This window comes from Massilia eburnea, from assembly GCF_050709955.1.
In the GTDB taxonomy this organism is placed as follows: domain Bacteria; phylum Pseudomonadota; class Gammaproteobacteria; order Burkholderiales; family Burkholderiaceae_D; genus Rugamonas; species Rugamonas eburnea_A.
Genome location: NZ_JBNZFX010000001.1, coordinates 107,640 through 165,310 on the forward strand (window position 1 = coordinate 107,640; position 57,671 = coordinate 165,310).

At 60.1% G+C, this 57,671-nt stretch carries 48 protein-coding genes and 4 pseudogenes (1 of these 52 only partly in view); 22 read left to right on the plus strand and 30 right to left on the minus strand.

The annotated features are described in order from the left end of the window. The first annotated feature begins 50 nt into the window (after positions 1 to 50). From ACQ4MM_RS00570 to ACQ4MM_RS00590, 5 genes are all read left to right on the plus strand, one after another. A complete protein-coding gene (locus ACQ4MM_RS00570; protein ID WP_431475530.1) occupies positions 51 to 968 on the plus strand; it encodes an N-acetylglucosamine kinase in 918 nt (305 codons plus the stop codon). Between the two features lie 7 nt (positions 969 to 975). Beyond that, a complete protein-coding gene (locus tag ACQ4MM_RS00575; protein ID WP_431475531.1) occupies positions 976 to 1,767 on the plus strand; it encodes an N-acetylmuramoyl-L-alanine amidase in 792 nt (263 codons plus the stop codon). Between the two features lie 87 nt (positions 1,768 to 1,854). After that, entirely contained in the window at positions 1,855 to 2,760 is a 906-nt protein-coding gene (locus tag ACQ4MM_RS00580) for a LysR family transcriptional regulator (RefSeq protein ID WP_431475532.1), read from the plus strand. After that, entirely contained in the window at positions 2,757 to 3,368 is a 612-nt protein-coding gene (locus ACQ4MM_RS00585; protein ID WP_431475533.1) for a M15 family metallopeptidase, read from the plus strand. Before ACQ4MM_RS00580 ends, ACQ4MM_RS00585 begins: the two co-directional genes overlap by 4 nt. A 14-nt stretch (positions 3,369 to 3,382) precedes the next feature. After that, a complete protein-coding gene (locus tag ACQ4MM_RS00590) occupies positions 3,383 to 3,850 on the plus strand; it encodes a hypothetical protein (RefSeq protein WP_431475534.1) in 468 nt (155 codons plus the stop codon). Here ACQ4MM_RS00590 and ACQ4MM_RS00595 read toward each other — a convergent pair. The 3 genes from ACQ4MM_RS00595 to ACQ4MM_RS00605 are packed head-to-tail and all read right to left on the minus strand — an operon-like array spanning position 3,845 to position 7,118. Further along, complete coding sequence (locus ACQ4MM_RS00595; protein ID WP_431475535.1) at positions 3,845 to 4,354, minus strand: DUF2939 domain-containing protein; 510 nt, start codon at positions 4,352 to 4,354, stop codon at positions 3,845 to 3,847. The two genes, ACQ4MM_RS00590 and ACQ4MM_RS00595, sit on opposite strands and share 6 nt — an antisense overlap. Next, complete coding sequence (gene dacB / locus ACQ4MM_RS00600) at positions 4,355 to 5,869, minus strand: D-alanyl-D-alanine carboxypeptidase/D-alanyl-D-alanine endopeptidase (protein ID WP_431475536.1); 1,515 nt, start codon at positions 5,867 to 5,869, stop codon at positions 4,355 to 4,357. A 10-nt stretch (positions 5,870 to 5,879) separates the two neighbouring features. Then, complete coding sequence (locus ACQ4MM_RS00605) at positions 5,880 to 7,118, minus strand: nucleoside recognition domain-containing protein (RefSeq protein WP_431475537.1); 1,239 nt, start codon at positions 7,116 to 7,118, stop codon at positions 5,880 to 5,882. Between the two features lie 133 nt (positions 7,119 to 7,251). On the opposite strand from ACQ4MM_RS00605, the gene ACQ4MM_RS00610 reads away from it, so the two are divergent. From ACQ4MM_RS00610 to ACQ4MM_RS00625, 4 genes are all read left to right on the plus strand, one after another. Beyond that, positions 7,252 to 8,928 carry an ABC transporter substrate-binding protein gene (locus ACQ4MM_RS00610; protein WP_431475538.1) on the plus strand — a complete coding sequence of 559 codons (1,677 nt, stop codon included), beginning with the start codon at positions 7,252 to 7,254 and terminating at the stop codon, positions 8,926 to 8,928. Positions 8,929 to 9,013: 85 nt separating this feature from the next. Then, complete coding sequence (locus ACQ4MM_RS00615) at positions 9,014 to 11,770, plus strand: TonB-dependent receptor (RefSeq protein WP_431475539.1); 2,757 nt, start codon at positions 9,014 to 9,016, stop codon at positions 11,768 to 11,770. 112 nt (positions 11,771 to 11,882) lie between these two features. After that, complete coding sequence (locus tag ACQ4MM_RS00620; protein ID WP_431475540.1) at positions 11,883 to 12,845, plus strand: S66 peptidase family protein; 963 nt, start codon at positions 11,883 to 11,885, stop codon at positions 12,843 to 12,845. Positions 12,846 to 12,931: 86 nt separating this feature from the next. Then, the gene (locus ACQ4MM_RS00625) at positions 12,932 to 13,843 is read left to right on the plus strand and encodes a YihY/virulence factor BrkB family protein (RefSeq protein WP_431475541.1); all 912 of its coding nucleotides are present in this window, start codon (positions 12,932 to 12,934) and stop codon (positions 13,841 to 13,843) included. Here ACQ4MM_RS00625 and ACQ4MM_RS00630 read toward each other — a convergent pair. Next, positions 13,840 to 15,144, minus strand: coding sequence for an ATP-binding protein (locus ACQ4MM_RS00630; RefSeq protein WP_431475542.1), 1,305 nt, complete (start codon positions 15,142 to 15,144; stop codon positions 13,840 to 13,842). The two genes, ACQ4MM_RS00625 and ACQ4MM_RS00630, sit on opposite strands and share 4 nt — an antisense overlap. A gap of 224 nt (positions 15,145 to 15,368) precedes the next feature. Here ACQ4MM_RS00630 and ACQ4MM_RS00635 point away from each other — a divergent pair, with 224 nt between their 5' ends. Both ACQ4MM_RS00635 and ACQ4MM_RS00640 read left to right on the plus strand, forming a co-directional pair. After that, on the plus strand, positions 15,369 to 16,244 hold the full coding sequence (locus tag ACQ4MM_RS00635) for a MipA/OmpV family protein (RefSeq protein ID WP_431475543.1): 876 nt from the start codon (positions 15,369 to 15,371) through the stop codon (positions 16,242 to 16,244). After that, positions 16,244 to 16,939 (plus strand): hypothetical protein, encoded by a 696-nt coding sequence (locus ACQ4MM_RS00640; protein WP_431475544.1) that lies wholly within the window; start codon positions 16,244 to 16,246, stop codon positions 16,937 to 16,939. Before ACQ4MM_RS00635 ends, ACQ4MM_RS00640 begins: the two co-directional genes overlap by 1 nt. 6 nt (positions 16,940 to 16,945) lie before the next feature. Here ACQ4MM_RS00640 and ACQ4MM_RS00645 read toward each other — a convergent pair whose 3' ends face one another. Beyond that, positions 16,946 to 17,626, minus strand: coding sequence for a response regulator transcription factor (locus ACQ4MM_RS00645; protein ID WP_090435802.1), 681 nt, complete (start codon positions 17,624 to 17,626; stop codon positions 16,946 to 16,948). Positions 17,627 to 17,794: 168 nt separating this feature from the next. On the opposite strand from ACQ4MM_RS00645, the gene ACQ4MM_RS00650 reads away from it, so the two are divergent. Next, positions 17,795 to 18,247 (plus strand): tetratricopeptide repeat protein, encoded by a 453-nt coding sequence (locus ACQ4MM_RS00650; RefSeq protein ID WP_431475545.1) that lies wholly within the window; start codon positions 17,795 to 17,797, stop codon positions 18,245 to 18,247. A gap of 12 nt (positions 18,248 to 18,259) precedes the next feature. On the opposite strand, the gene ACQ4MM_RS00655 is transcribed toward ACQ4MM_RS00650, so the two are convergent. The 6 genes and pseudogenes from ACQ4MM_RS00655 to ACQ4MM_RS00680 all read right to left on the minus strand — a co-directional run bounded on the left by ACQ4MM_RS00655 (position 18,260) and on the right by ACQ4MM_RS00680 (position 24,783). Continuing rightward, complete coding sequence (locus ACQ4MM_RS00655; RefSeq protein ID WP_431475546.1) at positions 18,260 to 19,387, minus strand: acyl-CoA dehydrogenase family protein; 1,128 nt, start codon at positions 19,385 to 19,387, stop codon at positions 18,260 to 18,262. A 9-nt stretch (positions 19,388 to 19,396) separates the two neighbouring features. Further along, the gene (locus ACQ4MM_RS00660) at positions 19,397 to 20,065 is read right to left on the minus strand and encodes an SDR family oxidoreductase (RefSeq protein WP_431475547.1); all 669 of its coding nucleotides are present in this window, start codon (positions 20,063 to 20,065) and stop codon (positions 19,397 to 19,399) included. 5 nt (positions 20,066 to 20,070) lie between these two features. Then, complete coding sequence (locus ACQ4MM_RS00665; RefSeq protein ID WP_431475548.1) at positions 20,071 to 21,270, minus strand: acetyl-CoA C-acyltransferase; 1,200 nt, start codon at positions 21,268 to 21,270, stop codon at positions 20,071 to 20,073. Beyond that, positions 21,263 to 23,088 (minus strand): annotated as a pseudogene (gene aceK / locus ACQ4MM_RS00670) (bifunctional isocitrate dehydrogenase kinase/phosphatase). Before aceK ends, ACQ4MM_RS00665 begins: the two are co-directional and overlap by 8 nt. A gap of 23 nt (positions 23,089 to 23,111) precedes the next feature. Continuing rightward, a pseudogene (locus ACQ4MM_RS00675) lies at positions 23,112 to 24,297 on the minus strand (isovaleryl-CoA dehydrogenase). 81 nt (positions 24,298 to 24,378) lie between these two features. Then, entirely contained in the window at positions 24,379 to 24,783 is a 405-nt protein-coding gene (locus ACQ4MM_RS00680) for a MerR family transcriptional regulator (protein WP_431475549.1), read from the minus strand. 48 nt (positions 24,784 to 24,831) lie between these two features. Here ACQ4MM_RS00680 and ACQ4MM_RS00685 point away from each other — a divergent pair, with 48 nt between their 5' ends. Both ACQ4MM_RS00685 and ACQ4MM_RS00690 read left to right on the plus strand, forming a co-directional pair. Further along, positions 24,832 to 25,896 (plus strand): MBL fold metallo-hydrolase, encoded by a 1,065-nt coding sequence (locus tag ACQ4MM_RS00685; RefSeq protein ID WP_431475550.1) that lies wholly within the window; start codon positions 24,832 to 24,834, stop codon positions 25,894 to 25,896. A 270-nt stretch (positions 25,897 to 26,166) separates the two neighbouring features. Then, complete coding sequence (locus ACQ4MM_RS00690) at positions 26,167 to 26,577, plus strand: hypothetical protein (RefSeq protein ID WP_431475551.1); 411 nt, start codon at positions 26,167 to 26,169, stop codon at positions 26,575 to 26,577. A 209-nt stretch (positions 26,578 to 26,786) separates the two neighbouring features. Here the strand turns inward: ACQ4MM_RS00690 and ACQ4MM_RS00695 are convergent. From ACQ4MM_RS00695 to ACQ4MM_RS00705, 3 genes and pseudogenes are all read right to left on the minus strand, one after another. After that, positions 26,787 to 27,382: pseudogene (locus tag ACQ4MM_RS00695) on the minus strand (UbiX family flavin prenyltransferase). Then, on the minus strand, positions 27,375 to 27,692 hold the full coding sequence (gene grxD / locus ACQ4MM_RS00700; protein WP_431475552.1) for a Grx4 family monothiol glutaredoxin: 318 nt from the start codon (positions 27,690 to 27,692) through the stop codon (positions 27,375 to 27,377). Before grxD ends, ACQ4MM_RS00695 begins: the two are co-directional and overlap by 8 nt. Positions 27,693 to 27,904: 212 nt before the next feature. Then, positions 27,905 to 30,253, minus strand: coding sequence for a Tex family protein (locus tag ACQ4MM_RS00705; RefSeq protein ID WP_431475553.1), 2,349 nt, complete (start codon positions 30,251 to 30,253; stop codon positions 27,905 to 27,907). 206 nt (positions 30,254 to 30,459) lie between these two features. Here ACQ4MM_RS00705 and ACQ4MM_RS00710 point away from each other — a divergent pair. The 8 genes and pseudogenes from ACQ4MM_RS00710 (at position 30,460) to ACQ4MM_RS00745 (ending at position 44,209) form a co-directional block, all read left to right on the plus strand. Continuing rightward, a pseudogene (locus ACQ4MM_RS00710) lies at positions 30,460 to 33,583 on the plus strand (DEAD/DEAH box helicase). Between the two features lie 11 nt (positions 33,584 to 33,594). Continuing rightward, complete coding sequence (locus ACQ4MM_RS00715; protein WP_431475554.1) at positions 33,595 to 34,182, plus strand: PAS domain S-box protein; 588 nt, start codon at positions 33,595 to 33,597, stop codon at positions 34,180 to 34,182. Continuing rightward, positions 34,109 to 34,621: a sensor histidine kinase gene (locus ACQ4MM_RS00720; protein ID WP_431475555.1), complete on the plus strand. Its 513-nt coding sequence runs from the start codon at positions 34,109 to 34,111 to the stop codon at positions 34,619 to 34,621. Before ACQ4MM_RS00715 ends, ACQ4MM_RS00720 begins: the two co-directional genes overlap by 74 nt. 87 nt (positions 34,622 to 34,708) lie before the next feature. Next, positions 34,709 to 35,389 carry a response regulator transcription factor gene (locus ACQ4MM_RS00725; protein ID WP_055939590.1) on the plus strand — a complete coding sequence of 227 codons (681 nt, stop codon included), beginning with the start codon at positions 34,709 to 34,711 and terminating at the stop codon, positions 35,387 to 35,389. 63 nt (positions 35,390 to 35,452) lie between these two features. Then, the gene (locus tag ACQ4MM_RS00730; protein ID WP_431475556.1) at positions 35,453 to 36,151 is read left to right on the plus strand and encodes a transposase; all 699 of its coding nucleotides are present in this window, start codon (positions 35,453 to 35,455) and stop codon (positions 36,149 to 36,151) included. A gap of 195 nt (positions 36,152 to 36,346) precedes the next feature. After that, on the plus strand, positions 36,347 to 41,068 hold the full coding sequence (locus ACQ4MM_RS00735; protein WP_431475557.1) for a glutamate synthase-related protein: 4,722 nt from the start codon (positions 36,347 to 36,349) through the stop codon (positions 41,066 to 41,068). A gap of 15 nt (positions 41,069 to 41,083) precedes the next feature. Beyond that, a complete protein-coding gene (locus ACQ4MM_RS00740) occupies positions 41,084 to 42,547 on the plus strand; it encodes a glutamate synthase subunit beta (RefSeq protein ID WP_431475558.1) in 1,464 nt (487 codons plus the stop codon). Between the two features lie 240 nt (positions 42,548 to 42,787). Continuing rightward, positions 42,788 to 44,209 (plus strand): pectate lyase family protein, encoded by a 1,422-nt coding sequence (locus tag ACQ4MM_RS00745; RefSeq protein WP_431475559.1) that lies wholly within the window; start codon positions 42,788 to 42,790, stop codon positions 44,207 to 44,209. 1,631 nt (positions 44,210 to 45,840) lie between these two features. Here the strand turns inward: ACQ4MM_RS00745 and ACQ4MM_RS00750 are convergent. From ACQ4MM_RS00750 to ACQ4MM_RS00825, 16 genes are all read right to left on the minus strand, one after another. After that, positions 45,841 to 46,134: a hypothetical protein gene (locus tag ACQ4MM_RS00750; protein ID WP_431475560.1), complete on the minus strand. Its 294-nt coding sequence runs from the start codon at positions 46,132 to 46,134 to the stop codon at positions 45,841 to 45,843. Between the two features lie 460 nt (positions 46,135 to 46,594). Further along, positions 46,595 to 46,996 carry a DUF6896 domain-containing protein gene (locus ACQ4MM_RS00755; RefSeq protein WP_431475561.1) on the minus strand — a complete coding sequence of 134 codons (402 nt, stop codon included), beginning with the start codon at positions 46,994 to 46,996 and terminating at the stop codon, positions 46,595 to 46,597. 100 nt (positions 46,997 to 47,096) lie between these two features. Then, positions 47,097 to 47,399: a hypothetical protein gene (locus tag ACQ4MM_RS00760; protein ID WP_431475562.1), complete on the minus strand. Its 303-nt coding sequence runs from the start codon at positions 47,397 to 47,399 to the stop codon at positions 47,097 to 47,099. Between the two features lie 1,148 nt (positions 47,400 to 48,547). Then, positions 48,548 to 49,797, minus strand: a protein-coding gene (locus tag ACQ4MM_RS00765; protein ID WP_431475563.1) for an IS3 family transposase whose coding sequence is annotated in 2 segments (ribosomal slippage) — positions 48,548 to 49,512 and positions 49,512 to 49,797 — 1,251 coding nt in all. Because the reading frame shifts where the segments join, the coding sequence is not laid out codon by codon here. 443 nt (positions 49,798 to 50,240) lie between these two features. Continuing rightward, a complete protein-coding gene (locus ACQ4MM_RS00770; RefSeq protein WP_431475564.1) occupies positions 50,241 to 50,624 on the minus strand; it encodes a hypothetical protein in 384 nt (127 codons plus the stop codon). Between the two features lie 88 nt (positions 50,625 to 50,712). Next, positions 50,713 to 51,132 carry a hypothetical protein gene (locus ACQ4MM_RS00775; protein ID WP_431475565.1) on the minus strand — a complete coding sequence of 140 codons (420 nt, stop codon included), beginning with the start codon at positions 51,130 to 51,132 and terminating at the stop codon, positions 50,713 to 50,715. A 38-nt stretch (positions 51,133 to 51,170) separates the two neighbouring features. Then, a complete protein-coding gene (locus ACQ4MM_RS00780; protein ID WP_431475566.1) occupies positions 51,171 to 51,740 on the minus strand; it encodes a DUF6891 domain-containing protein in 570 nt (189 codons plus the stop codon). Positions 51,741 to 51,855: 115 nt separating this feature from the next. Beyond that, a complete protein-coding gene (locus ACQ4MM_RS00785; RefSeq protein ID WP_431475567.1) occupies positions 51,856 to 52,095 on the minus strand; it encodes a hypothetical protein in 240 nt (79 codons plus the stop codon). A gap of 78 nt (positions 52,096 to 52,173) precedes the next feature. After that, positions 52,174 to 52,548: a hypothetical protein gene (locus ACQ4MM_RS00790; protein WP_431475568.1), complete on the minus strand. Its 375-nt coding sequence runs from the start codon at positions 52,546 to 52,548 to the stop codon at positions 52,174 to 52,176. A gap of 59 nt (positions 52,549 to 52,607) precedes the next feature. After that, on the minus strand, positions 52,608 to 53,252 hold the full coding sequence (locus ACQ4MM_RS00795; RefSeq protein ID WP_431475569.1) for a hypothetical protein: 645 nt from the start codon (positions 53,250 to 53,252) through the stop codon (positions 52,608 to 52,610). A 190-nt stretch (positions 53,253 to 53,442) separates the two neighbouring features. Beyond that, positions 53,443 to 53,886 carry a hypothetical protein gene (locus tag ACQ4MM_RS00800; protein ID WP_431475570.1) on the minus strand — a complete coding sequence of 148 codons (444 nt, stop codon included), beginning with the start codon at positions 53,884 to 53,886 and terminating at the stop codon, positions 53,443 to 53,445. A gap of 277 nt (positions 53,887 to 54,163) precedes the next feature. Continuing rightward, complete coding sequence (gene secB, locus ACQ4MM_RS00805; protein ID WP_431475571.1) at positions 54,164 to 54,676, minus strand: protein-export chaperone SecB; 513 nt, start codon at positions 54,674 to 54,676, stop codon at positions 54,164 to 54,166. Between the two features lie 273 nt (positions 54,677 to 54,949). Beyond that, positions 54,950 to 55,378 carry an Imm50 family immunity protein gene (locus tag ACQ4MM_RS00810; protein ID WP_431475572.1) on the minus strand — a complete coding sequence of 143 codons (429 nt, stop codon included), beginning with the start codon at positions 55,376 to 55,378 and terminating at the stop codon, positions 54,950 to 54,952. Positions 55,379 to 55,916: 538 nt separating this feature from the next. Continuing rightward, positions 55,917 to 56,420 carry a hypothetical protein gene (locus ACQ4MM_RS00815; RefSeq protein WP_431475573.1) on the minus strand — a complete coding sequence of 168 codons (504 nt, stop codon included), beginning with the start codon at positions 56,418 to 56,420 and terminating at the stop codon, positions 55,917 to 55,919. Between the two features lie 6 nt (positions 56,421 to 56,426). Beyond that, positions 56,427 to 56,945, minus strand: coding sequence for a DUF3592 domain-containing protein (locus ACQ4MM_RS00820; protein ID WP_431475574.1), 519 nt, complete (start codon positions 56,943 to 56,945; stop codon positions 56,427 to 56,429). A gap of 3 nt (positions 56,946 to 56,948) precedes the next feature. Further along, positions 56,949 to 57,671 carry the end of a TonB-dependent receptor gene (locus ACQ4MM_RS00825; RefSeq protein ID WP_431475575.1) on the minus strand. The gene runs 1,593 nt beyond the window's last position, so the window shows 723 of its 2,316 coding nt (coding positions 1,594-2,316); its start codon lies beyond the right edge, outside the window; its stop codon occupies positions 56,949 to 56,951.

Consider the following 57,671-nt stretch of genomic DNA (forward strand, 5'->3'; position numbering starts at 1 on the left):
ACACGCTTTCATGTCAATATGACAGCGTTTCAACGTACACTCGACAGATCATGGGTAAACCTGACACCGATCGTACCTTAGGGCTGGGAATCGATGCTGGCGGCACGGAAACACGCTGGGCGCTGTCCGACCCGGCGGGTGAAATCGTGGCCGAAGGCACAGTTGGCGGCTTGTCCGCCCTGATGATGGCCAGGCCGGCCGGCCGTGAGCAAGTCCACGCCACCTTCAGGCAATTGGCGCAGGATGTGCTGGAAGCCGGCCAGCCCTTGCGCATCTGTGCCGGGCTGACCGGCTTCGGCGGCGAAGGCAACGTCCTGATGGACTGGCTCTCGACCCTGCTCGGCGTGCGCCCCGACGCCATCACCCTCTGCAACGATATCGAAGTCGCTTACCTTGATGCCTTCGAGCCCGGCCAGGGTTACCTGGTCTACGCCGGCACCGGCTCGATCGCCGCTTTCATCGACGAGCACGGCGAATTCCACCGCGCCGGCGGCCGTGGCGTCATGCTGGACGACGGCGGCGGCGGTTTCTGGATTGCGCGCGAAGCGATGCGCCGCATCTGGCGTGGCGAGGACGAGCAGCCCGGCTCCTGGGAAGAGTCGCCGATGGCCCATGCCGTATTCGACCATGTCGGTGGCAGCGACTGGTCCTTCTCGCGCAACTTCATGTACGCCCAGGACCGCGGCGCCATCGGCAAGCTGGCGCTGGCGGTGGCCATGAGCGCGGGCGCCGACCCGGCCGCCCGCCACATCCTGCTGCAGGCTGGCCGCGAACTGGCCCGCCTGGCACTGGCGCTGGTGACGCGCTACGGCGATCGGCCGATTGTCTTGTCCGGCCGCGCTGCCGAACTGCATCCCCTGATTTTCGAAGCCATGCGCGCCGACTTGCCGCCTGGATTCCATTTGCAAAAACGCAGCGCCAGGCCGCATCATGCAGCTGCCCGAATGGCCGCCCGGCCCCGCAACTAAGGAAATTATGAAAAAACTGCTGCTCGCTTCCCTGATCGCCCTGCTGACCGGTTGTGCCACCCAATTGCCGAACATCGACCATTCGCTGACGTCCAAGGGGCAGAGCAGCCGCGTACGCTTCGTCGTGATCCACTACACCGTGTCGGACCTGCCGCTGTCGATCAAGCTGCTGACCGAGAAGGAAGTGAGCGCGCACTACCTGGTAACCGACGAGAATGAGCCGCGCGTCTATGCCCTGGTCGATGAAAACCGCGCGGCATGGCACGCCGGCCTGAGCAGCTGGAAAAACTATACGGCGCTGAACCACAGCTCGATCGGCATCGAAATCGTCAACCCCGGCTTCAAGGACATGCCCGATGGCCGCCACTGGTACGGCTTCGGCGAGCGCCAGATGGACCAGCTGGTTGCCCTGCTCAAGCAGATCAAGGAACGCCACCAGATCGCGCCGGAAAACTTCCTCGGCCACGCCGACGTGGCGCCGCAGCGCAAGCAGGACCCCGGTCCGATGTTCCCGTGGAAGCGCCTGGCCGACGAAGGCCTGATTGCCTGGCCGGATGCCAATGCCGTCGCTGCCGCGCGCCCGCAATATGAAACCCAGTTGCCCGACATCGCCTGGTTCCAGCAAAAGCTGGCCCAGCACGGCTATGCCACGCCGCAGACCGGCATGCTGGACCCGGAAACCCACAATGTGCTGGTGACCTTCCAGGCCAAGTACCGCAACAGTAAATGGGACGGCGTGCCTGACGCCGAATCCGCCGCCATCCTCGACGTGCTGACCGCGCCCAAGCCAAAACCGTAAGGCAGTTTGCACGGCGGCCCGCTTTCCCCTATCCTGCCCACATGCTGCGGGGAGGACCGGCGGCGCCGAGGAAGAGGAACCAGGACAATGCGGCTGCGCCACATCGAAGTTTTCCACGCCATCATGCAGGTCGGCACCATCAGTGGCGCCGCCCAGGTGCTGCATATTTCGCAGCCCGCAGTGACCAAGGTGCTGCAGCACGCCGAACTGCAACTGGGCATGCCTTTGTTCGAGCGCGTGCGCGGCAAGCTGTACCCGAAGCCGGAAGCGCACCGCCTGTTTGCCGAAACTGAAAAGCTGCACCGCGACCTGCAAGGCATCCGCCGCCTGGCGGCCAGCCTGAAAGGGCGCGCCGTCGAAACCGTAAGGCTGGTATCGACGCCGACCATCGCCATCAGCGTGCTGCCGCAAGCCATGAGCGAATGGCGCAAGGAATTCCCCGACACCCGCTGCGAACTGGCCACCCACCACACCTCCGAGATCGTCAACACCCTGCGCCTGGGCGAAGCCGATATGGCGCTGTCGCTGCAGGACCCGCGCCACCCCGGCATCATCGCCGAACCGATTGCGCAAGGCGTGATGACGGTGATCGCACCGGCCGGCACCTGGCGCGGCGACGAAGCCGGCTTGCCGTTGACGGCGCCAGGCTTGACCGGTGAATTGATCGGCCATGCCGACAACGACCCGCTGGGCGAGATGATCGTCGCTTCCTGCGAAGCGCAAGGCATCCAGCCCAACTTCCGCACCACGGTGCAGACCTACCAGATAGCCCGTTCGCTGGTGGAGGCCGGCGCCGGCGTGGCCGTGGTCGATCCGTTCACGGCGGCATCGGCCGACCCGGCCAAAGTACAGAAGCGGCAGTGGGCTCCGGCCATCCCGATCCAGCTGTTCCTGCTGACGAACAGCCATGCTCCCCTGTCGCATGGCGCCCGCCAACTGGCCGCTTCCATCGCCAGCATTGCCCGTGCCTGCCTCACGCAAGGACAGCAATGAGCAACACCATCCGCAGCGAAGACGTGCCGAGCAGCCCGGATTTTCGCCACCTGCGCACCATCGCCGGTATCGCGATGGACCTGCGCTACGCCGGGCCGGACAACTTCGTCGGACGGGATCTGTATTCGCCGCTCGATTGCGCCTGGCTGCACCGCGATGCGGCAGCTGCCGTCGAACAGGTGGTGAGCTACCTGGCGCAGCGCGCCCCCGGTTACAAAGTGCTGCTGCTCGACGCCCTGCGCCCGCACCGTGTGCAGGAACAGCTGTGGGATGCGCTGGCCGGCACCAGCCTGCAGATGTACCTGGCGCCGCCGGAACGCGGTTCGATCCATTCCTTCGGCATGGCGGTCGACATCACGATCCTCGGCCCATCCGGCCAGGAGCTCGATATGGGGACTGGGTTCGACGATATGACAGAATTGTCCCACCCGGCCCTCGAGGCGCGGCACCTCGCCAGCGGCGAGCTGACTGCCGCGCAAATCGCCAACCGCCAAATGCTGCGCGATGCCATGTTCCAGGCAGGCTTTGCCGGCATCAACAGCGAGTGGTGGCATTTCGACTGCGGCGACCGCGTGCTGGTGCGCCGCGATTACACCAAAGTCCTATAAAGGAGACACCCGCCATGCAGCAGCCCTGGTCCACCACACGAGCAATCCTGACCGGCGGCGCGCTGGGCGGCTTGCTGGACATCCTGTTCGCGATCGGCTTCGCCGGTTATAACGGCCTGCCGCCGGAGCGGCTGCTGCAAGTGGTAGCCAGCGGCGCGCTTGGCAAAGCGGCTTTCACCGGCGGCGCTCCTGCCGCGGCCTTCGGCCTGGCCTGCCACTTTGCCCTGAGTTTTGTGTGGATGGGGATTTTCTTCTTCGCCGCGCGCCGCATCCCGGCGCTGGCGCGCAAGCCGCTGCTGGCTGCGGTTGGCTACGGCTTGCTGGTGTTCTTCACCATGCGGCTGGTGGTGCTGCCGCTGTCGGCGTTTCCGCGCCCGGTGATCTTCAATGCCTTCTCATGGGGCATGGACATCCTGTCGCACATCTTCCTGTTCAGCCTTCCGATCGTATGGGCGACGCGCAAGGTGCTGCGCGCGTCATAAACGGAATTCGGACAGCTTCCAGTCTGCGAACCCGCTGCGGACGAAGACCAGCGCGATCTTGTCGTTGCGGACGATGTAGCGATTGACGCCTTCGCGCTCGGTGAGCCACTTCGGCTTGTCTTCGCCGGAAGAAGGCTCCTCATCACGTTGGGGCTCGCGTGCGTCACGGTCCTCGTGACGACTGTTGCGCTTCCTGGCAAAGTCGCCGTGCTCCAGCACGAACATCACCGCCTCCGGGCGCACCAGCGCATCCACTACCACGCCACCAAGCAGCCGCCCAAATCCGCTGAGCGCATCGTCGCCTGGCTTGCCGCCGATGTCGTCCTTCATGTTTTCGCGCAGCGCCGGAAAATCAACGTGGCTGTTGAAAGCTTCCACGTCATGCACCCGCACCGCCTCTTTCATCTGGTGCACAACCAGCAGCGGCGACCAATACCAATACGCCGCCACCGCGACAACGACCGCCAGCAGCGCGGTTGGGATGCCTTTACTTTGCTTTGCCATTTATTGCTGCCCCCCACTGCGCGCGACCCAATCGATCACGCTGTCCGCCAGCGCGCGGCCATTGCCGTTGCCGGCGCGATCGTGGTTGACCATGACCACCACCACGCATTGCTGGCCGTTGGCATCCGGGACGTAGCCTGCGATGGCGACCACATTCTTCAGGGAGCCGGTCTTGATGCGAGCGTGCATGGCGGCAGGGCTTTCCTTCAGGCGCCGCCTCATGGTGCCATCAATGGCGGCAATCGGCAGGCTGGTGAGGAATTCCGGTGCCCATAATGACTTCTGCGCGGCTTGCAGCAGGCCTGCCATCTGCTCGGGGCTGAAGCGTTCGATGCGCGACAGGCCGGAGCCGTTTTCGAACACCATGCCCGCGTCGTCGATGCCGTGGGCGCGCAGCCAGTTGCGGATCACCATTTCCGCGCGGGCGTTGGTGGTCATCGGTGCTGGCGCTGCTTCGGCGCCGCCGGGAACTTCCATCGGCGCCGCGTCAGGCAGGGGGCGGCTGCCCTGCACCGGATCGGCTTGCAGGCTGCCCAGGCTCAGGAAAATGGTGCGGGCCAGGCCGTTGTCGGACAGCTTGTTGGTATCGCGCACCATTTCGGGCAGCGAACGGCTCACATGCTCGGCCAGCAGCGTGGATGCGCCGCTATTGAAGGCGTGCGACTGTTCGGCTGACGCTTCGAAGGCCTGGCCGCTGAACTGGCCGCCAAGGCGCTCCCAAGTCGCGCGGAACAAGCGCTCGGCATAATCCGTGCGGTCCAACACGTTGATCACATTGGTCTTGCTGCAGTTGCGCGGGAAAGTCCCTTTCAGCACCACGGTCAGCTGCGAACCATCGCGCACATACTCGGGAATTTTCCAGCCGTCCTCCCACTTGGCGCAGTCGCGGTCGACCAGCGTCAGCTCCGAACGCACGCGCACTTTGTCCAGCTCAGGCAGCACGCTGGCCTTGACCGACTTCGCATCGGAGGTGATGTCGAGCGTCTGCAGGTTCATGTTCAGCAGCAGCGCATCGGGAATCAGGTTGTAGTAAGCCTCGGGCGACTCGTCGAACGGCGGTGCGCCGGCATCGGCACGCGCCGGCTGCCAAAGCTGGCGGTCCAGCACCAGGTTGCCGTCGATCTGGCGGATGCCCTTGGTGCGCAGCTTTTCCAGCATGTGGGTGAAGGCGTCGGCAGTGAAGTCGCCATCGGCGCCGCCGCGCAGCACCAGGTCGCCGCGCAGCACGCCGTCCACCACCTCGCCCGTGGTCCGCAACTCGGTGCGGCCACGGAATTGCGGGCCAAGCACCTCCAGGCCCACCAGGGTGGTGAACAGCTTCATGGTCGAAGCAGCGGTGAAGGTGCGCGCGGCTTCGTGCGATACCAGCACCTGGTCGCCGCGCAGTACCACGGCCCCGATGGCGTTCTGCGGGATGCCTTTTTCAGCGGCCAGCCTGGCGATCGGCTCCGGCAGTGCCGCGCAGGCGGAGGCGCCGATAGCGGCAAACAAGGTGGCGAAAAGCACGCGGCGCATCGATGATTCCTTAACCGAAAAACACGTAGGCTACAGCAATCGCGGTCAACACCCCCGCGAGATCGGCAATCAGGCCGGCGGAAATCGCATAGCGCGTCTTGCGGATGCCGACCGAGCCGAAATACAGCGCCACGATGTAGAAGGTGGTATCCGCCGAACCCTGGAAGATGCAAGCCAGGCGGCCGACGAAGGAATCCGGGCCGTATGTCTTCATCGCATCGATCATCATGGCGCGCGAGCCGGAGCCGCTGAAAGGCTTCATCAATGCGGTCGGCAGCGAAGGCACGAAGTCCGTGCGCAGGCCCAGTGCACTGAACACCCAGTTGAAGCCATCCATCACCAGCCCGAATACGCCCGCATTACGCAGCACGCTGATCGCCACCAGCATGCCAACCAGGTAAGGAATCACCGTCAGCGAAGTCTGGATGCCGCCCTTGGCGCCTTCGATAAAGGCCTCGTACACGTTTACCTTCTTGAGCAAGGCGCCGATGATGAAGGCGGCGATGATCGAAATCAGGATCAGGTTGGACGCCACTTTCGACACCACTTCGATCTGCTCGCGCGTCAGGAAGGCGGTGAAATACCAGATCAGCCCCGCAATAGCCGCTGTCATGCCGCCGATCCAGGCCAGCAGCACCGGATCGAACAGGTTCAGGCGCTGGCGGATGCCGACCGCGATGATGCCCGTGATGGTCGCGGCGTAGGTCGCAATCATGCAGGGAATGAAGATATCGGACGGATCGGCCGCGCCGAGGATGGCGCGCTGCGCCATGATCGCCAGCGGGATCAGCGTCAGGCCAGAGGTGTGCAGCACCAGGAACATGATCTGGGCGTTGCTGGCGGTGTCCTTGTTCGGATTCAGTGTCTGCAGGCTTTCCATCGCCTTCAGGCCGAACGGAGTGGCGGCGTTGTCGAGGCCCAGCAGGTTGGCGGAGAAGTTCATCACCATGTGGCCGGTGGCCGGATGGTCTTTCGGCACTTCCGGGAAGATGCGCGAGAAGAACGGCGAGATGATCTTCGCCAGCCAGCCGATGGCGCCGGCCTTCTCCCCCACGTTCATGATCCCCAGCCACAGCGTCATCACGCCGGCCAGCGGCAGGGCGATGTCCATCACACCCAGTTTGGCGGATTCGAACGTGCCGTCGATGATCTTCTTGAAGATCTCGGTATCGCCCATGAACAGCCATTGGATGATGGCGGCGGCGAAGCCTACGAGGAAAAAACCGGACCAGATGTAATTGAGGGACATGGATGTACTTCTTGTAGTGGAATGACCGATTTTGCAGCGAAAGTATAGGGCCAGCAGATGAAAGTATGCGCTGCGCTCATGTAAAAAAGTTATAAGCTGGCGTATCGCCAAGCACTGGCTTATGCTCCGCTGCATGAAAAAACTTCGCGCTCTCGCCGCCGCCCTTGCCCTGGCCGCCGCCGCTCCGGCAGCGCTGGCCGCCGACAAAGTGCTGCACGCCTTCCTTTCCACTGGCGAAACCGGCCTCGATCCGGCGGTCGCCTCCGACCTGGCCAGCCTGAGCCTACTGGAAAACCTGTTCGAGCCGATGCTGCGCTACGACTACGAGGCACGCCCGGTCAAACTGGCCGCCAGCAGCCTGCGCCAAATGCCGACCAGCGACGCCAGCGGCAAGGTGTGGACCTTCCACCTGAAACCTGGCATGTTTTTCAGCGACGATCCGGCATTTAACGGCAAGAAGCGCGAAGTTGTGGCGGCGGATTATAAGTTCGCCATTGAGCGCCTGCTCGATCCAGCGCTCAAATCACCCTGGTCCTTCATGTTCGAGGGGAAGCTGGCCGAGCTGCGCGCGCTCGATAAATACACCCTGCGCCTGACGCTGAAGGAGCCCGACCCTAGCCTGCTGTTCTATCTCGCCCTGCCGGCCACCGGCGCGGTGGCGAAAGAGGTGACCGATGCCTACGGCAGCCAGGTCGGCAACCACCCGGTGGGCAGCGGCCCCTTCGTCATCGAGGAATGGAAGCGCAGCGACAAGATCACGCTGGCCGCCAACCGGGGCTACCACCAGGTCTGGCAAGGCAAGCACCTGCCGATCGTCGACAAGGTCGAAGTCAAGATCATGGAGGAATACCAGTCGCGCGTGCTGGGCTTCCTGAATGGCGAATTCGATTACATCGAGCAGGTGCCCGAATCGATGCGCGACATGGTGCTCGAGCCGTCGTCTGCCAAGCCGGTGCTGAAATCGGACCTCGCCAAACGCGGCATGGTGCTATCCCCCTTCCCCGTGCTCCAGACCTATTACATGTGGATGAATATGGAAGATCCGGTCATCGGCGGCTACAGCAAGGAGAAGGTCGCACTGCGCCGGGCCATAGCACTGGGTTATAACGGCCCGGAGGACATTGCCCTGTTGAAGAAGGGCCTTGCCATTCCCGCCCAAAGCCCGTTGCCGCCGAACGTGCTGGGCTACGACCCGGCCTACCGCAGCCCGGTCGGCTACAACCCCAAGCTGGCCAAGGCGCTGCTGGACCGTTTCGGCTACAAGCGTGGCAAGGACGGCTTCCGCACCCTGCCCAATGGCCAGCCACTGGCGCTGCTGATGCACAGCGAGCCGACCATGGTGGGCCGGCTGCGCGACGAGCTTTGGCGCAAGAACCTGAATGCGCTCGGCATCCGCGTCAGCTTCAAGACCGACAAGAAGACCGAGATCATCAAAGCCAGCCGCCTTGGCAAAGTACAGATGTTCGAAACCAACTGGATTGCCGATTTTCCGGACGGCGACAACTTCTTCCAGCTGCTGTACGGTCCCAACAGCGGCCGCGCCAACTATGCCCGTTTCAACCTGCCCGACTACAACAGCCGCTATGAACATGCCCGCCAGCTCAGCGATGGGCCGGAGCGCAACGCCCTGTACCGCGAGCTGAACCAGCTGATCCACGCGTATAACCCCTGGGTATTGCTGATCCATCCGATTTCGGCCGATATCCAGCAACCGTGGCTTAAAAACTACAACCGACACCCGGTCGAACTGACCAATTGGCGCTATCTGGACCTTGAACCAAAAAGCACTATGACGCCCGCATTACATTAAGTTATGGATGCAGTAGTAATTTTCATTGGATGACAAGATTTCCATAGCGCTAATCTGAAACACACACTTGTACCAGGAGAGGCTAGTGAAGATTAAGAAGCTGGCGCAACTCATTGCGCTGATCGGGGCAGTCAGTCCAGCAATGGCACAGGAAGCCGCGCCGCCCATGCAGCGCGTGGAAATCACAGGTTCCAGCATCAAGCGCGTGGCGGCGGAAGGCGCCCTGCCAGTCCAGGTCATCACCTTCGACGCCATCCAGAAAGCCGGCATCACCAACACCCAGGACCTGCTGCGCAGCATTGCCTCGAACGGCACCGGCGCCGACAATATGACCTCCGGGAATAACGTGTTCGGCGCCGATGCCGACCGGGTTTCCGGCGGCGCCTCCTTCGCTTCCCTGCGCGGCCTGGGCCCGAACGCCACCCTGGTGCTGCTGAACGGCCGTCGCGTCGGCAATCACGGCGCCTCCGGCAAGGCGGTCGACCTGAACTCGATCCCGCTGGGCGCGATCCAGCGCGTGGAAATCCTGAAGGACGGCGCTTCCGCAATCTATGGTACCGATGCAATTGGCGGCGTGGTCAATTTCATCCTGAGGACGGATTACACCGGCATTGAAGCCAGCGTGAGCTACAACGCCACCGAAGCCGGCGGCGGCATGCAGCGCCGCTACTCCTTGCTGGGCGGTGTCGGCAATCTCGCCGAACAAGGCTGGAACGTGATGGCCAGCGTGACGCACGACGTGGACGACAAGCTGTCTTCCAGGCAGCGCGATTTCGTCAACGGCTACCAGCCGCAACGCGGCCTGTCGCCGGACACCACCGGCACGCCGTATGCTAACGTCCTGAGTGGGGCCGGCACGGCCCTGGGTAGTGGCTTCAAGGTCCCGGGCGACAACACCACCTACCTGCAAGCCAGCCCGCTGAGCTTCCAGGGCAAGTGCGACAGCATTGCCGGCATGTCGCAGTACCAGACCGACCTGTGGCGAGACGTGACCGCCCCGGCCAACACCCGCTACTCCTGCACCTACGACTACGGCGCGGATTACGTCATCAGCTTCCCGGTCGAACGCACCAATGCCGTATCGCGCGCGACTTTCCAGCTGAGCCCTGAGCACAAGCTGTTCGCCGAGCTGTTGGGCTCGCGCACCAAGGCGACTGCCGAACTGACCCCGGTGCAGATCTCGGCCAGCCTGGCTAACGGTGGCGCCTACCCGGCCAATGGCCCGTATTACCTCGACCTGACGCAGTTCATCCCGGCATACGACAAGACCAAGCCGATCGCGTATAAATGGCGCTCGACGCCATGGGGCAACCGCACCCAGGACAACGTGACCGAGAACCTGCGCGGCCTGATCGGGCTGGAAGGCATGCTGGCCGGGAAATACGACTACAAAATCGGCCTGTCGCGCGCCCAGAGCACCACCAAGACCGACCTGATCGACGGTTACGGCTGGACCAGCCAGATTTACTCCGCCCTTGGCAGCGGCAAGATCAACCCATGGCTGTTGCCGGGCCAAAGCCAGACCGACGAGGCCATGAGCCTGGTCGAATCGACCAAATTCCGTGGCCGCCTGCAGCACGGCAAGACCACCATGACCCAGCTCGACGGCTCGATCTCGGGCGAAGTCTTCCAGCTTCCCGCAGGGGCGGTATTGATGGCGGCCGGCCTCGACTTGCGCAAGGAAAGCTATGAGTTTGCCCAGGATGTGGATGCGGGCAAGCTGCTGCTGGCGCCGGGCAATGCCAACCAGGACCGGGTCAGCCGCAACGTGAAGGCCGTGTACGCCGAGATGATTATCCCGGTCATCAAGGACCTGGAAGTGCAACTGGCGGTGCGCCGCGACCATTATTCGGTGTTCGGCTCGACCACCAACCCGAAAGTATCGTTCCGCTGGCAGCCGTCGCCGAGCCTGATGTTCCGCGGCTCGGCCTCGGAAGGCTTCCTGGCCCCCAGCTTCACCCAGCTTTACTCGGGCCGCCTGCTGGGCGAACTGCCAAACGGCGCTATCGACCAGGAAGGCTGTGCCAAGCATCCAGGCGACCCGGCCTTTTGCGCGATTCCGCGCCTGAACTACTTCTCCGGCGGCAATCCGAGCCTGAAACCTGAAACCTCGAAGCAAGGCACGCTTGGCATGGTGGTGGCACCGTTCACCGGCTTTACCGCCTCGCTGGACTACTGGGCCATCAATGTCACGGACCGCATCCTGAACCGCACGCCGCTGGTGGTGCTGAGGAACTGGCAATACCTGAACGACTACATCATCCGCAATCCGCAGACCGGCGTGATCGACCACGTGGAAGCGGGCTGGATCAACGCCGCCGGCCTGAAAACCCGCGGCCTCGACATCGGCCTGCGTTACGACGCCAAGTTCGGCGGCTACAAGACCAGCGCCACCCTGGATGGCACCTGGATGCAGTCCTTCAAGTTCGCCGAGTTCGAAGGCCAGCCGTTCGTCGAGCAAGTGGGGCAGTTCGCCACCCGCGACGTTTACCTGCGCTGGAAGCACAATGCCGGCCTGACGGTGTCGCGCGGCGACTGGAGTGTACTGTTCAACAACAGATTCGCTTCGCATTACGCCGACCAGGTGCCGAACCGCGGCAAGGGCACGCCGCCGGCCGGCTTCGACCCGACGATCAAGCACTACAGCATCTTCGGCATCTCGGGCACCTACACGGGCTTCAAGAACACGACGATCACGGCCGGCATCCAGAACCTGTTCGATACCGATCCACCGTTCACCGCCCACAATGTGGACGAAGTGGTGGGCGCTGGCTGGGACCCGCGCGTGGCCGACGGCCGCGGACGCTCCTTCGCACTGAACTTGAAATACAAGTTCTACTGATGTGATTACCCGGCGCAGTTTTGGCCGAATCGTGGCGGCCGCCCTGGCCGCTGCCGCGCTCCCTCGGGTGTCGGCAGCGGCCGGCGGCCGTCCTGTTTCCGGAAAGCCAACCATGAAGAAAACCGCCCTGGTCAAGCCACCACGCCTGAAAGCGGGCGATACCGTGGGACTGATCGCCCCTGGCGGCCATACCGATGCCCCGGCGATTGCCAAGGCCATCAAGAACATCGAATCGCTGGGTTTGCACGTCAAGCTGGGCCGCAACCTGGAAGCGGTGTACGGCAACTACGGAGGATTGCCCCAGCAGCGGCTGGAAGACCTGCACGCCATGTTTGCCGATCCCGACGTCGCGGCGATCTGGGCGATTCGCGGCGGCTCCGGCTGCATCCAGCTGTTGGCGCAGCTCGACTACGAGCTGATCCGCCGCAATCCCAAGATCCTGATCGGCTACTCCGACATTACCGCGCTGCACCTGGCGATCCAGAACAAGGTGGGACTGGTGACGTTCCACGGCCCGGTAGCGTCCTCCACCTTCTCCGACTATACGGTGACCCAGCTGTCGAACGTGCTGATGCACCCGCAAGAGCAATACACGATCCCGATGGCGCTGGAAAACAGCCGCAAGGCAGAAGAAGAGCCGCACTACGCGCTGCGCACGGTGGTGCCGGGCGTGTGCGAAGGACCGCTGACTGGCGGCAACCTGTGCCTGGTCAGCGCCCTGGCCGGCACCGAGTACGCCAGCAATTACAAGGGCGGCATCCTGTTCCTGGAAGAGGTGAATGAAGCGCCGTATCGGATCGACCGCATGCTGATGCAGCTCCACCTCAACCAGAAATTCGACCGGGCCGCCGGCGTCATGCTCGGCATCTGCGAAAACTGCGGCCCGCAGGACAGCGACATTTCCCTGACGCTGGACGAAACTACCGACCAGCACCTCAAGCCCTTAAAAGTACCTGCCGTCACCGGTTACAGCTTCGGCCACATCCGCCATCAGTTCACGCTCCCGATGGGCATCCGCGCCCGCCTCGACACCGAACGCCAGACCCTCACCCTGCTCGAACCCGCAGTCTCCTAGTGCAGCGACAAATGTCCACTTTGGGGCGGTACGGCGACCCGGCAGGAACGAAAGTGGACATTTCGACTTCGGCGTAGAATGGGGCGATGCGAATACTCAAGCACAGGGCGGTGGCTTTTGTGCTGGCGCATCCCCTGGACTTCGCCCTCCAGTGCCTGAAGGGTTTTAGGGCCAACCAGGGGCTGCTGCTGGCCGGCGCCGTGGCCTATTACTCGCTGCTGTCCATCGTCCCCCTGCTGATGCTGGTGGTGGTGGCGCTTTCCCACATCATTCCGCAGCAGGAACTGCTGCAGATTATCGGCCGCTACCTCGAATGGCTGATTCCCGGCCAGGCGCAGGCGGTGGTGGCCGAGGTCGGCCATTTCCTCGACCACCGCGAACTGGTGGGCTGGGCGCTGGTGCTGGCGATGCTGTTCTTCAGCTCCCTGGCCTTCTCGGTGCTGGAAAACGCCATGTGCTTCATCTTCCTGCATCGCGCCAAGGTGCGCCGCCGCCATTACCTGGTCTCGGCCGTCCTGCCTTATTGCTATATCCTGTTCCTGGGCATCGGCGCCCTGGTGATGACCCTCGTCGCCGGCAGCCTGCAAGTGATCGGCGAGGAAAGCGTGCACCTGTTCGGCTATGAATGGTCGCTGCATGGCTTGTCCGGCGTGCTGCTGTATATGCTGGGCCTGTCCGGCGAAGTGCTCATGCTGAGCTCCATCTACCTGGTGATGCCGGTTGGCCGCCTGTCCCTTTCGCATGCCCTGGTCGGCGGCGCCACCGCCACCGCGCTGTGGGAAATCGCGCGCCATGTGCTGGTCTGGTACTTCACCACCCTGTCGCAGGTGAACCTGGTGTACGGCTCGATGACCACCGCCATCGTCGTCATGTTCAGCCTGGAGATCGGCGCCACCCTGCTGCTGTTCGGCGCACAGGTCATTTCGGAGTTCGAACGGGTCGGCCGCGGAGAGCAGAACAAGGCGCCGCACCGCCTGCAGACCAAGACTGCCTGTTAGGCGGGCAGGGTAATCGTGAAGCGCGCCCCGCCCAGCGCGGAGCTGCCAGCCACCAGGGTGCCGCCGTGCAGTTGTACCGCTTTGCGCGCGATTGATAGCCCTAAACCAAAGCCGCCGGTATTGCGGTCGCGGCTGCGGTCCAGCCGGTAGAAGGGTTCGAAGATGCGTTCGCGCTCGGCGTGCGGGATGCCGGGACCATCATCCTCGACCACCACCTGCACCACGCTGCCGGTGCGCGCCGCGCCCAGGCGTACCGAACGTGCGCCGTATTTGAGCGCATTGCGCAGCAGGTTGCCGACGGCCCGTTCCAGCAAGCGCTGGTCGCCGCTGAACTGGCCGAGGGTGGTGCCCAGCTCCATTTCCAGCAGCATGCCTTCGGACGGCGGCAGGGTCTCGCGGCAATGGGCCAGGGCCGAGCCCAGATCGAACGAACGCCGCTCGAGGTGCGGATCGGCATCCAGGCGGGTCATGCCAAGCAGCTCGTTGACCAGTTCTTTCAGCTCACGCAGGTCGCCTTCCATGGCGTTGATGCGTTTGTCCAGCGCCGGGTTTTCCGCCGCATCGCGCAGCAGCTCCAGCGCAAATTCCAGCCGTGCGATCGGGGTGCGGATTTCGTGCCCCACCGAGTGCAGCAGGTTGCGCTGCGAATCGAGCAGGCGTTCGATGCGGTCGGCCATGTGGTTGATGCGCTCCGCCAGCGGGTAAATGCTGTCCTTGGGCTCCATATGCGCCCGCGCTCCCAGTTCGCCGCCGCCGAAGCGGTCCGCCACGTCGGACAGCTGCTGCAGCCCCTGCCAGTGGGCCCGTGACCATGCCGCAATCGGAATCAGCAGCACCAGGGCCACGATCAGGTAGCGCACCGCCTCCATCGACAGCGCAAAACCGATATCGATCGGCAGGTCCTGCGCCACCAGCGCCTCCTCGTTGCTGCCGATATAGCGCTCGCCCACCAGGTCTACGCGCCGGTAGAACGCCTTGCGCCTGATATCCAGCACCACGTCGCCGCGCTCGAAGCCTGCCGCGTCGATGCCGGACAGCTGGCGTCGCATGTCGCCCAGCGGCACCAGTTCGAAGCGCACGCCGGAAACCTCGCGCACCTTGTTCAGGCGGTCCAGCCACTGGTCGGCCGGCGCCTGGTCGATGTACTGCTCGAGGAGGAAGATCTGGGCCGCGGCCTGGCGCCGCGCAATCGAGTCGAGGGGGTCGCCAAACAGGCGGTTGATCGTGAAATAGACGATGAATGCCGCCGCACTGATGGACAGCATCACCAGTATGAAAAAACGGAAGAACAGGCGATTCATCAAGGCGCATTGTATAAGAAACAAGGGCCGGCGGCGAACCGGACGTACAAATTTCCGACAAAAAGCGTACAGCTCAGGGCGGTTTTCGGCGGCCTCTTTTTATATGATTACGCTACCGCTTGGGTGAATTCGCAACGAATTTGAGATAGGGAGCTGAGCGTTTTCGCGGCCTGGGAGGGTATTGCAATTACAATGTCCGCCATTCCCAACCGTACACCTTTGATATGCGACAGTATCTGTTCCTCGCCATTGCCGGCATCTGCAGCAGCGTCGCTGCGCAGACGCCGGCCACCAACCCGATGCCCGACGGCAGCCGGGATATGTATATTGGTATTGGCGCCCAGTCCGTTCCCCGTTACGACGGTTCGCGCGATCAGCGCACCCTGGCCATGCCGGTACTGCAGGTCCAGTGGAGCAACGGCGTTTTTGTATCCGGCACCGCCCTCGGTTGGCACCTGTCGCAGTCGCCATCGATGGAATTCGGCCCGATGCTGGCGCTGTCGCCGCGCCGCGACCAGGATGGCGTCTCCTTCAGCTTCAGCGGCGTGTCCGAGGGTTCCGGCGCACGCATGGCCCACACCAGCTTTCGCCCTGGCGAGTTCAATGAAAGCGAGGAAATCGACGCCAACCGGCTGCGCAATATGGATACGGTCAAGCGCCGCGTCCTGGCGGGCGGCTTCTTCAACTATTACCTGTCGCCCAAGCTGCGCCTGACCAATACCCTGACGTATGGCAGCGGCAGGGACCGCAATGGCGCGCGCCTGCATACCGCCTTGCAGTACATGATGGAAGACGTGGTTCCGCACCATACCTTCGTGCTGTCGGCCGGGGTATCCGTGGTCAACCGCGCCTACAACGAGACCTGGTTCGGCGTGACCGAGGAAGAAGCCGAGCGCTCCGGCGCGAAGGGCTCCTACCGTCCCGGCGCCGGCGTTCAGGACGTGCGTGCCGGCGTGCGCTGGAACTGGGCGTTGAGCCCAAGCTGGATGCTGACATCCGGCGCCACCGTCAACCGCCTGGTCGGCGACGCAAAGGACAGTCCGCTGGTCGAGCGGGCTACCAACTATTCCGTTTCAACTGCCCTGGCTTACCGATTCTGATGAAGACCCTGACCCTGCTCCGCACCACGCTGCCGGCTATATGCCTGGCGGTGGTGAGCTGTGCCGCCCAGGCGCAGGAGGAGTGGGTCAGCTATCGCGACGCCTACAAGCAGATGGTGGTGTTTGCCAAATACGGCAAACCGAAGAATTTCCTGCAGATCCATTATGAAGTCCGGCCGCGCGATCCGTCGGCCACGCTGGAAGGGCTGTACTTGACCTTGACCGGCAAGAATACCCAGCTTAACCTGCCGCTGGATGCGACCGGCCGCGCCGTGTTCCCGCTGCTGAAGGCGGCCTATGACGATAACGCCGTGCTGGCGCTGAACCGCCGCATGGCCGGCTACCGCTTTGCCCCGCGCGTGTCGATCATTGCGCGCAACGACGGCATCTACGAATCGGCCGACCTGCAGGCAGCATGCGAACAGGCGCTGGCCTACCAGCGCTACATCGATTCTTCCTACGGTTCCAGGAAGTGCGCCGGTGTGCGCTTTGTGTTCGGGAATCGCGCCGATGCGCTGGTGCAGGCGAAATATGGGCTGCGCGAAGCGCCACTGCCGGTGGTGGATGGACCCGCCTTCGACGGCGAAACGCTTGGCACGTACCGCACCGCCACGTACCGCTTCGCCGACTGGTCTGCGCAGGGCCAGGTCGTCAGCCAGAATACGCCGCTGGCGATCGCCCCGCTGTTTGAATAGACGGTCTTAATTCCAGGCCGAAGGCGAGAACAAATAGCCCTCGCCCCAGACGGTCTTGATCTTCTCGCCATCGGTATCGTCGAACTTGCGGCGCAGCTTCGAAATCGAATTATCGATCGAGCGGTCCAGCCCATCGAACTCGATGCCGCGCATGGTTTTCAGCAGCGCATCGCGCGACAGCACAGTGCCGGCCGATTCCGCCAATACCAGCAGCAGCTTGTACTCGGTATTCGACAGGGGGCAAGGCTGGCCACGCCAGGTGACTGAACGGTCGCTGGTGGCAATGCTCAACTGGCCGAAGCTCAGATGGTCCACCTCCGGCTTGCCCTGGCGGCGGCGCAGCAGCGCGCGCAGGCGTGCCAGCAGCACGCGCGGCTGGACCGGCTTGTTGATGAAATCATCGGCGCCCTGTTCCAGCAGCGACACCTCGTCGTAGGAGTCCTCGCGGGCGGTCATGATCAGGATCGGCACGTCGCTGACTTCGCGGATCTGCTGGCTGACCTTCATGCCATCCATGCCGGGCAACATCAGGTCCAGCACCACGACGTCGGGGCTGGACGCCTTGAAGCGCGACAGCGCCTCATCGCCGCGTGGCACCACGTCGACCTTGAACTCGTAGCCCGCCAGGTACTCCGTGACCAGTTCGGCCAGGCGCTCATCGTCTTCCACCAACATCACTTGAACCATGTCTTTCTCCTTGTGGCGGACATTTTATAAGAGCTACAAGCACATGGCATATATGCACTTGAAATCCGACAAACTGTTACAAACAGACGAAATTGCCGGACAAGCGCCTGTGCGCCCGCTGGATCTCCGATAATAGCTGCATTTTTATTATCGTTGAGGTCCTGCCTGGTGAAACTGACGCCAATGATCGCAGTGCTGTCCGCAGTGAGCTTGTTTGCTCCGGACGTAGCCGCCAAGGAGAGCCGGCACAAACAAGGGGAACCGATTTCTGCCAATTCCACCTTCGAACTGACTGAGTCGCAACGGGATGAACTAATCAGAAAAGCCAATACCGGTGACAATGAGGCAGCGGCCAGGCTGGGATTTTTTTATGATTTCACAACCAGGGATCGTGATGCCGCCTATTATTGGTTCAGGAAGGCGGCGTTAAATGGTCATGTACAGACCCAATATAACCTGGGTGTTCGCACGCTAGGCACGTCGAGGCCGGGCAAGTGCACCGAAGCGAAATATTGGTTCGCGATGGCAATCCAGAATGGCATGGCGAAGGCGCAAGAGAGCCTGGATCGTCTCGGCGATTGTTCAGCGCAGCCGCAACAATCGCCAAAACGGGAGCCGTAGCTCCCGCCGCCATCACAGTGCGCGGGCGATCAGCAGCTTCTGGATGTCGCTGGTGCCTTCGTAGATCTGGCACACGCGCACGTCGCGGTAGATGCGTTCCACCGGGAAGTCCGCGGTGTAGCCGTAGCCGCCGTGGATCTGGATTGCGTCGGAGCAGACGCGTTCCGCCATTTCGGAGGCGAACAGCTTGGCCATCGCTGCCTCTTTCAGGCATGGCTGGCCGGCGTCCTTCAGCGCGGCGGCGTGCCAGATCAGCTGGCGTGCGGCTTCCAGTTGCATCGCCATTTCCGACAGCTTGAACTGTACCGACTGGTGCTCGAAAATCGGCTTGCCGAACGATTCGCGTTCACGCGCGTATTTCAGCGCCGCTTCAAACGCGGAGCGCGCCATGCCAACCGATTGCGAGGCGATGCCGATACGGCCGCCTTCCAGGCCGGACAGGGCGATCTTGTAGCCCTGGCCCGCTTCGCCGATCATGTTGGCGGCCGGCACGCGGCAATTCTCGAACAGGATCTGTGCGGTGTCCGACGAGTGCTGGCCCATCTTGTGCTCGATGCCGGCCACGATGTAGCCCTGCGTATTGGTCGGCACCCAGAACGCGCTGATGCCCTTCTTGCCGGCGGCCTTGTCGGTCACCGCAAACACGATTGCCACGTCGGCATGTTTGCCGGAGGTGATGAACTGCTTGGTGCCGTTGATGATGAAGTCATCGCCGTCGCGGACGGCGCTGGTGCGCAGGGCGGCGGCATCGCTGCCGGTGTGCGGTTCGGTCAGGGCGAAGGCGCCCAGCATCTCGCCTTGCGCCAGGGGGCGCAGCCACTGCTGCTTTTGCTGTTCGTTGGCGTACATCATGCCGATGCTGCACACCGGGCAGTTGTTCACGGAGATCACGGTGGAGGTGCCGCCATCGCCGGCCGCGATTTCTTCCAGCACCAACGCCAGCGACACGTAATCGAGGCCTGCGCCGCCCAGTTCTTCCGGCACGGCGACGCCGAAGGCGCCCAGTGCCGCCAGCTCTTTCAGCTCTTCTTTCGGGAAGTGCTGCTCCTTGTCCCAGCGCGCTGCGTTGGGCGCCAGGCGCTCCTGCGAAAACGCGCGCAGCGCGTCGCGGATCATTTCGTGTTGTTCGTTGAGGATCATGTTCTAGTTTTACCAGCCAATGGTTGAACCGTCGTAGTCTCGGTAGACGGCTTGTTCGGACGCTGGCAGTTCGGCCAGCACCTTGCGCAGTCCGCGCACGCTTTCTTCCACCGACAGCGCGGCGCCGGCGCCGCCCATCTCGGTGCGCACCCAGCCCGGGTGCAGGGCCACGCAGGTGGCGCCTTGCGGGCCGAACTGGTGGGCGGTGTCGACCAGCACGGAGTTCAATGCCGCCTTGCTGGCGCGGTACAGCGAGCCGGAGGAACCCTGGCGTTCGCTGAGGGAACCCATGCGCGACGACATCACAGCCAGCTTGCCGCGCGCGGCGCATACCAGCGGCGCGATGATCGGCAGCAGCCGCATCGCGCCCAGCACGTTGATGTGCATGACGGCGTCAAAATCCGTCTGCATCGGGAAGCCGTCGGTGCGCGGGCCATACACGCCGGCATTCAGGATGGCGACATCCAGCTCTTCGCCATCGAGTTTCCAGCCCATGCCGGCCACGGCTTCCACGTTCGTTACATCCAGCTTATGGGCTTCGGCACCCATTTCGGCCAGCATGGCGACATCTTCCTTACTGCGCGCCGTGGCGATCACGCGCCAGCCATCGGCCAGGTACTGGCGAACCAGTTCCAGGCCGATGCCGCGCGAGGCGCCGATAACCAGTGCCAGCGCCATCCTGCTTATACCAGCTCGATGCCCATGGCGGTGGCTTCGCCGCCGCCGATGCACAGTGCCGCCACGCCCTTCTTGCCGCCCTTGGCTTTCAATGCGCCGATCAGGGTGGTGATAATGCGCGCGCCGGTGGCGCCGATCGGGTGGCCCAGGGCGCATGCGCCGCCGTGCACGTTCACCTTGCTGTGCGGAATGTCCAGGTCGTGCATCGCTGCCATCGGTACGGCGGCGAAGGCTTCGTTGATCTCGAACAGGTCAACGTCGCTGACTTTCCAGCCGGTCTTGGCCAGCAGCTTCTGGATCGCGCCTACCGGAGCGGTGGTGAACTGTTCCGGCACCAGGGAGTTGGTCGCGTGGCCGGTGATCTTGGCGATCACGTTGGCGCCCAGCTTCCTGGCGGTGGATTCGCGCATCATGACCAGGGCGGCGGCGCCGTCGTTGATCGAGGAGGACGATGCGGCGGTGATGGTGCCGTCTTTGGCGAAGGCTGGCTTCAGCGCCGGGATCTTGTCGATCTTGGCCTTCAGCGGGCCTTCATCCTTGTCGATCACCACGTCGCCGGCGCGGCCGGACACGGTCACTGGCGTGATTTCCCAGTTGAAGGCGCCGGAAGCCTGGGCCGCCTGTGCGCGCTTGACGGATTCGATGGCGAAATTGTCCTGCGCTTCGCGGGTGAACTTGTAGGCGGCCGAGCACTGTTCGGCGAAGGTGCCCATGGAGCGGCCCTGGCCGGTCTTGGCGTCGCGCGTGTAAGCGTCTTCCAGGCCGTCGTACATCATGTGGTCGAACATCATGCCGTGGCCGATGCGGTAGCCGCCGCGTGCCTTGGGAATCAGGTAAGGCGCGTTGGTCATGGATTCCATGCCGCCGGCCACGATCACTTCAGCCGAACCGGCGGCGATGGCGTCGTAGGCGAAGATCGCTGCCTGCATGGCGGAGCCGCACATCTTGGACAGGGTCACGGCGCCGGCGGAAACCGGCAGGCCGGCCTTGATGGAAGCCTGGCGTGCAGGAGCCTGGCCCTGGCCTGCCATCAGGCAGTTGCCGAAGTAGACGTGTTCGACGGCTTCCGGCTTGATGCCTGCGCGTTCGACGGCGGCCTTGATGGCCACGGCGCCCAGGTCATTGGCGCTGAGGCTGGCGAAGTCGCTCTGGAAGGCACCCATTGGGGTACGGGCTGCGCCGACGATTACGATAGGGTCATTCATTTTCAAAGGTCTCCAAAAGGGAAGGTGCTGCATGCTTCGCTGCCTCTGGCAGCGAATCGCGGTTGCGGAAACGGACGTGCTGGGGATACGGGAACACGTCCTCAATGACGCCACTGGCGATCAGCTCTTTTTTCTTTGCCCACCAGTGAGGCGAGAGCAGGTCGGCGTGGTGCTTCATAAAGTATTTTCGGATTTTCGCGTTCCCGAGCAGGAACTTGTCGAACTGCTCGGGAAACACGTCGTGCTTTCCGATCGGGTACCACGGCTCGGCGGACATTTCGTCCTCCTCGTTGCGCGGTGCCGGAATCACACGGAAGTTGCAGTCCGTGAGATATTCAATTTCATCGTAGTCGTAGAAAACGACACGCTTGTGACGGGTGACGCCGAAGTTCTTGTACAGCATGTCGCCCGGGAAGATATTGGCGGCCACCAGGTCCTTGATGGCGTTGCCGTATTCGATGATGCCGTGTTCCATCGCCGCATCATCGCCCACTTCATCGGCGTGCGACAGGAACATATTCAGCGGCACCATGCGGCGTTCGATGTACAGGTGCTTGATCACCAGCTGGTCGCCTTCTTCTTCGATCAGCGATGGCGCGAAGTGTTTCAGCTCCATCACCAGCTCTTCGCTGAAGCGGTTGCGCGGGAAGGCGACGTTGGAGTATTCCAGCGTGTCGGCCATGCGGCCGACACGGTCGTGGTGCTTCACCAGCAGGTACTTGCCCTTGATCTGCTCGCGCGTGGTTTCCTTCGGCGCCGGATAAAAATCCTTGATCACCTTGAACACATACGGGAAGGACGGCAGCGCGAACACCAGCATCACCAGGCCGCGGATGCCGGGCGCAATTTCGAACAGGTCGGACGAATGCTTCAGGTGTTGCAGGTAGTCGCGGTAGAAGGCATTCTTGCCCTGCTTCTGCAGGCCGAGGATGGTGTAGATCTCGCTGCGCGGCTTGAGCGGCAGCAGGTTGCGCAGGAACTGCACATAGGCCGACGGCACTTCCATGTCGACCAGGAAGTAGGCGCGCGTGAACGAGAACAGCAGCACGATATCCTGCTGCTCCGTCAGCACCGCGTCCAGCACCAGTTGCCTGTTCTTATTGTGAAGAATGGGCACCACGAAAGGCAACTCGCGGCTGCCGTTGATGGCGCGGCCCACGATGTAGGCGCCCTTGTTGCGGAAGAACAGGCTGGACAGGATCTGGATCTGCGCATGTCGGTTCCAGCTCGCCGAACAGGTCGGACAGCCGCTCTTCCACCAGCGCCACGTCGCGCGACAGGTTGGCGAACGGGGTGTTGAGCTGGAAGTTGGTGACGATGCGCTTGAGCGTGAAGGTCAGGCCATCCTGGCCCGGATAGTACACGCGGTAGGTCGGTGCAACTTCTTCCGTGTCGATGTACTCGGTCGACACCACCCGGGCGCACGAAAATGAACTCGTTGTGGAAGTAGGAGCGGTGCAGGATATTGCAGCACACCGAGTTGAAGAAGGTCTCCGCCAGCTCCGGCTGCTTGTGGCCGGACAGCATGCCGATGTAGTGCAGCTTGAGTTCGCGCCACACTTCATCGGTCAGCTCGGACGGATCGTACTCGTCCTCCAGCATCTGCACGCATTCCAGCACGCGCTTGTCGTAAAAGTCGATCCGTTCGCGCGCCGCGAGCTGGGCCACCGCCCAGTCGCCTAGCTCGAAATGCCGCTTGGCCGCCTGCGCCGCCTGCCGGAACAGGCGGTAGTGCTTGTCGAACCCCTCGCGGATGGTGCGCGCGATGTCGAACGCGATTTGCGACGACAGCAGCTTGGGGAAGGCGGCGTGGATCATGGCGGCCTTGCGGCGATGTCCGCTTACTTGGTTTCAGCGAACAGTTCGCGGCCAATCAGCATGCGGCGGATTTCGCTGGTGCCGGCGCCGATTTCATACAGCTTGGCGTCGCGCCACAGGCGGCCGACCGAATACTCGTTGATGTAGCCATTGCCGCCCAGGGCCTGGATCGCTTCGCCAGCCATCCAGGTGGCCTTCTCGGCCGAGTACAGGATGGCGCCGGCCGCGTCCTTGCGCAGTGCGCGCACTTGCTCGGGCGAGGTGGCGCGGTCGCAAGCCTGGCCCACGGCGTAGACGTAGGCGCGGCAAGCCATCATGGTGGAGTACATATCCGCCAGCTTGCCCTGCATCAGCTGGAATTCGCCGATCGGCTGGCCGAACTGCTTGCGGTCGTGGACGTAAGGGACCACGGCATCCATGCAGGCCGACATGATGCCCAGCGGTCCGCCGGACAGCACGGTACGTTCGAAGTCCAGGCCGGACATCAGCACGTTGACGCCCTTGCCCAGGCCGCCCAGCACGTTCTCGGCCGGCACTTCGCAGTCTTCGAATACCAGCTCGCCGGTATGGGAGCCGCGCATGCCCAGCTTGTCCAGCTTCTGCGCGACGGAGAAGCCCTTGAAGCCCTTCTCGATCAGGAAGGCGGTCATGCCCGCGCGGGCCGGCTTCGATGTCGTTCTTGGCGTACACCACCAGGGTGTCGGCGTCCGGGCCGTTGGTGATCCACATCTTGGTGCCGTTCAGCACCCAGCGGTCGCCCTTGAAGTCGGCGCGCAGCTTCATCGACACCACGTCGGAACCGGCGTTCGGCTCGGACATGGCCAGCGCACCGACGTGCTCGCCGGAGATCAGCTTCGGCAGGTATTTTTTCTTCTGTTCTTCGGTGCCGTTGCGCTTGATCTGGTTGACGCACAGGTTGGAGTGCGCGCCGTAGGACAGGCCGACCGAGGCGGAAGCGCGGGAAATTTCCTCCATCGCGACGATGTGGGCCAGGTAGCCCATATTGGCGCCGCCGTATTCTTCGGAGACAGTGATGCCCAGCAAGCCCAGTTCACCCATCTTGCGCCACAGGTCCATCGGGAACTGGTCGCTGCGGTCGATTTCGGCGGCGCGCGGGGCGATTTCGGCGGCGGCGAACTGCTGTACCGCTTCACGCAGGGCGGCGATGTCTTCGCCGTGATCAAAGGTCAGGCCTGGGAGATGGAGCATGTCTTCCTCTATTGGTGTTGGGTATTCAAACGCAAATGATACGCCTGAGTTACGTTAACGTAAACGTCAACCAAATGTGCGTCAACCAGCCGTGGCTTGCTTCTCGGCAAGTGCAGCCAGCAGGCGCCGGCACTCTTCCTCGTGGGTGGCGATCTCTTGCAGCGACATTTCAATGTCTTCGCGTTGTTGTTCCAGCGTCTCGCGGTGCTGCGACAGCACGCCCAGGAAGCGGTTCATCTGGGCTTCGGTGTCTTTTGGCGACTCGTACATGTCGACCAGGCTCTTGATCTCGCTCAGCGACAATCCGATGCGCTTACCGCGCAGGGTCAGCTTCAGGCGGGTGCGGTCGCGCGGCGTGTACACGCGGTTGCGTCCGCCGGCGCCTTCGCGCGACGGCGCCAGGAGGCCCTGGTCCTCATAGAAACGGATGGCGCGCGGGGTGATGTCGAACTCGCGCGCCAGTTCGGTAATGGTGTATGTCGGCATGGCTTACAATGGATCTTCCGTTTACGTAACGTCAATCTATTGTACGCCATGAATCCGCTTGAATCCCAGCTTGACTACCCATTTGGCGACAGCGTGCCGGCCAGCGGCGCGGTGCTCGAGGTCGCGCCCGGGGTGGCGTGGATGCGCTTGCCGTTGCCGTTCGCGCTTGACCACATCAACCTGTGGCTGCTGCGCGAAGCGGACGGCTGGAGCGCGGTCGATTGCGGCGTGGCGCTGGAGGCCAGCAAGCAGGCCTGGAACGACGTGCTCGCCGGACCGCTTGCCGGCCGGCCGTTGACGCGAGTAGTGGCCACTCACTGTCATCCGGATCACGTCGGGCTGGCCGATTGGCTGTGCCAGCGCTTCGGCATCGCGCTCTGGATGACGACCGGCGAGTACGCGTTCGCGCGCATGATGTCGGCCGGCCTGCCCGGCGTCGATGGCCCGTCGGCCGTGCCCCATTTCGAGCGGCATGGCCTGGCCGATCCCGGGATGCTGGAAAAGATGCGTTCGCGTAAGAGCTACTACCCTTCGCTGGTGCCCTCGGTGCCGGCGTCCTATGTCCGCCTGCAGGACGGCCAGGCAGTCCCGGCCGGCGACTGCAGCTGGCGCGTGATCACCGGGTTTGGCCACTCGCCCGAACATGCCGCGCTGTACTGCGCACAGCTCAATGTGCTGATCGCCGGCGACATGGTGTTGCCGCGCATCTCCACCAATATCTCGGTGTTTGCTGTCGAGCCGGAAGCCAATCCGCTGCAGCAATACCTGGATTCCCTGCAGCGTTTCGCCAGCCTGCCGGATGACGTGCTGGTGCTGCCTTCGCACGGCCGGCCATTCCGCGGCCTGCACACCCGGCTCAAGCAGCTGCGCGAGCACCACGAGGCGCGCCTGGCCGAAGTGCTGGACGCATGCACCGGCCAGCCACGTTCGGCGGCCGAGATAGTACCAATCATGTTCCGTCGTCCGCTGGACGCCCACCAGCTCAGCTTTGCGCTGGGTGAGGCGCTGGCCCACCTTCACAAGTTGTGGCGGGATGGTATCGTGCGCCGGGATACCGGGAATGACGGCATCATAAAATTCATCAAGGCGCAAAAAGTTACCGGCGGTCTTTAATACCAGCCGACCGGTCGACACCGAAGAGCGCCCCTAGGTTTGTGGTCGCAAATCAACTTTATTGACTAAAGTTGTAACCGATTGCTTGTCGTCCTGACAAGTAGATTCTGCTGATTTTTCCCGTTTCCGCCAAAAGAAATTCGGGCCAGCAGAGCAGGAAATCGGACAGTCTGTAGCGCTAATTGTTAATTGTTGTTATCTACAATTGTCACAATTGGTCTGATGGTTCTAGAGACTGACATTCATGTTGTGACATGAAATAGTGCAACTATGAATTCTTCAAATGAACGTGAAAGCTTTAGCCAGCGTCTCCAGCAGGCTTTGAAAAATGCCCACTATTCTCCGGACAGCCCAACCCGGCTGGCGAGGGAGTTCAACATCCGGTTTGAGGGCAGGCCGATTACGGTCCACGCAGCCCGAAAATGGCTGGTTGGAGAGGCAATTCCGACCCAGGAAAAGCTGCGCATGATTGCGCAGTGGCTTGGCGTTCCTGCTGAATGGCTGCGCTTTGGCGGTGCCGAAATCGAGCACCATAATGGCGACACCAACGGAAGCCACCTGGCCCGCTTCGAGTCGGCGGACGTCAAATTGATCGCCGATTTGCAACGGCTGGACGACCACCACAAGCAAATTGCGCGCGAATTTATTCGCATGCTGGTGCGGGTCAACTACCAAAAGTAACAGAACGACACTATTTGCCCTGCTCAAAACTGGGCAAATAGCTTTCAAAGTGAGCTCCGAGTTTCACTTAGCGCGCCGGCTCCCGGCGCGTCTCCCCGCAGTGTCAGAATGATGTTTTTGGCACTGGCGACATGGTGTCCTTCCATGTCACAAACGACCATACCACCTTGTAACAAGCTTGATACATTGGCCCGCAAAGGCGCATATTTTCAGGGATTCATGCCATTCCAGCGAGGGGCCAGATTGTGACATATGCCGAATAAGTCGATCACGCGGGCGACGGTGTGGTCCACCATTTCGTCGATGGATTGCGGCTGGTGATAAAAGCTTGGCAAAGGCGGAAGATGATGCCGCCCATCTCGGTTACGGCAGTCATATTGCGCAGGTGCGCCAGGTTGAAAGGCGTCTCGCGCACCATCAGTATCAGGCGGCGGCGCTCCTTCAGCATCACGTCGGCGGCGCGGGCGATCAGGTTGTCTGACAGGCCATGCGCGACGGAGGCCAGGGTTTTCATCGAACAGGGAGCGATTACCATGCCGTCGGCCTGGAACGAGCCGCTGGCGATGGAGGCGCCGATATTGTTCTGTTTGTGGACGACATGGGCCAGCGCTTCGACTTCCTTGCGCTGCAGGCCAGTTTCCTGATGAAGAGTGAGGACTGCGGCGTCGGAAATAACCAGATGCGTCTCGACGGGGCGGCCATCCGACCGGCCCAGTTGATTCAAATGCTGCAGCAGCCGCACCCCATACACGGCGCCGGTGGCGCCGGTGATGGCAATGACCAGCCGCTGCGGGCGATCAGCCATTGTTGTCGAGCAGGGTCTTCAGTTCGCCGGATTCATACATCTCGGACATGATGTCGGAGCCGCCGATAAATTCACCGCGCACATACAGTTGCGGGATGGTTGGCCAGTTCGAGTATTCCTTGATGCCTTGACGCACTTCCGGATCGTCCAATACGTTGACGGTGGCGATGTTTTCAACGCCGCAAGCTTTCAGGATCTGGATGGCACGGCCGGAGAAGCCGCACTGCGGGAACTGGGCGGTGCCCTTCATGAACAGCACGACAGGGGTGTTGCTCACGGTTTCTTTGATCCAGGTTTGTACGTCGCTCATTGCACTCTCACTGCTAGGGATTGGAATCCTGCCATTTTACCGCGAAACGGCGCATGACCCAATTCGGTGCCAGGTCTGTCATTCGGACAGTTAGCGCCATCATTTGATATGCCTCAATACGCAATTGAGCCGTCTTTCGCGTATTGAGCTAGATCAAAGGGTAGCGCTGTCTGTCCGAATGACAGACCTGGCACCGACTTTGGCACCGTCTTTTAGCCGCGCAGCTTGGCGAAGGCGGCGGCCATCGAGCTTGGCTGGGCTGCTTCACGCGATTGTTGCTTTTGCTGTTGGCCCATGGCGCGGCGGTCGTTGCGGTCGCCGCGCTGCTCAGGGCGGGCTCCGGCGGCTGGTGCGCTGTCGCTCAGGCGCATGGTCAATGCGATGCGCTTGCGCTTGACGTCCACTTCCAGCACTTTGACTTTCACTACCTGGCCGGCTTTCACCACCGTGTGCGGATCTTTGACGAAGGTGTTCGACAGCGCGGAAATGTGAACCAGGCCGTCCTGGTGCACGCCGATGTCGACGAAGGCGCCGAAGGCGGCCACGTTGGTCACCACGCCTTCCAGGATCATGTCCACGCGCAGGTCGCTGATTTCTTCCACGCCGTCCTTGAAGGTGGCGGTGGTGAACTCGGGACGCGGGTCGCGGCCCGGCTTTTCCAGTTCCTTGATGATGTCGGTGACGGTCGGCACGCCGAACTTGTCGTCGGCGTACTTGGCTGGGGACAGGCCCTTCAGCAGCTTGCTTTCGCCGATCACGCCGCGCACGTCTTTCTGGATGTCGGCCAGGATCTTCTCGACCAGCGGGTAGGACTCAGGGTGCACTGCCGACGCGTCGAGCGGGTTTTCGCCGCCCATCACGCGCAGGAAGCCGGCCGCCTGCTCGAAGGTCTTGTCGCCCAGGCGCGGCACGTTCTTCAGCGCGGCACGGGAGGCGAAAGCGCCCTTCATGTCGCGGTAAGTCACGATGCTCTGCGCTACACTGGTGCTCAGGCCGGATACGCGCGCCAGCAGCGGCGCCGAGGCGGTATTCACGTCGACCCCGACCGCATTCACGCAATCCTCAACCACCGCGTCCAGCGAACGCGCCAGCTGGGTTTGCGATACGTCGTGCTGGTACTGGCCGACGCCGATCGACTTCGGATCGATCTTTACCAGTTCCGCCAGCGGGTCTTGCAGGCGGCGTGCAATCGAGACCGCGCCGCGCAGCGACACGTCCAGCTCCGGCAATTCGCGCGATGCGTATTCGGAGGCCGAGTACACCGAGGCGCCGGCTTCCGACACCACGATCTTGGTCAGCTTCAGCTCAGGGCATTGCTTGATCAGGTCCTGCGCCAGCTTGTCGGTTTCGCGCGAAGCGGTGCCGTTGCCGATCGAAACCAGTTGCACGCCATGCTTGGCGGCCAGCTGCGACAGGGTGTGCAGCGCTCCGTGCCAGTCGTTGCGCGGCTGGTGGGGATAAATGGTGGCGGTCTCCACCACCTTGCCGGTGGCGTCGACCACGGCAACTTTCACGCCGGTGCGCAGGCCTGGGTCCAGGCCCATGGTGGCGCGTGGGCCGGCCGGGGCCGCCAGCAGCAAGGCTTTCAAATTGGTAGCGAACACGTTGATGGCGTCCAGCTCGGCTTTTTCGCGCAGCGCGCCCATCAGTTCGGTTTCCAGATGCATGAACGACTTCACGCGCCAGGTCCAGCGCACGGTGTCGGCCAGCCATTTGTCGGCCGGGCGGCCGGCTTGCTTGATGCCGAAGCGGGCCGAAATACGGCTTTCGCATGGGTTATGCGGGGCATCCCACTTCGGTTTTTCTTCTTCCGAATCGAGGCGCAGGGTGACGTCGAGCATGCCTTCCCGGCGTCCGCGCAGCAATGCCAGGGCTCGGTGCGACGGCACGGCAGCCAGCGGCTCGGAATAATCGAAGTAATCGGCGAACTTTTCGCCTTCTTCTTGCTTTCCATCAACAACTTTGGATTCAACTACGCCATGATCTTGCACATATTCGCGCAGCGCTTGCAGCAGGGTGGCGTCTTCCGCGAAGCGTTCCATCAGGATCTGGCGGGCGCCGTCCAGGGCGGCTTTGGCGTCGGCCACGCCCGGGTTCTTGCCGTCGGCGGTTTCGAAGGCTTCGCGCAGATAGCCGGCGGCCTGCTCGTCGGGGTTCAGGGTCGGGTCGGCCAGCAGGGCGTCTGCCAGCGGGGCCAGGCCGGCTTCGATGGCGATCTGGGCCTTGGTGCGGCGTTTTTGCTTGTAAGGCAGGTAAAGGTCTTCGAGGCGGGTCTTGTCCTCTGCGTGCATGACCGCATCTAGCAGCTCCGGCGTCATCTTGCCTTGCTCGGTAATCGAATTGACGATCGCTTCGCGGCGCTCTTCCAGCTCACGCAGGTAGCGCAGGCGTTCTTCCAGCAAACGCAGCTGGATGTCGTCCAGGCCGCCGGTCGCTTCCTTGCGGTAGCGGGCGATAAACGGGACGGTGGCGCCTTCGTCCAGCAGGGCGATGGCGGCGGCCACCTGGACCGGCTTGGCGGCCAGTTCGAGGGCGAGGCGTTGTTCGATAGAAGGCAGCATGACGGTGTTTCCAAACGGTGAAGGCCGAAATCATACAACGCCCGCATGGCCAACGGGCGCCGGAATAGATTATTATTAATTAGTTAATGTTGTCCGTCTAACTTGTAGTTGCACTAAGTTAGGATTTTCACAAACACGAAAACGTGGAAGGCGGATAATATTGCATGTTGCTGTTTTTGAACCGCTGATTTAAAAGAATGCGCCCAATGGATATTACCCGCGACGAAGCCCGCGAAACTCCAGTCGCACCGGCCCCCTCATCTGCTCCTGTACCTGCCGCTCCGCCTAACCAGCTGCCCTATGCTGTGGCGACGTGGTTGCAGCGGGTGGATGCAGCCGCGCATCCGAAGCCAAAACTGGCCCCGGTCGACATCGACCCGAAACAGACCAACTACAAACTGATTTACGTGCTGGCGCCGACCAGCGGCGGGCGCCATGTGGCGCTCTGCCTGTACAAGGCGCGCCTGAAGCCGAACGGCGACGTGGCCGCGGCCACGCCGGTCAGCGAAGTGTTCTCCCTGCTGTCCGCCCCACCGGCATTCCTGGCGCCGGGCGATGAAGACCTGGTGCGCTTCTTCGTGGCAATGCGCAGCGGCCCCAATTCGCAGACCGGCAGTGCAACCGAGCCGCGCGGCAAGATCGGCGCGGCCCTGTTGCAAATGCTGTCCGAGCACGACAAGCTGCTGTGGGCGAATTCCTGGTCCGACGTCGGCAATGGCCTGGTCTACCCGATGAAGGCGGGCCAGATGCGCGATGCCAGCCTGGCCTGGCGCGAAGAGGGCAAGGGCTTGCGCCTCGGCTGGCAAGTCGATGTGCAGGAAGGCGTCAAGCACCACGGCGCGGACCAGATCGACTATATGTTGCCGACCGAACCGCCGTGGTACATCGACAACCTGTCGACCGGGGGTATTGCAACTGAACCAGGGCGGCACCACCATCCCGCTGGCTGAGCTGCAAGCCCTGGTGGCGCAGGCGCCGCTGCTGATGCCCAACGATAAGATGCGCGTGTCCCAGCTCTTGCTGGCGCATGGCCTGCAGCAGTTGATGCCGCTGCCGCAGCCGCTGCCGCAGCGCGTGCGCACCGACGTCAAGCCGCTGCCGATCCTGGTGCTCGATTCGGCCCAGCTGGCCGACGGTACTCTGCAGCGCTGGAACGACTATGCCGTGCTGTCGTATGACTACGATGGCGAGCGCGTTTCCTTCGACCCGACGCAGCGCGTGGTGCGCCAGCGTGGCGAAGTGACTGAAATCATCCAGCGCGACGAAGCGGCCGAGGCGGCTGCGCTGGAAACCCTGTCCCAGCTTGGGTTCCGCAAGCCGACTGCGCTGCCGCTGTCGAGCGTGCGCGGCGGCCTGCTGCTGGCCAATCAGGCGGACTGGATCCGCTTCGCCGAATCCGGCATCGGTGAATTGATGGCTGCCGGCTGGCGCGTCGAGAAGTCGCCGAAGTACCGCTACGATATGGCGGCGGTCGACGATTGGTATGCCGAAGTCGATGAAGAAACCACCGACAACGGCAACGCCTGGTTCGACCTGGAATTGGGCATCACCGTCAATGGCGAGCGCGTGCCGTTGCTGCCGGTGCTGGTGCAGATGATCCGCAATTTCCCGAACGACTTCGGTCCGAAAGCGCTGGCGATCCACGGCGAGTCGGACCAGATGCTGGCGGCCCTGCCGGACGGCAGCCGCGTGGCCTTGCCATGGAACCGCCTGCGTCCTATCCTGGCCACCATCGGCGAGCTGTATTTCAGCGAGAAGATCCGCCACTCGGTGCGCATGTCTTCGCTGGACGCGGCGCGCCTGGATGAGCTGGCGCGCAATGTCGACTTCCAGTGGACCGGCGGCGAAGCGCTGCGCGAAATGGGCCGCAAGCTGAACCAGTTCTCCTCGGTGCAGCGGGTGCCGACCCCGGCTGGCCTGCGCGCCACCCTGCGCGATTACCAGACGGACGGCCTGAGCTGGATGCAATTCCTGCGCGAGTACAACTTCGGCGGCATCCTGGCTGACGACATGGGCCTCGGCAAGACCGTGCAAACCATCGCCCACATCCTGGTGGAGAAGGAAGCTGGACGCCTCGATCATCCGGCCCTGGTAATCGCGCCTACCAGCCTGATGAACAACTGGCAGGATGAAACGGCCCGCTTCGCGCCAGGCCTGAAAGTGTTGCTGCTGCAGGGCAAGGATCGCGCCGAACTGTTCGACGAGATCCCGCAGGTCGACCTGGTGCTTACCACTTACGCCCTGCTGCCGCGCGACGAAGAAAAGCTGCGCGAGCATGATTTCCACCTGGTGATCCTGGACGAGTCGCACTACATCAAGAACACCCGCTCCAAAGCGGCCCAGAGCGCCAGCCTGCTGCGCGCACGCCACCGGCTGTGCCTGTCGGGCACGCCGCTGGAAAACCACCTTGGCGAGCTGTGGTCGCAATTCCACTTCCTGCTGCCGGGCCTGCTGGGTGACGAGAAGACTTTCAACAGCAACTTCCGCCATCCGATCGAGCGCCAGGACGATCCGCAGCGCCGCCATTTGCTGAATCGGCGCATCAAGCCGTTCCTGGTGCGCCGGACCAAGGACGGCGTGGCGAAAGAACTGCCGCCGAAGACCGAGATGGTGCGCAAGGTCGAACTCTCCGGGGCGCAGCGCGACCTGTACGAAACCGTGCGCTTGGCGATGGATCAGAAAGTGCGCGACGAGATCGATCGCAAGGGCGTAGCGCGCTCGCAGATCGTGATCCTGGAGGCGCTGCTCAAGCTGCGCCAGGTTTGCTGCGATCCGCGCCTGGTGAAGTCCACCAAGAAAGCTGCTACTGCCGGTTCAGCCAAACTGGTCGACCTGATGCAGATGGTGGAAGACCTGCTGGAAGAAAAGCGCAAGATCCTGGTGTTCTCGCAATTCACCTCGATGCTCGAACTGATCGAGGAAGAACTGGAAGCGCGCGATATTCCGTATGCCATCCTGACCGGCGAAACCCGCGACCGCGGCGCTCAGGTAGCGGCGTTCCAGCAAGGTGCGGTGCCGATCTTCCTGATCTCGCTGAAGGCCGGCGGGGTGGGCCTGAACCTGACTGCCGCCGACACCGTGATCCACTACGATCCATGGTGGAATCCGGCCGCCGAAAACCAGGCGACCGACCGCGCCTGGCGGATCGGCCAGGACAAGCCGGTGTTCGTCTACAAGCTGATCGCGAAAGGCACGCTGGAAGAGAAGATCCAGCTGCTGCAGCAAAAGAAATCGGACCTGGCGCAATCGGTGTTGGCCGAAGGCGAATCGCAAAAGATGGCATTGACCCAGGAAGACCTGCAACAGATCTTCGCACCGTTACAGGATTGATCCCATGCTGAGTGCTGAACAACTATCGCCAGATCCTCGACCACAGCAGCGACGTACACTGGATGCTGGACTGCGATAGTGGCCAGCTGCTGTACGTCAGCCCTTGCGCGGAAAAGCTGTTCGGCTACATGCCGGAGCGCGCGCAGCAGGTGGCGGCAAGCCTGATGGGCGAGTTGCCGGAACGGCTGGAAGCCTACACCTCCGGCGACACCACCCGCCGCCACACGGTGCGCGATGCCGAAATGGCGGGCCGCGATGGAGTGATGATCCCGGTGGAAATCGAATCGACCCTGGTGCCCGACGTCGACAGCGGCGTGCTGCGCCTGGTCGGCACGGTGCGCGATATCCGTGAGCGTGTCGAACGCGAGAAGCAGCAAAAGAAATTCGCGTCGATGGTATCGCATGAATTCCGCACGCCGCTCTCGACCATCGATGGCGCTATCCAGCGCCTGGAAATGACGTCGGCAAAACGCCGACGAAAACACCAAGAAGCGCTACCGCAAGATCCAGACTGCAGTCGACCGCTTGCTCGAGCTGATCAACGAATACTTGAGTCCCGAGCGCCTGGCCAGCATTGGCCGCAAGCGCCAGGCCGATGAAGTTTCGCCAGAAGCCTTGCTGGAAACCGCGGCCGAGCAGGCACGCCAGCGTCGCGCCGGCATCACGGTGCGCGCGGAAGGTTTGCCGCAGTGGATGCGTTGCGATCCGCAAGGCATGCGTTTGTGTCTCGACATACTTTTAGACAACGCTCTCAAGTACACGAATGACAACGTTGCGATAGAATTACAGGGAAGGAAAGCCAGCGAAGGCGGGGTTGAACTCCTCGTCATCGACCGCGGCACTCCCGTTCCGGATGATGAGCTAGGCAAACTCTTCGACAAGGGTTACCGAGGCAAGGCTGCCGCAGGGCATGCTGGTTCCGGCCTCGGCCTGTATATGGCCAGGAATGTTGTAGAGGTCCACGGCGGCACACTGTCTGTGGAAAATTTGCCTGAAAGCGGCAAGAAATTTCGGATTTGGCTCCCTATCGCTGCTTAAGCCTTGCGCAGCCCGTGACCAACCGTGATAATTCTTCGACGCAAGCCCTAAACCCCGGCTCGCGACTGAATGGAAAATGGCGCATCAATGACGCAAATACTGATCGTGGAAGACAACCTGGAATACGCCGAAGAGATGGCGGATTTCCTGGCTGAGCTTGGCCATGTAGTTCATACCACCAATAATGCCCAGGAAATGTGGTCCGCCCTCAGCCAGGGCACCGTGGGCGTTGTCGTGCTCGACCTGGGCCTGCCGGACGAGGATGGCTTCAATGTCATCCCGCGCATGCGCCAGCTCTACCCGCAGATCGGCCTGCTGGTGCTGACTGGCCGCGTGGCTTTCGATTCGCGCATCATGGGCCTACGCCTGGGCGCCGACCACTATCTGACCAAGCCGATCAAGTTCCCGGAACTGGCGGCCCACATCGAAGCGCTGGACCGTCGCGTCGGTCCGCAGGAAGCCATCCCGGTGCCAAGCAAGTGGACCCTGAAAGTGTCGGCCCGCCAGCTGGAACTGCAGGGCCAGGCCATCACCCTGACTGAGAAAGAGTGCAATTTCCTGCACTTGCTGACTATTAACACCCGTCCTGTGCCGCGCCAGGTGATCGTGGCCGGTATCGGCGGCGATGATCCGGATGCCGGGCGCCGCGTCGACATGCTGGTGTATCGTTTACGCAAAAAGGCGCGTAGCGGCCTGGGCCAGGATTTGCCCCTGCGTTCGGCCTACGGCGAGGGTTATAGCCTGTCCGCCAGCTTCAATTTGTCTTAATAGGGACAGAGTCAAGCGAACTGGGTAGAATCGGGGTTTCCCGATCCTACCCTTTTTGTTTTTATGGCCCGTCTGCCTCGCCTCGTCGTTCCCAACCTGCCCCATTACATCATCCAGCGTGGCCTGAATGGCCAGGAAGTGTTCCTAGATGCTGAAGACTTCAGCAGTTTTATCGCCTGGATGCGCGCCGCCACCCGCCAATACAAGGTGGCGGTGCACGCCTACACCCTCTTGCCGGGCGAATTACACCTGTTAGCCTCGCCCAGCGATGAAGAGGGCCTGGGCGGCATGATGCAGTGGATTGGGCGCCACTATGTCCCTTATTTCAATCAAAAGTACTCCCGCGCTGGCACGTTATGGCAGGGCCGCTATAAAACCTCGGTGGTCGAAGCCGAGCGCTACTTCATTTCTTGCTCGAAATACATTGAATTCGCCGCGGTGCGGGCGCGGCTGGCGGAGGGGCCGGAACATTACCAGTGGTCGAGCTATCCGCATCATGCCGGCATCCGCCAGGATGGCGCGGTCAACGACCATCCGATCTACTGGGCGCTGGGCAATACGCCATTCCAGCGCGAGGCGGCCTATATAGAACTGGCGGCGCAGGGGCTGGCGGGAACGGAAACGCGGGCTATCGAGAGCACAGCGCTGAAAGGCTGGCCATTGGGCAGCGATAAATGGAAGGCAGAGCTGGAGCGGCGCATGAAACGGCAGGTATTGCCGGCAAAGCGGGGGCGGCCGGCCAAAACTGGTAAACCCGGGTAAGACCCAAGGGGCTGACCCGTCCTGCGGCAGGTGCCTGGCGGGTTTGCCGGGTTTTGGTGTCACTCTGTCCCCAATTAAAATTTCCAGCGACCGCCGCTGAATTAATTCGACTCCGACCCTAATTGTTTTTGTTGCGCGATTTTGTGCATTGCACTACTCTGGATTTTCGTGAGTAAAAATTCAGCGGAGAAATGCATGCAAGCGCAAGGTTTGTACAACCCAGCCAACGAACATGACGCCTGTGGCGTCGGTTTCGTCGCCCACATCAAAGGCAACAAGAGCCACTCGATCGTCGAACAGGGTCTGCTGATCCTGAAGAACCTGGACCACAGGGGCGCAGTCGGTGCGGACAAACTGATGGGCGACGGCGCCGGCATCCTGATCCAGATTCCGGACCAGTTCTACCGCGACGAAATGGCCAAGCAGGGCGTCGAACTGCCGCCGCCAGGCGAATACGGCGTCGGCATGGTGTTCCTGCCGAAGGAAAACGCTTCGCGCATCGCTTGCGAACAGGAAATTGAGCGCGCGGTGCGCATCGAAGGCCAGGTCGTGCTCGGCTGGCGCAACGTGCCGATCGACTCGGAAATGCCGATGTCGCCGCGGGTGCGCGAAAAAGAGCCGGTGATCCGCCAGATCTTCATCGGCCGCGGCCAGGACGTGATGGTGACCGACGCGCTGGAACGCAAGCTGTACGTGATCCGCAAATCGTCCGGCCACGCGATCCAGGCACTGAAACTCATCCACGGCAAGGAATTCTTCGTGCCGTCCATGTCGGCCCGTACCGTGGTGTACAAAGGCCTGCTGCTGGCTGACCAGGTGGGCGTGTATTACAAAGACCTGCAGGACCCGCGCTGCATCTCCGCGCTGGCACTGGTGCACCAGCGCTTCTCGACCAATACCTTCCCTGAGTGGCCGCTGGCCCACCCTTACCGGCTGATCGCGCACAACGGCGAGATCAACACCGTGAAGGGCAACTTCAACTGGATGCGCGCCCGTGAAGGCGTGATGAAATCGGCGGTGCTGGGTGAAGACCTGCAGAAGCTGTTCCCGCTGATTTACGAAGGCCAGTCCGACACCGCCTGCTTCGACAACGCGCTGGAACTGCTGCTGATGGCGGGCTACCCGCTGGCACAGGCGATGATGATGATGATTCCGGAAGCGTGGGAAAACCACACGCTGATGGACGACAACCGCAAGGCCTTCTACGAATACTATGCGTCGATGATGGAACCATGGGACGGCCCTGCCGCCATGGCCTTCACCGATGGCCGCTATATCGGCGGCACCCTGGACCGCAATGGCCTGCGCCCTGCCCGCTACATCGTGACCGACGATGACCTGGTGGTGATGGCGTCCGAATCGGGCGTGCTGCCGATTCCCGAATCGAAGATCATCCAGAAATGGCGCCTGCAGCCGGGCAAGATGTTCCTGATCGACCTGGAAGCCGGTCGCATCATCGACGACAAGGAACTGAAAGACACCTACGCCAACGCCAAGCCATACAAGGCATGGATCAACGCGGTGCGCATCAAGCTGGGCGAGCTCAAGATGAGCGAAAGCCAGACCGCGGCCAACGTGGCCAAATACGGCCCGGCCGCTGGCGAAAAGCAATCCGCATCGCTGCTGGACCGCCAGCAGGTGTTCGGCTATACCCAGGAAGACATGCGCTTCATCCTGGCGCCGATGGCGATCAACGGCGAAGAAGCCGTCGGCTCGATGGGCAATGACTCGCCGCTGGCCGTCACTTCCAACAAACTGAAGCCGCTGTATAACTACTTCAAGCAACTGTTCGCGCAGGTGACCAACCCGCCGATCGACCCGATCCGCGAAGCGATGGTGATGTCGCTGGTGTCCTTCATCGGCCCGAAACCGAACCTGCTGGATACCAACAACGTCAATCCGCCGATGCGCCTGGAAGTGGCGCAGCCGGTGCTGGGCTTCGACGACATCGCGCGCCTGCGCACCATCAGCCAGCACACCGGCGGCAAATTCAAGTCCTATGAGCTGAGCATCTGCTACCCGCTGGCCTGGGGCAAGGAAGGCGTGGAAGCGTCGCTGGCATCGCTGTGCGCGGAAGCCGTTGACGCGGTGAAGTCCGGCCACAACATCCTGATCATCTCCGACCGCACTGTTGGCCCGGACCGCGTCGCGATCCCGGCCCTGCTGGCGACGTCGACCATCCACCTGCACCTGGTGAGCAAGGGCCTGCGCGCATCCACCGGCCTGGTGGTGGAAACCGGCTCCGCCCGCGAAACCCACCACTTCGCCCTGCTGGCCGGCTACGGCGCGGAAGCAGTCCACCCATACCTGGCGATGGAATCGCTGGCCGAACTGGCGCATTCGCTGCCGGGCGACCTGACGCCGGAAAGCGCGATCTACAATTACACCAAGGCCGTCGGCAAAGGCCTGATGAAGGTGATGTCGAAGATGGGCATTTCGACCTACATGTCCTACTGCGGCGCACAGATCTTCGAAGCCGTTGGCCTGAACCGCCAATTGGTCGACAAGTATTTCCGCGGCACCCAGTCGAACGTGGAAGGCATCGGCCTGTTCGAGGTGGCCGAGGAAGGCCTGCGCCTGCACAAACTGGCCTTCGGCAATGACCCGGTGCTGGCCGACGCGCTGGACGCGGGCGGCGAATATGCCTACCGCGTGCGCGGCGAAGACCACCTGTGGACGCCGGATGCCATCGCCAAGCTGCAGCATTCGACCCGTTCCAACAACTACTCGACCTATAAAGAGTACGCACAACTGATCAACGACCAGACCAAGCGCCACCTGACCCTGCGCGGCCTGTTCGAATTCAAGATCGACCCGGCCAAGGCGATCCCGCTGGATGAAGTGGAGCCGGCCAAGGACATCGTCAAGCGCTTCGCTACCGGCGCCATGTCGCTGGGTTCGATTTCGACTGAAGCACACGCCACCCTGGCCATCGCGATGAACCGCATCGGCGGCAAGTCCAACACCGGTGAAGGCGGCGAAGACCCGCGCCGTTACAGCAACGAGCTGAAAGGCATCCCGATCAAGGTCGGCGCGACCCTGGCTTCCGAGCTGGGCAAGGAGCAGGTTGAAGCGGATATCCCGCTGCAGGAAGGCGACTCGCTGCGTTCGCGCATCAAGCAGGTGGCATCCGGCCGCTTCGGCGTGACCGCGGAGTACCTGAATTCCGCCGACCAGATCCAGATCAAGATGGCGCAGGGCGCCAAGCCGGGCGAAGGCGGCCAGCTGCCGGGCCACAAGGTGTCCGAATACATCGCGCAGCTGCGCTTCTCGGTACCGGGTGTGGGCCTCATCTCGCCGCCGCCGCACCACGACATCTATTCGATTGAAGACCTGGCCCAGCTGATCCACGATCTGAAGAACGCCAACCCGCGCGCTTCGATTTCGGTCAAGCTGGTGTCGGAAGTCGGTATCGGTACCGTCGCTGCCGGTGTGTCGAAAGCCAAGGCTGACCACATCGTGGTGGCCGGCCATGACGGCGGCACCGGCGCCTCGCCGCTGTCCTCCGTCAAGCATGCCGGTACCCCATGGGAGCTGGGCCTGTCCGAAACCCAGCAAACCCTGGTGCTGAACGGCTTGCGTAGCCGCGTGCGGGTGCAGGCTGATGGCCAGATGCGTACCGGGCGCGACGTCGTGATCGCCGCCCTGCTGGGCGCCGATGAAGTGGGCTTTGCTACCGCACCGCTGGTGGTGGAAGGCTGCATCATGATGCGCAAGTGCCACCTGAACACCTGCCCGGTCGGCGTTGCAACGCAAGATCCGGAACTGCGCAAGAAGTTCCAGGGCAAGCCGGAGCACGTGGTCAACTACTTCTTCTTCGTAGCAGAAGAAGCTCGCCAGCTGATGGCGCAACTGGGTATCCGCACCTTCCAGGAACTGATCGGCCGCGCCGACCTGCTGGACAAGTCGAAAGCCATCACCCACTGGAAAGCACAGGGCCTGGACTTCAGCAATGTGTTCTTCCAGCCGAAAGTGGACGACGGCATGACCATCTTCCACAGCGAACAGCAGGATCATGGCCTGGACAAGGCACTCGACCTGAAGCTGATCGCGCAAGCCCGGCCAGCCCTGGAAAAAGGCGAGCGCGTGTCCTTCATTTCGCCGGTTAAGAACGTCAACCGGACCGTCGGCACCATGCTTTCCGGCGAAGTGGCCCTCAAATACGGCCATGCCGGCCTGCCGGACGACACCATCCACATCCAGCTGCAGGGCACCGCTGGCCAGTCGGCTGCAGCCTTCCTGGCAGCCGGCATCACCATCGACCTGGTGGGCGAAGGCAATGACTACGTCGGCAAAGGCCTGTCGGGCGGCCGCATCATCGTGCGCCCGAACACCGAGTTCCGCGGCTGGGCTGTGAATAACATCATTGTTGGTAACACCGTCATGTACGGCGCGGTTGCCGGCGAAGCCTTCTTCAATGGCGTGGCCGGCGAACGCTTCGCCGTGCGTAACTCCGGCGCCACCGCGATTGTGGAAGGCCTGGGCGACCACGGTTGCGAGTACATGACCGGCGGTACCGTGGTGGTGCTGGGCGCCACCGGCCGTAACTTCGCGGCGGGCATGTCGGGCGGTATCGCCTATGTGTACGACCCGGACGGCGAATTCCACAGCAAGTGCAATATGTCCATGGTGAGCCTGGAAGAAGTGAAGGCGGCCGGCGACCAGCAGGTCGACAAGGCCACCTGGCACAGCCAGCATCGCAATGGCGAACCGGAGGCCGATGAAACCATCCTCAAACGCTTGATTGAGCGCCACTTCAAACACACCGGCAGCACGCGCGCGCGCCTGTTGCTCGACAACTGGAACGAGAGCCGTGCCAAGTTCGTCAAAGTGTTCCCGAGCGAGTACAAACGCGCCCTGGTGGAAATGGCAGACAACGCCGCGATCGAAGCGGAAACTCAAGCAATCGCAGCGTAAGAGAGGACAGTAATCATGGGTAAGATCACCGGTTTCATGGAATTCCAGCGCCAGGAAGAAAGCTACCTGGCACCTGAGGCTCGCCTCAAGAACTACAAGGAGTTCGTACTCCACCTGAACCACGAGCAGGCCAAGGTGCAGGGCGCGCGCTGCATGGACTGCGGCATCCCGTTCTGTAACTCGGGTTGCCCGGTCAACAACATCATCCCGGACTGGAATGACCTGGTTTATCGCGGCCACTACCGCGAAGCGCTGAACACGCTGCACTCGACCAATAACTTCCCCGAGTTCACCGGCCGCATTTGCCCGGCGCCTTGCGAGAGCGCCTGTACCCTGGGCATCCACGAGCTGCCGGTCGGCATCAAGTCGATCGAACACAAGATCATCGACGAAGGCTGGGAACACGGCTGGGTCGTGCCGCAGCCGGCCGAAGTCAAGACCGGCAAGAAGGTTGCGGTGGTTGGCTCCGGTCCTGCAGGCCTGGCCGCTGCGCAACAGCTGGCGCGCGCCGGCCACGACGTGACCGTGTTCGAAAAAGCCGACCGCATCGGCGGCCTGCTGCGCTACGGCATCCCTGACTTCAAGATGGAGAAGTACCACATCGACCGCCGCGTTGAACAAATGGAAGCGGAAGGCGTGAAATTCCGTACTTCGGTCCTGATCGGCAAGGACTTCCCGGCGACTGTTGCCAACGGCTCCAAGGAAACCATCTTCCCGGAAGACCTGGAGAAAGATTTTGATGCAGTGGTGATGGCCGGCGGCGCCGAAGCGCCGCGCGACCTGCCGGTGCCGGGCCGTGAACTGAAAGGCGTCCACTTCGCGATGGACTTCCTGCCGCAGCAAAACAAGGTCAATGCCGGCGACAAGGTCAAGGACCAGATCAAGGCCACCGGCAAGCACGTGGTCGTGATCGGCGGCGGCGATACCGGTTCCGACTGCGTCGGCACCTCGAACCGCCACGGCGCTGCCAGCGTCACCCAGTTCGAACTGATGCCGATGCCGCCGGAGCAGGAAAACAAGCCGATGGTATGGCCATACTGGCCGACCAAGCTGCGCACTTCTTCTTCGCACGAAGAAGGCTGCGAGCGTGACTGGGCGGTCGCCACCAAGCGCCTGGAAGGCAAGAACGGCAAGGTTGAAAAGCTGGTCGCCTGCCGCGTCGAATGGAAAGACGGCAAGATGACCGAAGTGCCAAACTCGGAATTCGAAATGAAGGCCGACCTGGTGCTGCTGGCCATGGGCTTCGTCTCGCCAGTGGCGCAAGTGCTGGATGCCTTCGGTGTCGACAGGGATGCTCGCGGCAATGCCCGCGCCCAGACCGAAGGCGACAACAGCTACAAGACCAGTAAGCCAGGCGTGTTCGCAGCCGGCGACATGCGCCGCGGCCAGTCGCTGGTCGTATGGGCGATCCGAGAAGGCCGCCAGTGCGCCCGCGCTGTCGACGAATACCTGATGGGCAGCTCCGTCCTCCCGCGTTAATTCCCTCCCTAAAAGTCAAGCGTGCCAGCCCGCACGCTTGACCTTTTTCAAGCGGTTGTCATACAACCACACCCCGCCCAACCCACCATTCTGAGCGCACTTCCCCGCCAACGTTCCCTTTGGGAAATGTTTTTGCGTAAATCTTGGTATTGTTATAGGATGTCTGACGACATGGATTATTCGAACAACGTTGTTCTACATGTCACTTCCCCCTTAACAATTTCTGGAGATATCTAGGCTATGAAGAAGAGCTTCATTTGCGGCGCCCTGATGTTGATTTATTCCGCCAGCTCATTTGCGGCCGATTGGCCCAGTGGCTATTCCAAGTGCGCAGACCAGGGTGGCACCTGCAAAGTTGGCAGTAGCAGCCGCTCGGTTTCTTACGGCATCAAAGACAAGTGGGTCATCAAGACCCTCTCTGGCGACATCAAGTGCGAGACCGGCACCTTTGGCAGTGACCCCTATCCTGGTGTGACCAAGAAGTGTGCCGTGGGCGCGCTGACCGGCACCGATCCGACACCAACTCCAACGCCGACACCGACACCTACGCCGGCGCCATCCGCCAACGCCACCAAGGAAGCCGCGCCATCCACCGGTTGGGCAGGACAAGGCGGCGGCACCACCGGCGGCGCCGCAGCGCCTTCCTCGGCCATCTACCTGGTCAACACCGGTTCGCAACTCGTTGCAGCGCTCAAGGCGCAAGGCGACAATCCAAAGATCATCAAGCTGCAGGGCACCATCAATATGGCCGCAGCCGACAACGGCGGCCCATTCAAGAGCGCTACCGACGAAGGCTTGCGCCTGCAAATCAAACCGGGCAGCAACACTACCCTGATCGGCGTAGGCAGCGATGCTCGTCTGGTCAATGGCAATATCGTGCTGAACGGCGTGCAGAACGTCATCGTGCGCAACCTCACGATCCAGAACCCCTGCTCGCTCTACCCTGTGTGGGATCCGGAAGATGGCAGCAGCGGCAACTGGAATTCGGAATATGACGGCATCACGATCGCGAATTCGCGCAACGTCTGGGTCGACCACAACGTCTTCACCGATGGTTCGGTAACGGACGACAAGCTGCCTGTCGAAAACGGCAAGGTCAAGCAATGCCATGACGGTGCGCTCGATGTAAAGAACGGCTCCGACTACGTGACTGTGTCGAACAACCGCTTCGAGCTGCACCAGAAGAACAACCTGATTGGTTCTTCCGACAGCCGCACCACAGACGATGGCCACCTGACCGTCACTTTCCACAACAACCACTTCCTGAACGTGGCGGAACGTGGCCCTCGCGTACGGTTCGGCAAGGTGCATCTGTACAACAACTACTTCGAAGGCTCACGTTCGCATGCTGTCTACCCGCACCACTACAGCATCGGCGTCGCCTACAAAGCCAAGGTCATCTCGCAGAACAATGCTTTTGATATCGCTGGAGCATCGAGCTGCACGAACATCGTGACCAACCCTGGCTCCTCCAGCAAGACTGGAGCGATCACCGACGTTGGCTCGCTGCTGAACGGCGCAGCGCTCAACTTGTCGACCAAGTGCAGCTTCAGCAGCCAGGTCGGCTGGAGCGTGCCGTACTCGGTCACGCCGCTGAACGCATCGGCGGTGAAGGCATCGGTACTGAGTAACGCAGGCACCGGCAAGATCACGGTGAACTGATCGTCGTCTCCGTCAAGCGCGCAGCCCCGTGCGCTTGACGATCTTCCTCATGAGCGTAAACTGGTTGCATCCGGCAGGCCTTGGCCGTATCGCGGTATGGAGGTGTTCAGTGAACGGCGATCCGACCCGCAAGCCAAATGGTGACTTTGAAAAACGAGTAGTTCGGCTAGAGGTCATTACTGAGCATCAATCAGAAGTCCTTAACCAATTTCGGGAGGATACTCGCGAGAACTTTCGTGAATTCCGGGAAGAAGCCAGAGGGAACTGCCGAGATGTCCGTGCGGAGATTCGCGGGGTTCGCATGGAAATTCGCGTCCTCACCGGCATTGCTATTTACGGTCGTCCTTGGGGGGGTAGCGATCCTGGCCAAAGTCTACGGCGTATGACGCGATAGCGCGCATCATTTCTCGAACGCTAGCCAGGTCCAGGTAACGCCAGCTTGGCGGTTGAGCCGGCTGGATCGAGGCAGATTTCGCTTTCTCAATCAATTGGAGGCCGAAAGTCAGCGCCAGGTTTATTGTTTGGTCGGCAGAGACTTCAAACACGCGTCGATTCTCAGGGGCTGCACCGTGCCGGATCGACACCACAAGTGTCGCGCCAGGTTTTCAGCAATGGGGCTATGCGGGGACATTGCGCTTATCTGTTCTACTGGCGCAAGGTGATGCCAGACAGCGCTTACGAGCACCAGGTCGAAGGGACTCTTTGCGTGATGCCATCTTGAACAATTTCCGGAAGGCTGTCGTCAATCCACTCGATCTGAAGCGGGGAGTGCAGCCTGAGTCCCGCGTCAAGAAAATGCGGCGACGGGTTTCAATGGCCGTCACGTTGTGCCCCTGCCTTGTGAGCCAAGCCGAATCAACGCCTGTACCGGCCCCTATATCAAGAACCGAACCCGGTGCCGTTGGCAAGCAGAAGATGGACAGCTTGGTATTTATCCTCAAAACGAGACTCCGTCGTAGCGAGGAATAAGCCATTCCGCGTCGTCAAGGTAACCTTCGGTTCCCCGGAACAGTTGCATCCGGCTTCATTCTGCACCCAGTCGCTGTTTTGCGCTGGACCAGTGCCACCAGTTAATTTCGTTCAGTTCCGCGTCTGTGGTTTGCCAACACCAGGCCGGGCATTGAGGATAAGAACCCATCAGGGCATTGCACCTTCCAGAAGTTGCGACAAACATGCAGTGAGGCGATGCTGAATTTCGTTCACCCTGCGAAGCTGGCGCGGGTGAGTCAGCTCTTCGGTGCCGGCCTCATAGCTATTTCGTCCGGCAACAGTGAGCTCAAAGCTTAGCCTTGCGAGGAAACGAAGTTGAGAATCAAAAGGAAGCTGAGTGAAACCAAGCGGCCTCAAGGGGAATGTCTGGCATTAGTAATAAAGTCCCCAAAAGAGCACTGATTTGTTCGGTGCTGCACCCCGAGCGCGAGCAACAACGTTCGCACTTCAGGATAGCAAAGCTACCAGCGCGGTTGAATGGAAGTGCCAGCCGAACAATCCGGCCAAGCCATGAAATCACCGCAGCTTGTGGGCAGCATTCAACGCGAAGAACAAGCCAACGTTGCTTGGTCAGCGCCGTAATGTGTACTGGCTCAGACGTAACCTGCCTGGTTGCGACTGATGGCCGACAGCTTCCGCCCCTAAGCCGACCTTCCATGCATGGCCTCGAATTCGCGAACATAGTGCTCGGTAGGAAGAGCAGTTCCTGCTTCCTTGATCTCCCCAGTCAACTTGCTCACCATGATTGGTGCATTGCCTCCTAACGCGTAGATGTAGTTACCAGTAGCGAGGAATTCTGGCGTGTTATAGGTATAAGCGAAAGTGGCTGATGTCTCAAATGGAGAAGGCAGCAGCACTAACTCTTCTCCCCATTGTTGTGCCAACCGAAGCAGATACTCCTCGGCAAGCGCACGGCACTCTACATCGCTAAGCACTTTGGGCTCCTTGGGATGACTGCCTGTGGCCGGTCCCTGCCGATTGTACTCGACGGCATGGCGGGGCCAGCCGGCTCGGCAGCTACAGCCCGAGCAGTCATTCCGCACTTTGCATCGAAAGCTCAAGAGCACTTCCCGCCTCACCGGGACGCCAGCCCTGCTGAAGCGCAAGTCGAATGGCGCGCTCTACGATGGAGGGAGTGATAACGCTGGCTTCGGCCATCATCCAATTGTCCGGCCGGGCGGCGCCCATGGTGACAAGGAGCGTCGTCCGACCACCTTCTTCCAACTCAACGGCAAAGCGAAGATTTCCCTGAGCCAGTCCTTGGCAATAAGTTGGACGCGGCCGAATAGCCCACCGATATCCTGTGGACTCTACAAGGATCCTGCGACTGCCTTTCCGGGCGATTGACATAGATTAGTTGTCTCTGAATGGCCGGTTTTGGCCGGATCTAGCCAATCAAAACATCGCGTTGACGGCGGTTTTTAAGCGTTCTTCGTCGTCAATGAGTTTGCCGTATTTCTCAAAGGACAGAGATCCCGCGTTCACCTGTTTTTCCAGAAAAATACGTAGCCTCCATGGGTCAGGATCGACTTTGTCGAAATCAAAATCAATTCCTCCTACGTTCCAGGTCCTGAAGACATCAACTCCAATCCCGTGGGTACGAAAGAACCAAGTTGTGCCAGGTATCTGCTGGAGACCTCGGAATTCTCGGCGCATGATGTCTTGCGCATCCTCCAATTTGAACGCTCTTTTCAATAGCTCCTTTGCCCAAGCCATTTCAGCATGCCACAAGGGAATGACCTCCTGGATCAAACGTATGTCCTCGTCGGTGTCCGGCAAGTTTGCAGCATGCATCATTTTATTTCTCTTTTCAGTTGAACAATTACGGTCGAGGATGATGGATGGTAGATCTGAGGTTACGGTGCCCGGCGGTCTGCTCCTGGCCGTACACGGGCTCTCAAGGAATTACCAACTGCATTTTCGCGCTAGAAAAATACTGCACTTTTGCTTGAGATAGTTCTTCGGCCAATTTTTGACGCAGAACCAATCCGTCCGCATCCAATCTATCAACTTCGTTCGAGTTTGTGTATGTCCGAAAGTGCGCCAGCTCATATCGTTGCTGCCACGCTAAAATTTCATCTCCTAGGCTATCGGAAATGCCTAGAGCAGGTGCCGTCAACCAGCCGCCCTCGACGGCATCCCGTACACCAGTTCCCGAGAGCATTCCGTCAACTACTAAATAGTGCGCAGTTTTGTTCATATTGAAGAGCGATTCGTGAACGTCTGAAATTGGCCGATTGTACCTGCTCATCGCGCTTGACGAGCGTCTGGAGAACTCTTGTTCGAGCACCTGGGAACCAACGAGTTATTTCCATATGACCCACCTGTTGGTTGCATTTTCAGCGGGTTGAGGCCCAACCTGATTTTGTGCCCACTTGTCGAATTCTTCTACAGTGCCGTCAGCTGCTCTGTATGCAACAGCGTACGGCCTAGGTTTCCCAGCAATGAATACAACGACGTACGTAGCGAAATAGTTCACAATCCCTCTGTCAGACGCCAACCATTCTTCCATGGCACCAAGATCTGCAAACTCATCGAGTCGGACTAAGGGAAAATGAGCGCAGTAGACAAGTGCGAGGAAATTGCCACTTACAGGCTCGTCACCTCTGAGTGGTTTCGGATTCGAACCCTCGATTCTTCGACAACAAGATCGCGGAGATGTGCATTGCTTGAGCTTTGCGTATCGAGCCGTCGCAGCACCTCGTCTATCTTAAGGCAAATGCCCTCAGGATCATCATTTGAGGCAGCAACAGCCATTTGCGGCCATCTCAAGTACATTCATCATTTGCAGTTTTCTGACGGAAGCTGTGCCGCCTAGTGTATTTTCCGAACGGACCGTTTTCTGGCCGGTTGACGTCTACGGATATTCCGACATCAACTGCGGCTGTTACCTTACGGTGTAAAGTCCCCGTGGAAGGGCGCCGGTTCCCCCAACCAAGTAAGCACGTAACAACCTCCCTGCTGCCACGAGTTCTGCGGCCCGCGAACCGTCCCAAGGTGAAAATACTTCACCCGCCATCGATCCCCGTACCGAATCTTCAATAAATGCCTGCGCATAGTATCCGTGCGTGTATGGCACAGGGCAGAGATCGGCCATGGCAGGATAATGCGTTTCTGCGATGATTGACGAGAAGAGCTCTCGCATCTGATCTGCAGCCTTGACCGACACTGGCTTTCGGATTACCTCGATCGAATTCCCGGAATTCTTAGCGTTGCTTCGCCGTATCAGAACGGCCTCTACCCCCGCATTATTTCGGACCAGTGACATGACGAAAGCCGGCTGGTAGCCAGGGTCCCGCGATTGCTCTTTAAAGTGGACCCATCAGTCAAGACACTTTGCCGGTTAATTTAAGCTGTGTCCAATTCCTCTTCCGCAGCTGCTTGGCGCTGCCCCGTTTTATTACCTTCCGCTTGTTCCAGTGCCGCGTCGCCGAACTTATCGACGATCAGCGCACCGCCACCAATGCCTTCGCGGTAGACACGATCCGGTGTCTCGTAACCCAGTGCCTGGTGTGGGCGCTCGGCGTTATAGAACGCGAAGTATTGCGCCAGCCCCACCATCAGCTCGGCCATGTTGGCATAGCCCTTCAGATACACGTCCTCGTACTTCACGTTGCGCCATAGCCGCTCCACGAAAATGTTGTCCAGTGCCCGACCGCGCCCGTCCATGCTGATGGCCACACCTTCGCGTTTAAGCACGTCGGTGAAGGCGCCACTGGTGAACTGCGAGCCCTGGTCGCTGTTAAACACCTCGGGCTTGCCATGGTGGCGCAAAGCATCCTCCAAGCAGTCCACGCAGAATGACGCGTCCATGCTGTTGCTGATGCGCCAGGACAGCACCTTGCGGCTATACCAGTCGATAATAGCCACCAAATACGCATGGCCACGCGCCAACCGGATATACGTCAGGTCTGTGCTCCACACCTGGTTCGGCCGCGTCACCGCCACACCGCGCAGCAGGTAAGGATAGACCTTGTGTCCAGGGTGAGGCTTGCTCGTCGCCGGCCCCGGCGCCATGCCCGCCAGCCCCATCCCACGCATCAGGCGCTGCACACGCTTGCGATTGACGCAGTAGCCCCGCCCGCGCAGGAACACCACCATGCGCCGGCTGCCGTAAAATGGCCGGCTGGTGTACTCCTCGTCGATCAGTGCCCGCAGTTGGCCATCTTCCTCGTCCACGCATTGCTGTCGGGGCGCCACCGCCAACCGCCGATAGACCGTGGAGCGCGGTATGCCGGCTAGATCGCACTGCAGCGTCAACGGCATGTCCCCCTCGTGCTCGATCCATTGCGCCCGCTCAGCCGCACTCATTCCCCGAGCTTTTTTTTGAGCCAGTCCACCTGCATTTTCAGCTTGCCGATCTCGCTGTATAGCTTGTCCTCCGGGCTGCCCTCGTCCACCGGCTTGGGACCGCGCTTGGCGTCAAACAGCGCCCCGGCGTTCTCCAGGATTTCCTTCTTCCACTGCCCCACCAGCACCGGATGCACGCCGTAATCCTGCGCTATTTCCGTTACCGTCTTCACCCCACGCACCGCCTCCAGACCTACCTTAGCCTTGAATTCTGCCGTGTGCACCCTGCGTTTCTTGCCTTCGCTCATTTGCTATCATCCTTTTCACGGACAACAGCTTAAACTACCGTCTCAATTTCCGGATCCACTTTACTTCAATATACTGGAGGAAGATGGTCTCGTCACTTTTCGTGATGCGGTAGTCCACTAGATCTGCAGTACCTCCAAACAGCCCCCCATAATGCAGAACCGGTGTCAGGTGCGCAGATGGACACTGGCTCATGGCTTGAGCGCGAGCTGCCAACGTCAATATAAGCACCAGGTAACACTTCTGCAGCTTCATAGTTTTTCCTGTGTTCCAGATAACAGCCACCGTGACTCATCGACGAAACCAATGCAAATCGCCTCCACTATATCAAGCGGTTCTTCATTAATAACATCTTGTTTGATTGGACTTGTTTTCAATGTCGTTACCGTGACCGGCTGCTACTGGCCGTTTACGGCCTACGAACTCAAAGCTGAGCGTAGACCATTCACACGCCCCTGCCAGCTTCCTTCACGAGCACTGATTGCTCATGTAAAGTCGGCCATCGGCCTTCATTGAACTCGAACAAGGCACATAAAAAGATATCACGAAAGCGTTCAAATTCATTCCCTGGAAACGCGCTTTTCAGCGCATCCAGCTCAGACCAGAATACATCTTCGTCAAATCCATCGAAGTCAATTGCTGAAAACAGTGCTGCGTTGTGCAGCCAGTTTGCGACCTGACCCGCGCTCCGAATTTGCGTTCTCTTCCGACGCCAATACACAAGATTCCAACGTTGCCACCACTCAGATCCAACGAAAGCAATAGGGCGAATGGCAAGGGTGCCTTGGTAGATCAGGTAGCGATAAGCGTACTTTTGCGCAAAATCCATGCAGGACTATCATTTGAATTGAATAGCAAATTCTAGCCGATCTGGTCAGATGAAAATAATCTCCGTCCGGTGATGGCCGACGACCGCCTTAGTGTTTTTCAAATCCCACAAAATATTTTCGAACGCCATCGACATGTTCAACACGTATGTCCGTTCCGTCTGACGCCATGGTTACAACTCGGCATGCGCCAAGAGTACCAGGTGTAGAGGCATAGTCAAATGCTACGCTCCATCCGGCCTTGTTGCCCTTTCGTCCGGTCTTAGCGCCAATCGCACTTGGCAACAGGGTATTGAACCGTTGCTCTAGCTGCTTTTGACGTTCAGATGCCCACTCAACGCTTTCGCTATTGAGGACCTGCTTCACACTTGACGCCGGTAAATTCGTATAGCCGTTCTCCGCCACAAATTTCTCAGCAATCTTAACGGCTGATTCCATCGTCAGATTTTCAGATGCTTTCGCATGAAGACATGTCAGTGCGACAAACAAAATAGCAACTAGATTCCGCATATACAGGATCCCAAAAAATGAAAGTCGGCTCTTGGCCGTTAACGATCAACTCTTCTCTGCCAATGGATTTTCGGCACCCGTATCCTTGTCTGAACATTGCCGTTCCATTCGACGGAAAAACCATGACGCTCCAGAGCTTCGATGATCGTGGCGGCGATTGCTGTCTTTCCTGCTTCGGTATCTTTCATATCGCCAAATGCGAGCCACAGTCCTTCACCAGCTACCGCTCGCTCAAGGTCCTGGCCGTGATAGAAGCAATATCCTTTGTAGGTGCCATGTGGTTGCTTCGCGTGTATCTCGCCCACGTCATCGTGGCCGTCTGAAGTTGTGTACCCAGCGTTTTGCAACGCGATGATCATGGCTCCATTCAAATCGCCAAATACATCATCCAACCGGTCACAGTCGGTAAATTGAGGCCAGCTTTTTTCTTCCGCGGTCTTTCGCTGAAACTCTTCTTCGATGAGTGCTCGAAGCATCGACTCATCGACATTGCCTTCTAATACGTCATCGAGAGATGTGTGAACCTCCGCGCGATCATAGAAACCAGACCAAACCCATGTGCTAATCTGATCAGCGAGATATTGCTCTTCTTCGTTCATTTCAATCATCTTGAATTTCTCAATTTGTCTTGCTTCATATATGCGGTCGGCCGTTCATGGCCGTGACAGGCCCAATTACGGGCAGAATTTTAACTCAAGGTCCACAAGCCAACCGCCATTCGGCCTATTCGTCAATCTTCGGCACCTCGTAGTCTTCCAACCCCAAGTCCGCGAGCGGAATACCATGCTTGCTAGCTTCTTGTTTCAGCAGAAATACAATGTTCGCGAAGGCCATTCGTCTACCAATGGCTTGCTCGTGGTTCAAAGATCTCCACACGACCAAATTTTCTTTGACATCCTGCTTTAGAGCATGAGCGAAAGACTTCAGGCAATCCTCATGAGTTGCAATGCGGCGTTTGGTCATACAAGGCCTGCTACTCCTAAATTTTGAAGAACGACTGCTCATGGCCGATACCGTCGGCCCTGTTGGTTTCAGAACGAGTTAAGCCGATGCAAAGCGAACGAACTTCACCTCGTCGTTATGGGTGATTGCGGCACACCACGTCACACTCCGATTGAATAAGCACACGTCCCAGTCCTGCCAGGGCTCGCGCTTGGAAAGGAATGACAATACGGCCTTTACATTGGTTAGAACCATTACGTTGTAGTTCTCAAAAAATGCTACCACTGCAACCTCACCCGCAAACCATTCATCCTGGAAGCTGGCAAAAGGCTCTGCTCCGCGGAATTGACAGGCGATTGGAATAGAGTCCATTCGCCCAGGTATACGAAATGGCTCAATCATCTTCCGTAGGCGATGACAAAGTTCATCAACACGTTCCGCAGGCAGGATATCGCCAAGAAAACTGAAATCCAAGTTTGGTCCTTTTCTACAAATGTCCGCAGCTGGCCGCAATTGGCCGGAGTCTACTCGATTCAATCACCATGCTGTTTTCGAAGGGCTTCGAGCAATTGCCCTGTCTCCTCCTGGCTACCGAGTACAAGTGTACGAACAATGTCTTTGGTAGGAGGTAATGCGACGACTGGGATCCTCAACCCTGCATAGCTTCCGGCGTCCGCAAGCGCATTTCGAATGCTGGGGCTCTCGACCGCGCCGTGAGTTTGTTCGATTACTTCGGCCACAAATGACCTATAACTGGCGTCGCCGCCTACGTTTTGATCTAGGTTCAGTTTGCCTTCACGGTCTGCACGAAGAACAGTATGAGCCTGCATTCCGTCAATCACCAGAAAACGCGGGCCTTGTTTTGGCTCAGCCGACTTGTTCAGCAACGATGACAAGCGAGTGAATTCCTTTTCGGAGAGAACTGCGGCGTCCTGTTCCACTTTCGTCAGTTGTGGCACGGGCCAATCTTGCAGCCAGATTTGTGAGACGGCGGCAACAACGGAAACGGATACTTCTCCTGCCTTACACAATATTGAAATGCAGACCTCGCGGTGGAACGACGGTTTTAAAAGAACGCGAATGCATTCATCAGCTTCGGCGAGCTGCCAGTCATTTGCAAAGCCGCCAAGGCCAAGAGCTCGACAAATGTTTTCGGATGTGTAGTTGGCGGAAAGCATGGTTGCTGAAGACTAACTTACTTTAAGAACAAGATCCGCAATATAACAGGCAATCGACTAGGACTTACAATTCCGACCAACGACTGCTGCTGGCCGACCTCTGCCGATTGTACTCGACGGTACGATGGGGCCAACCGACTCTGCGGCTGCGGCCCCAATCCTGCAATCAGATCAAAACCAACGTGCACCGTCACGGGTGTGGCGAGCCCGTCGCTCTTGGAAGGTTAGTATTGACCGCAGCGATAGAGGCTTTCCGCAGTCGCCGAAGTGAAAGCCGGCAACCTAAAAACGTAAATAAACTTGCGGCTGCGATCTCTATAGCAGCGATTGTCGGGTACTCCGAAATGTCGCGAATTGGTCCAAACAAAAATAAGCCGAATAGGAACAGAAGAAATACGGTCGTGGTATTTGAAGTGCGCTGTTTTTGGATGAACGTCCATGTCGAAAAGCCGAATATCGGGATCAACGTAAGTACCTCGACAAAAATAACCAAGGGCGTTGTGGCAGCTTTTTCTATCAATTGCGTTCCCGTTACATCAACTGCGCTGCTAGGCTCAAGTGCATTGAGCATAGCGAGATACCGAAGCGGGTAGCACAGGACGTACATCGCCAGCATCGTGCCGAGGCCGGTCAATAAGGATCGCCAGTTGAATTGTAAGAATCTGCTTCTAGGCTTCATTGGTGACCACTAACATTCATTTTTAGCAATGACCGCCGGCAGACGAGGTAAAGTGTTCACCATCGGTCGAACGGTTGAATCCGCACCCCCTTGCGGACATTCATTCACCGGGGCGAAGAGCGAAAACGGAAAAATCGGGAGCTAATACGATGACGTGCCACTCCACCGGCAGCACCCGACCATTGGAGCTCTTCCTTGCACGTTCGTCACAAGGCAGCAGCATTGTGCGGCGCTATTTCTTACGCCTCTTCTCTTTCTTATAGTAGGCATCCCAGTCGATCTCCGTCAGGTAAACGGGCGCAAAACCAGCCCGGATAATCGCGTCATTGAGATTGGCACGCAAATAGGGGTAAATAATGTTCGGGCAGACGGCACCGAGGAGCCGATGCAACTGATCCTCCGGTAACTTCTTGATGAGAAAGATGCCCGCCTGTTTCGCGCTGACCGTGTAGGCGACCTTATTCTTGATGCGACCGGTCGCCACCATACCTACCACCACCTCGTAGACGTCGCTGCCGACTGGCAACGCATCGATCGTCATGTCGTAGCTAATCTCTGGTGGGGCAGTGTCGAGAAAAATAGCGGGAGAATTGGGTTGCTTGAGTTCGAGATGCTTTAAATAGATTCGCTGAATGTCAGGTAACGGCATGGCGATGCCATCGCTCGCCAAGCTTGCACAAGACACCATTATGCCGAACAGGGCAAACAGAACGCGGGATCGGAACGTTAGGAAAAAGACCACCATAATATATCCTCTGGAAAATTTATTCGGTAACACAGGCCAATGGGAGAGACGTCACCTGCGTCTCGGCCTTGGGGACTCTTCGGCAACGCACGTTGAGCACCGAGCCCCCCTTCGGCTCGCGATCCTCTAGGCAGGGGGGGTAAGGATTACGCCGGGGGCATCGAGAACACCGGAACCTATCAAATGAGATTTGTACAAATTCGTTTCATCATTCACTTCCTGACCATTTGCCACTGGCCGCTAATGGCCGGCTCCTGCCTGGCCACGAAACAACTATCGACGATACCAATCTCGCGGCTCTTCAAATACTGAGGAGTTGAATGGATACAGGTCAGCCTTCACATGCCCGTACGTCAGATCAACATCGAATAAGTGGCTCGATATCAAGAATCGACCATCCGGTTCGAATGACGCGTCCACATCGAGATTTCCTTCATGCGCTCTACCCGAAATGGACAGTCGGGTTAAGTCGTAAAACGACAGCCTAAGCTGCACGCTATCGTTGCCGTTTGCGATCCATCGAGTTGGGCTATGCTCAGGGAGTTCCGGAAAATTCAGACTCACACGAAAGTCGCCAGTTTGTCCAATGATCACCTGGGCCAAGCGCAAGCGATTGAGTCCAGGCGATTCTCCACTGAACGCATTGAGCAATGCGACCTTGTTATCAAGGTATTCAATCCAGTCTGATTTTTCTTCGTTCATTTTTTTGATGGCTGCAATGGGCGCTTCAAGATTTCATTTACTCCACCTGAGTCCACGCCCTGGCCGACTACTCCACCACATCAATACGCCAAGTCCTCCAAGTGCAGCAATTGCGGTGACGTATCCAAGCGGATTAGTTTCTTTCGAGCCAAAGCTGGTGCAGCGCGGCTTGTTGTAGGATTTCCCACGAGGTGCAAGCGCCTCACATTGAACTTGCTGGCCTGTCTCAGACAAATAGCCTTTTCCCGCCTCAGCAAAGGTCATCTCGATTACAACTGCACTCGAGAACATAAAAGGAGCTACTAATAGGAGTTGAAGCGCTACCCATATAGTGCGTAAAGAGATGCGTGGCATGCGAAGTAACTTCAATGTTTACGGGAAGGTCAGCTATTGGCCGGAAGCAGTTCTCGGAGAACTCCAACCTATCGGGCAGCCAATGTCAGGTCGCGTGTCAACTCCTACACGTAATGTCCAGCAGGGAGATGCAAATTTGATGCGGCCGGCAATTGCCTCGTTGTAGGCGTTGGGAACTGTGCTGTTAACGACGGGTGTCATTTTCACGGCAACTCAGTGTTGCGTATCGGCCTTTTCGTAGCGTCGTCTTGTTTCCTACGCCGCGCAATCCTGACCGGATGTCTACGTTGTCATCGAATGAGCACATGTTCGCTTCCGCGAACTTTGCAAGATTGCTTGGGCTTCCATTGAGCTTGACCGTGATGCCAGCTCCAGGATCGACGCAGCACCCCATATACTTCGACATGTACTCCTCTTCGATGACAACCAGGTCGTGTCCCATGAAAGACGCCTGCTTCTTCACATGGTAGTAATCAGTGTAGTCATAGCGTTCGTTGGGGCGCTTGTTGACGATGCCTTCATGCATATACGCCTGGATCGCCTTGCCGGAGTCTCCGGCTCGTTCAGTCGTGCCGGGTTTAAGTCGAAACGCATTCTTCAGGCCCTCTTCCAGCTCCTTATCGTTGTAAGCGCTTGCAAGTGCCGCATGGGCCGTTAGAAGAAGCAGCAGGAAAATCTGTTTGTACATATTGGGCTAACTTTTCTTTAATCCGCGGTAGAGGAAAGCGAGGACCTTGATCCCCATGAACAGGAAGAGGGATCCAACCACGAGATACGTGAGCGATCTCTCCCAGCGTATCGAACGGTCGTGGACGGAGTTTTCAGGATTGTCCGGATCTACCCACAATTCGACTGGGCGATGGTTTTCCTGCGCAGCCAGCAGGCGATCGTACATGTTCTTCTGGTAGGTCACCAATTCGTCTGCTGCTCGGTTGAGGCTAACGCGGCTGCTCACATAAGGGCGGCCTTCGAACGTGTAGCTGAATTCGGCCTCCGTGCGGTACCTTCTGTCCTTATGGTTGATGAAGCTCTGGTCCAGCACCACCGACCCCACTTGCGCCGGCACAGGTACGTAGCTTCGCGCCGACCAAGAGTCGCGCATTTGCAGGTACAGCATGGCGCCGCTCACGACGCCGCCGCCAACGAACATCAGCGCGAAGCTAAGGACGAACAACGAAACTATAAGGCGTGCGCCAGTATTCGATTTCGCCATGCCTTAGAACTTCGCAGCGATGCTCATGCCGATGCTGCGCGGCGCCAGGCGGTAGCCTTGCACGATCGAGGCGACTTGCGGGTGCTGGATTACCTTGTCTTCATCAAAGGCGTTCTTGATGAAGGCCGTCAACTGGTAGCGGTCGAGCGAGATGCCGGTGCTGAAATTGGCGGTGTGGTAAGAAGGGCGATTGTAGTCGGTCTGCTCTGGATTCAGCGAGCCTTTGCTTGGTCCGACCCATTGCACGCCTCCCATCACGAAGGCGCTGTGGCCGTCGGCGGTCGAGAAGTTGTATTGCGCGCTGACGGTGCCGTTGTACTTCGGTACGCCCTGTACTTGTGCGCCTTTGACTGCGCCGATTATGCCGTTGGCGATGCCGTCATCATTCGACAGTTCGGCCTTCACGTAGCCGCCGGCAGCGCTCAGGGTCAGGCCCGCCATCGGCTTGGCCTTGACGTCGAATTCGAAGCCTTTGCTGGTGGCGTTGCCGGCGTTGGCGTTGTAGGTGTAGGCGCAGGTCGGCAGGTAGACGCCTTGCTGGATGTTTTTCCACTTCACATAGAACACGTCGGCGTTGACGGCGACACGGCCGCCGAGGAAGCGCGATTTGCTGCCGACTTCATAGCTCCACAAGCTATCAGGTGCGTAAGTGGCCGGGCCTTCGGTGAGGCCGTTTTCTTCCAGGTCCGGACCGCACGTGGTTGGGGGCACAAAGACGTTGGAGCC

Excerpts from the sequence above, each read along its gene's own strand:
- ACQ4MM_RS00635 (WP_431475543.1), top strand. The coding sequence starts at position 15,369 with ATGCGACAGTATCTGTTCCTCGCCATTGCCGGCATCTGCAGCAGCGTC.
- ACQ4MM_RS00705 (WP_431475553.1), bottom strand. The coding sequence starts at position 30,253 with ATGCTGCCTTCTATCGAACAACGCCTCGCCCTCGAACTGGCCGCCAAG.
- grxD (WP_431475552.1), bottom strand. The coding sequence starts at position 27,692 with ATGAGCGACGTACAAACCTGGATCAAAGAAACCGTGAGCAACACCCCT.
- ACQ4MM_RS00815 (WP_431475573.1), bottom strand. The coding sequence starts at position 56,420 with ATGTACAAACAGATTTTCCTGCTGCTTCTTCTAACGGCCCATGCGGCA.
- ACQ4MM_RS00690 (WP_431475551.1), top strand. The coding sequence starts at position 26,167 with ATGAATTCTTCAAATGAACGTGAAAGCTTTAGCCAGCGTCTCCAGCAG.
- ACQ4MM_RS00630 (WP_431475542.1), bottom strand. The coding sequence starts at position 15,144 with ATGAATCGCCTGTTCTTCCGTTTTTTCATACTGGTGATGCTGTCCATC.
- ACQ4MM_RS00605 (WP_431475537.1), bottom strand. The coding sequence starts at position 7,118 with ATGTCCCTCAATTACATCTGGTCCGGTTTTTTCCTCGTAGGCTTCGCC.
- ACQ4MM_RS00575 (WP_431475531.1), top strand. The coding sequence starts at position 976 with ATGAAAAAACTGCTGCTCGCTTCCCTGATCGCCCTGCTGACCGGTTGT.
- ACQ4MM_RS00810 (WP_431475572.1), bottom strand. The coding sequence starts at position 55,378 with ATGAACGAAGAAAAATCAGACTGGATTGAATACCTTGATAACAAGGTC.
- ACQ4MM_RS00590 (WP_431475534.1), top strand. The coding sequence starts at position 3,383 with ATGCAGCAGCCCTGGTCCACCACACGAGCAATCCTGACCGGCGGCGCG.
- ACQ4MM_RS00785 (WP_431475567.1), bottom strand. The coding sequence starts at position 52,095 with ATGACCAAACGCCGCATTGCAACTCATGAGGATTGCCTGAAGTCTTTC.
- ACQ4MM_RS00620 (WP_431475540.1), top strand. The coding sequence starts at position 11,883 with ATGAAGAAAACCGCCCTGGTCAAGCCACCACGCCTGAAAGCGGGCGAT.
- ACQ4MM_RS00595 (WP_431475535.1), bottom strand. The coding sequence starts at position 4,354 with ATGGCAAAGCAAAGTAAAGGCATCCCAACCGCGCTGCTGGCGGTCGTT.
- ACQ4MM_RS00660 (WP_431475547.1), bottom strand. The coding sequence starts at position 20,065 with ATGGCGCTGGCACTGGTTATCGGCGCCTCGCGCGGCATCGGCCTGGAA.
- ACQ4MM_RS00820 (WP_431475574.1), bottom strand. The coding sequence starts at position 56,945 with ATGGCGAAATCGAATACTGGCGCACGCCTTATAGTTTCGTTGTTCGTC.
- ACQ4MM_RS00645 (WP_090435802.1), bottom strand. The coding sequence starts at position 17,626 with ATGGTTCAAGTGATGTTGGTGGAAGACGATGAGCGCCTGGCCGAACTG.
- ACQ4MM_RS00770 (WP_431475564.1), bottom strand. The coding sequence starts at position 50,624 with ATGGATTTTGCGCAAAAGTACGCTTATCGCTACCTGATCTACCAAGGC.
- ACQ4MM_RS00775 (WP_431475565.1), bottom strand. The coding sequence starts at position 51,132 with ATGCGGAATCTAGTTGCTATTTTGTTTGTCGCACTGACATGTCTTCAT.
- ACQ4MM_RS00725 (WP_055939590.1), top strand. The coding sequence starts at position 34,709 with ATGACGCAAATACTGATCGTGGAAGACAACCTGGAATACGCCGAAGAG.
- secB (WP_431475571.1), bottom strand. The coding sequence starts at position 54,676 with ATGGTGGTCTTTTTCCTAACGTTCCGATCCCGCGTTCTGTTTGCCCTG.
- ACQ4MM_RS00580 (WP_431475532.1), top strand. The coding sequence starts at position 1,855 with ATGCGGCTGCGCCACATCGAAGTTTTCCACGCCATCATGCAGGTCGGC.
- ACQ4MM_RS00655 (WP_431475546.1), bottom strand. The coding sequence starts at position 19,387 with ATGATCCTCAACGAACAACACGAAATGATCCGCGACGCGCTGCGCGCG.
- ACQ4MM_RS00760 (WP_431475562.1), bottom strand. The coding sequence starts at position 47,399 with ATGAACAAAACTGCGCACTATTTAGTAGTTGACGGAATGCTCTCGGGA.
- ACQ4MM_RS00795 (WP_431475569.1), bottom strand. The coding sequence starts at position 53,252 with ATGCTTTCCGCCAACTACACATCCGAAAACATTTGTCGAGCTCTTGGC.
- ACQ4MM_RS00665 (WP_431475548.1), bottom strand. The coding sequence starts at position 21,270 with ATGAATGACCCTATCGTAATCGTCGGCGCAGCCCGTACCCCAATGGGT.
- dacB (WP_431475536.1), bottom strand. The coding sequence starts at position 5,869 with ATGCGCCGCGTGCTTTTCGCCACCTTGTTTGCCGCTATCGGCGCCTCC.
- ACQ4MM_RS00755 (WP_431475561.1), bottom strand. The coding sequence starts at position 46,996 with ATGATGCATGCTGCAAACTTGCCGGACACCGACGAGGACATACGTTTG.
- ACQ4MM_RS00610 (WP_431475538.1), top strand. The coding sequence starts at position 7,252 with ATGAAAAAACTTCGCGCTCTCGCCGCCGCCCTTGCCCTGGCCGCCGCC.
- ACQ4MM_RS00680 (WP_431475549.1), bottom strand. The coding sequence starts at position 24,783 with ATGCCGACATACACCATTACCGAACTGGCGCGCGAGTTCGACATCACC.
- ACQ4MM_RS00745 (WP_431475559.1), top strand. The coding sequence starts at position 42,788 with ATGAAGAAGAGCTTCATTTGCGGCGCCCTGATGTTGATTTATTCCGCC.
- ACQ4MM_RS00780 (WP_431475566.1), bottom strand. The coding sequence starts at position 51,740 with ATGATTGAAATGAACGAAGAAGAGCAATATCTCGCTGATCAGATTAGC.
- ACQ4MM_RS00685 (WP_431475550.1), top strand. The coding sequence starts at position 24,832 with ATGAATCCGCTTGAATCCCAGCTTGACTACCCATTTGGCGACAGCGTG.
- ACQ4MM_RS00585 (WP_431475533.1), top strand. The coding sequence starts at position 2,757 with ATGAGCAACACCATCCGCAGCGAAGACGTGCCGAGCAGCCCGGATTTT.
- ACQ4MM_RS00640 (WP_431475544.1), top strand. The coding sequence starts at position 16,244 with ATGAAGACCCTGACCCTGCTCCGCACCACGCTGCCGGCTATATGCCTG.
- ACQ4MM_RS00740 (WP_431475558.1), top strand. The coding sequence starts at position 41,084 with ATGGGTAAGATCACCGGTTTCATGGAATTCCAGCGCCAGGAAGAAAGC.
- ACQ4MM_RS00570 (WP_431475530.1), top strand. The coding sequence starts at position 51 with ATGGGTAAACCTGACACCGATCGTACCTTAGGGCTGGGAATCGATGCT.
- ACQ4MM_RS00730 (WP_431475556.1), top strand. The coding sequence starts at position 35,453 with ATGGCCCGTCTGCCTCGCCTCGTCGTTCCCAACCTGCCCCATTACATC.
- ACQ4MM_RS00735 (WP_431475557.1), top strand. The coding sequence starts at position 36,347 with ATGCAAGCGCAAGGTTTGTACAACCCAGCCAACGAACATGACGCCTGT.
- ACQ4MM_RS00625 (WP_431475541.1), top strand. The coding sequence starts at position 12,932 with ATGCGAATACTCAAGCACAGGGCGGTGGCTTTTGTGCTGGCGCATCCC.